The sequence below is a fragment of the Parasutterella muris genome (genome assembly GCF_943193095.1).
GTDB classification, from domain to species: Bacteria; Pseudomonadota; Gammaproteobacteria; order Burkholderiales; family Burkholderiaceae_F; genus Parasutterella; species Parasutterella muris.
On sequence record NZ_CALPCV010000023.1, the window covers coordinates 1 to 40,554 of the forward strand.

Below are 40,554 nucleotides of genomic sequence, written 5' to 3' on the forward strand. Positions count from 1 at the left end.
GCTCCCCGAGTTGGACTTGAACCAACGACCTGCGGATTAACAGTCCGTCGCTCTACCGACTGAGCTATCGGGGAATCAATAGACTGTAACTATACACAAACAAAGTCACTCGTGCAAATGAAAAGAGAAATTTTTTTCAATTTTTCGCTTGGATCGTACTCATCGACAGAACGCAAACAAAGAGACAAAAAAGACGCCGCGGTGCGCGGCGTCTGAAACTTTGCTTTGGCCTAAGTTTTAGAGGACTTCTTTAATGGCCTCGGCTGTGTATTTGACGTTTCCTTTATTGAGAGAGGCGACGCAGATACGTCCGCTCTTGACCGCGTAAACGCCGAATTCGTCCTTCAGGCGCTGAACCTGTTCGGGAGTCAGACCGGAGAAGGAGAACATGCCTTTCTGACGTGTCACAAATTCGAAGTCTTTCTTGGCGCCTAACGCTTTGAGTTCATCAGCGAGATCACGGCGCATCTCTTTGATGCGTTCGCGCATTTCTTTCAGGTCTGCGTGCCACTGAGCAAGAAGCTCCGGATCGTTAAGAACCTGACCGACAATCTTGGCGCCATGGGCGGGCGGGTTGGAGTAGTTGGCGCGGATGACCGCTTTAAGCGCACTCATAACTCTGGAGGCTTCTTCCGAGTTGTGGCAGACAACAGTCAGAGCACCGATACGTTCGCCATACAGGGAGAAGGACTTCGAGAAGGAATTCGCAACAAGGAATGTGATGCCCGAAGCGGCAAACTGACGGATGGCGCCTGCGTCTTCTTCAAGACCGTCGCCAAAGCCCTGATAGGCGATATCAAGGAAAGGAATCAGTTTGTGTGCGGCGCATACGTCAACAACCTGTGCCCACTGTTCCTGCGTCAGATCAAGACCTGTCGGGTTGTGGCAGCAGGCGTGAAGAATCACAACAGTGTTTTCTTTGAGGCCTTTCAGCGATTCAAGCATCGCGGGGAAGTTAATCTCGCCGCTTGCCTTGTCATAGTACGGGTAGGAGCCGACTTCGAAACCGGCCTGTTCAAAAATAGCAACGTGATTCTGCCAGGTCGGAGCGCTCACAATCGCTTCCGGATTCGGAAGTACCTGAGCGAGGAAGTCTGCGCCGACTTTCAGTGCGCCGGTGCCCCCAAGCGACTGGACTGTCACGGCTTTCTTGTCTTTGATCAGAGTGGAGTCCTCTCCGAAGAGGAGCTTCTGAACGCCGCTCGTGAATGAAGGCAGACCGGAAATGGGAAGGTAAGTATGGGGAGCACCCTCTTCAAGAATCTTCTGCTCGGCCTTTTCAACAACATTCAGCAGAGGAACCTTTCCTTCTTCTGTGCAGTACACGCCAATACTTAAATTGACTTTCTTTTCGCGCGGGTCAGTCTTGAAGGCTTCATTCAGACCGAGAATGGGGTCTTCGGGGGCTTGCGCAACAACATCAAAAATAGATTCAGACATCATTTCCTCTTGAGAGTTTGGATAAAAGGTATGACTCAAGATTAATCCAAAAGGTGACAGGATTTATTGTTTTTTTCTATCAATTGCGAAATTCGTACCAAACCCTCATACAGAACTTGTGCCTGACGGGTTTTCTCGTATTTCCAAATCATTGGAGATGTTTATAGTGGAGGGTGAAGGTGAAAATTTTTCAATTGAGCCTTCCGGTTAATGACTTGCCTTGAGTTAACATGAAGCAACAAGGAGAAAGAAATGAAAGTTGGAATTTGTGTACTCGCCGCGTGTCTTCTCGCCGCCTCCGCTGCGGCTAATGCGAAGATTGTGCATCGCTGGAGTCCCGAGGCCCTTGCTCAGGGAAAGTTTGTGGCTGAGAAAACTGCTTTTGTCCGTAAGGAAGTGAAGCAGGGGGGAATTCAGGTCGAGAATAAACATATTCTCGTCAAAGTTGACTACACAGGCAAACTCTTCCAAGAGCCCTATATGGTTGCCAAGAAATAAATCGGGAATAAACGGCGGCTTATTCCGGGTAAAAGCTCGGAAGTACCGCTCCCGAAACCAAAGGCCGATGCGAGCCGGTTATGCAAATAACCAATCTCCGTCGGCCTTTCCTATTGGTGAAACGAAAAGGCCCGCTTCCGATAACCGGAAGCGAGCCCTTTAAAAGAGACTTTCAGCTTTATTGATTAGGCTTCATCTTTTGAAAAACGCGGTGCGATGAATCCCCAAAGTGTCCAGCCTAAGAATGTGACCAGAGAGCCGTAGAAGACTTCATTGATGCCTGTGGAGAAGAGAGCGTAGAAGCTGTAGACTGCACCGATAAATCCGATGAACACATAGAACTTCGCTTTTGAAGCTTCAACCTTGGCAGCCTTCATGATGACTGCGACGGCAGCCATGGACAGGATGTACGGCATGATGTTTGTCACAACTGCAAGGTCAACCAGCGTGTTGAACTGTTTGAAGAGTTCGGGGCTGATGGTCATGAAGCAGAAGCAGGTCTGGATCGCAACGATGATCAGCATGCCGGCAACCGGAGCTTCCCACTTGTTCACTTTGGCGAAAACCTTCGGGAAGAAACCGTCAACAGCAGACTGCTGGAAAACTTTGGCGATCGTGAACTGCCAGCCGAGTGTGGAACCGGCGCAGGACAGAACGAGCAGCATCATGACGATCTTGCCGATCGTGGAGTTGAACATCATGGTGAAGGTCAGACCGAAAGGCGCATTGGATTTAACCAGTTCAGCGTTCGGAACAATACCGGCGATGATATTGGTGGAGACGATGTAGATGATCGCCACGCCGATCGTCGCAGCCATAACCGCAATCGGAACGTTCTTTTCAGGATTATCGACAGCGTCACTGTTGGCACAGGCGCTTTCCAGGCCGAGGAAGGCCCACAGCGTCATGGAGATGGAAGCGCCGACAGCACTGAAGAAGGGTTCATTGTGCGGGTTCCATGCTTCAACGTACATGGTGGGGCTGAACCAGAACCAGCCGATAACGGACAGAGCGAGAACCGGAAGAATGGCACACCAGACAGCGACGGAAGAGAACTTGCCGGTGATGGAGGCGCCCATGAAGTTGGCCGCTGTACAGACCCAGAGAACTGCGATGGTGGAAACGCATACAGCAACCGGAGAAAGCTCGATGCCTAAGAATTCAGAGCCGTAGCCGACACAGGTGATCGCAATCGCGATATTGGCGAAAAGCAGCGAGACGCCGTATGTGTAGTTGGCCATGAAGTTGCCGGCCTTGCCAAAGGCGTATTCGGTATAGCCGCCCATGCCGGGACGCTTACTGAACATACCGCATTTCGCGAAAGCATAGGCTAAGCACAGAGAACCGAGCGCGGTAATCAGCCAGGACAGAATGGAAATGGTTCCGACTTCAGCGAGTTTTGTCGGGAGCATGACAATACCGGAACCCATCATATTGATCGCAGTCAGCAGTGTGAGCTGCGTTACAGACATTTTTGCACGATTTTCAGACATTTTTTTCCTCTCAGGCCTTCGGCGCCGGGGCGCCGAAGGAAGATTGACTTGGGATCTTTTTATTTACTTGGACTGCATCAGTTTGTTGGCAACGTCTTCTTTGAGAACGTAGCAGTAGACGCGCTTCTTACCGTTCTCATCCTTGACGTAAACACCCTGAAGTTCAGGTGCGAAGCCCGGCATGCGGGTCATCGCTTCTTCCCAAGCGAGGAAGTATTCCAGAACCGGACCGCCCCAGACTTCGCCCGGGAAGCAGCAGAGAACTCCTGGAGGATAGGGAAGAGCACCTTCTGCGGCAACACGGCCTTCGGCCTGATCAAGCGGAATCAATTCAGCGTCGCCTCTGATGAAAGCAAAGTGAGCGGCCTGCGGATTGATAACGGATTTCGGGAAATAGTCCTTGCGGAACATTCTCTTTTGCAGCTCTTTAATGTTTCTGTCTTTATAGAAATCGTGCATTTCCTGACAGAGCTGACGAATCGTGTAACCCTTGTAGCGTTCTTCATTGGCTTTATAAATAGCCGGAAGAGCTTCTTCAAGCGGAGCGTCATCGTCAAGCAGACGTTCGAATCTGGCGATCTGCGTTACGAGATGATCCATCTTCTCTTTGTCTTCGGCAGGAGTCATCAGGAAGAGAATGGAGTTAAGGTCATTCTTTTCGGGAATGATGCCGTTTTCGCGGAGATAGTTGGCAAGAATTGTGGCCGGTACGCCAAATTCTTCATACTCACCGGTTTCAGTATTGATGCCCGGTGTGGTAAGCATGAACTTGCACGGATCAACGAAATACTGATTTGAGCCGTAGCCTTCGAAAGCATGCCATTTTTCACCCGGGACAAACTTGAAGAAGTTCAGATCGGTTGCGATCTGAGCGGTCGGATAATCCTGCCACGGTGTACCGTTGACTCTTGTCGGGATGAAGGGCTTAATGTAATGGCAAGTCGCAAGAAGCAGCTTTCTGGCTTCAATTGTTGTGCGTACGCAGTCGGCCCACAGATTTCTTCCGGCTTCGCCTTCCTGCATCTTCGCGTTGACGTCCAAAGCGGCAAAGAGCGGATAGAAGGGGCTGGTGGAAGCATGCATCATAAAGGCGTTGTTCACAACCTTGTGCGGGATGTATCTTGCCTGACCCTTAATGTGAGAGTCCTTCTTGTGAATCTGAGAAGTCTGAGAGAAACCGGCCTGCTGTTTATGTACAGACTGTGTGACGAAAATGCCGGGGTCTTCAGGTCCGAGGTCCAAGAGCAGCGGAGAGGAGTCGCGCATCATCGGAATGAACTGTTCATATCCGACCCAAGCGGAGTCAAACAGAATGTAGTCGCATAGATGACCGATACGGTCAACAACCTGACGAGCATTGTAAATAGTGCCGTCGTATGTGCCGAGCTGAATAACGGCAAGACGGAACGGACGCTTTGCGTCAGCTTTTTCAGGAGCGACTTCACGAACTAAGTCGCGCAGATATTTTTCGTCAAAGCAGTGTTCGTCAATACCGCCGATGAAGCCGTAAGGATTGCGGCTTGTTTCAAGGTAGACCGGAGTAGCGCCGGCCTGTAAAAGAGCACCGTGGTTGACGGACTTGTGATTGTTGCGGTCGTAAAGAACCAGATCGCCCGGGGTCAAGGCGGCGTTCAGAACGACTTTGTTGGAAGCGGATGTGCCGTTTAAGACGAAGTAAGTTTTGTCCGCGTTGTAAATCTTGGCTGCGGCTTTCTGTGCTGCGAGCGGAGCGCCTTCGTGAATCAGAAGGTCACCCATGGAAACGTCGGCGTTGCACAGGTCGGAGCGGAAGATTTCTTCACCGAAGAAATCATAGAACGCGCGGCCAGCCGGGTGTCTGCGGTAATAAGCACCGCCCTGATGTCCCGGGCAGTCGAACTGGGCCTTGCCCTGACGAACATATTTGTTCAAGGAGTCAAAGAACGGGGGAAGAACTTTGCTTTCATAACGGAGCGCGGCTTCGTCAATCTGGCGGGCGTACAGACGGCGGTTGGTGGGTTCGTCATTAATGACGCCGACGATACGGCCGATCAGCTCTTTCGGGGTTTCCTCATTTGCGTTCAGCATAAGGAAAATGGGAAGACCGAAAGCAGAAGCGTCTACTCGTTTAAGACGACCGTTGCGGTAGTCTTCCAAATCAATGACGACAGCGGAAATCTCAGTTAAGTCTGCAGAGTTTAAATCCAGAACTTCGCGTTCAACGTCAAGGATGTTTCTGATCTTCGGGGATGCTGCTACTTTAAGTTTTTGCATAATAAAAGTCCTCGCCGCTTATTTATAAATAATGAGCGGTTATTAAATTTAGGAATCGATCTCTGTGTTTTGGCGATAAAAATCCTGTCCTGTATTCGTTAAGGACATAGAACCCCATGCTCGAAATTAACGAGCAGCCAAATTTAGAGATGTGATAGGAAAAAATAAGCGCGTTTCTTTTTCAAACAAAAAAGAAACGGAAGGACTAGCAGCCGGAAGAGGAAAACTTGTCAAACGAGAAGCATTCACGCATTAAAAACTGCGTGAGATGACGCGTGCGTCTCATGCCTATGTTAAATAGGCACTTGCCGATATTAAATACACACATGGCAGTATTCCTAATGGATAAAGATGATCGTGCTTGATCTTCTCAAGCACGGGTTTATTCTAGGCTTTGTCTTACAAAATGGCACATTTCGTAAACCTATTTCGGAGAAGCGAATAGTTGCAAAAAATATTTTTTAAGTAGCAAACTGCATAGTATTTTTAATGAAACTATTCATTCGGAGCGCTCCACTTGAAAATTATTAAATATCCAAATTCACCCTTTGAACTTCATCAGCCTTTCGATGCGGCGGGCGATCAGCCCAATGCGATTAAAGAGCTGGTGGAAGGGATTGAGGACGGACTGACTGCTCAGACTTTGCTCGGTGTAACCGGAAGCGGTAAGACCTATACCATGGCAAATGTGATTGCCCAAACTGGGCTGCCCACTTTAATCATGGCTCCGAATAAAACTTTAGCGGCTCAGCTGTACGCCGAAATGCGGGACTTCTTCCCTAAAAATGCAGTTGAATACTTCGTCAGTTACTACGACTACTACCAGCCGGAAGCCTATGTGCCGCAGCGCGACCTCTTTATTGAGAAGGATTCTGCCGTCAATGAGCATATCGAACAGATGAGACTTTCGGCTTCAAAGAGTGTGCTCGAGCGAAGAGACGTCATCATTGTGGCAACCGTGTCGGCCATTTACGGCATCGGCAGCCCCGAGTCATATACGGAGATGCGCCTCATCCTCAAAGTCGGAGAACAAATCGAGCAGAGAGACCTGATTTCCCACTTGGTGCGTATTCAGTACGATCGAAATGATATGGAATTCACGCGCGGAACTTTCCGTGTCAGAGGCGATACGATCGACGTTTTCCCGGCTGAGCATTCCGAAATGGCGCTTCGAATCCAGCTTTTTGATGATGAAATCGAAGCGATGTACTTCTTTGACCCGCTGACCGGAAAGGTGCGCCAGAAAGTGGATCGATTCGCGATTTACCCGACATCGAACTACGTCACGCCGAGAGCGGAGATTCTCAGAGCGATTGAAGCGATCAAGCAGGAACTCAAGGAGCAGGAAGCAAAGTTTATTGCCGAGGGCAAGCTGCTTGAGGCCCAGAGAATCCGCGAGCGCACGCACTTTGACTTGGAAATGCTCAATGAGGTCGGTTTCTGCAAAGGTATTGAAAATTACAGCCGCCACCTCGAAGGAACGAAAGAAGGCGAGCCGCCCGCGACGCTCATCGATTATCTGCCGAAAGATTCATTGATGTTTTTTGATGAATCCCACGTGCTTCTCGGGCAGATCGGCGGTATGTACCGCGGAGACAATGCGCGAAAGTCGACTCTGGTGAATTACGGATTCCGTCTGCCGAGCGCTAAAGACAACCGCCCGCTCAGATTTGACGAGTTCGAGCGCAAAATGCGCCGCTCTGTGTTTGTGTCGGCAACGCCCGCCGACTATGAGCTGAATCATTCTTCCCAGATTGTCGAGCAGGTGGTGCGCCCGACCGGGCTGCTCGATCCGGAAGTGGAGGTGCGGCCTGCTGCGACGCAGGTTGACGACGTGCTCGGAGAAATTAAAACCCGAGTGGCTAAAGGACAGCGTGTCCTGATCACCACGCTGACAAAAAGAATGTCGGAAGATTTAACCGAATTCCTGCAGGATAACGATGTGAAGGTTCGCTATCTGCATTCGGACATTGATACGGTCGAGCGTGTTGAGATTATTCGCGATCTGCGAGCGGGTGTTTTTGATGTGCTGGTGGGCATTAACCTGCTGCGTGAAGGCCTGGATATTCCGGAAGTCACGCTGGTGGCCATTCTGGACGCGGATAAAGAGGGGTTCCTGAGAAGCGAACGCTCCCTGATCCAGACGATCGGACGAGCGGCGAGAAACGCGGAAGGCAAGGCGATTCTGTATGCGGATCACATCACGGATTCTATGCGGCGGGCAATCGACGAGACGGCTCGCCGACGTGAAAAACAGCACGCGTACAACGTCGCGCACCACATCACGCCAAAGAGCGTGAAAAAAGAAATCCGAGACATTATTGACGGTGTATATAAAGAAGATATCCTGGAAGATGATTTTTCACGAATCGATGGTGATGATTACCAGGCGATGGATCCGAAGCAGCTCGCAAAAGAACTTAAGCGGCTCGAAAATGAAATGTTCGAATACGCTAAAAACTTAGAGTTCGAAAAGGCATCTCAGGTTCGAGACAAAATCGCCCTCATTAAGAGGCAGGTTTTCGGTGCGAGCGTGGATGGCGAGGAATCCGGAGCAAAGAATTAGGCAGAAACAAAAAAATAGTTTGCGTTATTAAGGATTACCCTTATAATTTTGCAAATGGTCGGTTTGCGCTATATCCTTATTGTATAAGCGCGTATTGCACCTTTGCGGTATGTGTGAAAAAAATTAAGTTCGACAATTAATCAAGAAATAAAAATGGTCAAAGTATTGTTTGTATGTATGGGGAACATTTGTCGTTCTCCTACGGCGGAAGCTGTCTTTAAAAAGATGGTGAAAGAGGCTGGCCTCTCTGACAAAGTATTGGTGGATTCGGCCGGTACGCACGGCTATCATGTGGGCGAAGCGCCTGACGTGCGTGCGCAGATCGCGGGACGCAAGCGCGGATACGACCTCTCTGAGCTGAGAGCCCGCCAGATTACCGCAGATGATTTCAGAGAATGCGATTTTATTCTCGCTATGGATTGGGAAAATCTGACCGCGATGCAGCAGATTTGCCCGCCTATGTATAAACACAAACTCGCGCTGCTGATGAGATACGCGAGTGAATACGATACCGCGGTGGTGCCTGATCCGTACTACGGAGGCAACGAAGGGTTCAACACCGTCCTTGATTACTGCGAGGACGCCTGCGAAGGACTTTTGGAAGTCGTCAAAAAACGCGCTTCAATGTACGTTCCCGGCTCATCCCTTTAAGTCGGAAATGACCGTCGCTTAGTTGTCGATTCGATAATCTGATGACGGAGACCTCATTCTGAGGCCTCCGTTTATTTTTCTCTTATTTCCTACAGTTGTGGTCGGAAATTATTAAGAGTATTATTTCCGACGTATTAGATCGGAAATAGTATGAAGCTTACAACCAAAGGACGTTTTGCCGTAACTGCGATGCTTGATATCGCGCTCCATGACCCGGAGCAGTATGTGACGATCGCGGCGATTGGCGAGCGCCGTCATCTTTCAAGCGCTTATCTCGAGCAGATTTTTGGAAAACTGCGTCGGGCCGGGCTGCTTGAAGGAATCCGCGGACCCACGGGCGGCTACCGCCTGTCCAAGCCTGCGGATCAAATCACGGTGATGCAGATTCTCGACGCGGTGGACGCCTCTCTTGAGAAGTCAGTCTGCGAGAAGGATCGAGACTGTTGCGACGGAGAAGGCGAGTGCATTACTTTTGATCTTTGGGACAGGCTCAACGAGGAAATGAGACGCTTCCTCAGCGGGATTACGCTGAAAGGACTTGCAGAGCAAAAACTTCTGAAAGACCAAGGCATCCAGAAGATTTCGATCGTCAGAAATTTAACCGAAAAATCACAGACAACCCCTCATTAAAGGCTCAGCCTTTTGGAGACACAAATGAAGTTCCCTATTTACCTTGATTATTCTGCGACCACACCGGTTGATCCGAGAGTTGTCGACAAGATGATTCCGTGGCTCTATGAAAACTTCGGCAACGCCGCAAGTACCAGCCATGAGTACGGCTGGAAAGCCAAAGAAGCGGTAGAAAACGCACGCGCCGAAGTGGCTAAGCTCATCAACGCTGATCCGAAGGAAATCGTTTGGACAAGCGGTGCGACAGAAAGCGACAACCTTGCGCTTAAGGGCGCCGCGCGCTTCCACAAAGACAAAGGCAAGCATCTGATCACCGTCAAAACAGAACACAAAGCAGTGCTCGACTCCATGCGCGAACTCGAGAGAGAAGGCTTTGAAGTGACGTATATGGACGTCAAGGAAGACGGTCTTCTCGATCTGGACGAACTGGCCAAAGCAATGCGTCCGGACACGACTCTGGTTTCCGTTATGGCGATCAACAATGAGATTGGCGTCATTCAGGATATCGAGAAGATCGGAGAAATGTGCCGCGAAAGAGGCATCCTTTTCCACGTGGACGCCACTCAGGCTGTCGGCAAGATGCCGCTTGACATGCAGAAGATGAAAATTGACCTGATGAGCCTTTCCGCTCATAAAGTCTACGGTCCGAAAGGCATGGGCGCGCTCTATGTTCGCCGTAAACCGCGTGTTCGTATCGAAGCCATCATTCACGGCGGCGGCCATGAAAGAGGCATGCGCAGCGGCACACTCGCGACTCATCAGATCGTCGGTATGGGCGAGGCTTATCGTCTGGCTCGCCTTGAGATGGATGAAGAATGCGCCCGTATCAAGAAGCTTCGCGACAAACTGCTCAAGGGCCTTTCGGAGATCGAGGCTGTTCATGTCAACGGAAGCATGAAACACAGAGCTTGCTTTAACCTCAATATGAGTTTTGCCTTTGTCGAAGGTGAAGCGCTGATGGCAAGTTGCAAAGATATCGCCGTCTCTTCCGGTTCTGCCTGCACATCCGCAAGCCTTGAACCTTCCTACGTTCTGAGAGCGCTCGGTATTGACGATGAGCTTGCGCACAGCTCGATCCGTTTCAGCCTCGGCCGCTTCACAACGGAAGAAGAGATTGACTACACCGTCAAACTGATCAAGGAAAAAGTCGCCGAACTCAGAGAAATGTCTCCGCTGTGGGAGATGTACAAGGAAGGCGTTGACCTGAAACAGGTTAAATGGACAGATCACTAAAAAGTAAAGGAATTTCAGATGCAATACAGCGATAAAGTCATGGACCATTTCAACCATCCGAGAAATGTCGGCCGGATGGATAAAAACGATCCCAATGTTGGTACCGGAACGCGCGGCGCACCTGCCTGCGGCGATGTGCTGAGCCTGCAGATCAAAGTGAATGACAAGGGCGTCATTGAAGACGCAAAGTTCAAAACCTACGGCTGCACAAGCGCGATCGCTTCAAGCTCTTTGGTGACAGAACTGATTAAGGGCAAAACCATTGAAGAGGCTGAACAGCTGAAGAACTCGGCGATCGCTGAAGAGCTTGAGCTACCTCCCGTGAAGATCCACTGTTCAATTTTGGCTGAAGACGCGATCAAGGCGGCCGTTGAAGACTATCGCAGCAAACAGGCGAAAAAGGAGCAGAAATAATGGCCGTTACGCTGACAGAAAAAGCCGCGCAGCACGTTTCCGAATTTCTGGCTAAGCGCGGTAAGGGGCTCGGTCTCAGAGTCGGAGTGAAAACCAGCGGATGCTCGGGCATGGCCTATGCCCTGGAGTTCGCAGACAAGCTTGAACCGGAAGACAACGTTTACGAAAGCTTCGGCATCAAAGTGATCGTGGATCCGAAGAGCCTTCCCTACATTGACGGAACAGAACTTGACTTCGTTCGTGAGGGCTTGAACACCGGCTTTAAGTTCAAAAATCCTAACGAAAAGGAAAGCTGCGGCTGCGGCAAGTCCTTCCACGTTTAATTCTGATTGGAGGCGGCATGGCGGCTTTGAATCCGTTTGAAATTTTTGGTCTTGCACCGAAATTTGATCTGGACGAGGATCAGCTTCAGAAGAAGTATCTGGAAGTTCAGCGCAAAGTTCATCCCGACCGGTTCGCCTCCGCGTCCGATGCCGAGAAACGTGTCGCTGAGCAATGGGCGGCACTGATCAACGACGCCTACCACAAGCTTAATGACCCGGTTGAGCGCGGCAAACTGCTGTGCTCAATGAAGGGCGTCGTGGTGGACGGAGAAAGAAGCGGAACTCTTGATGAAACTTTCCTCTTTGATCAGCTCGAGCGCCGGGAGGCGATCGCAGATGCGAAAGCGGCCGCTGACAGTGCAGAGCTGGATCGGCTTAAAAAGGAAATTGAGTCCGAGAGGCAGGATCTGATCCGCCGCGTCAAAGAGGCGCTTGATGATAAGTCCGATGCTGCGCTGGCGGCTGAGGAAATTAAAAAAATCATGTTCTTAAATCGCCAGCTTCAGGATTTTTCATAATGTCCCTTTTACAAATTGCTGAACCGGGCATGTCAACCGCTCCTCACGAGGAGCGGTTCGCTGTTGGTATTGACCTCGGAACCACAAATTCTCTTGTCGCGACGGTGCGTAACGGTGCGGCCGAAGTGCTCCTTGATGAGAGTGATCGGAAACTTCTCCCGTCGGTTGTTCATTACGGAGAAGACGGAAGCATTACGGTCGGCGAGGGCGCTAAAGAATTCGCCCGTACCGACCCGGTGAACACGATCGCGAGCGTAAAGCGCTTAATGGGGCGAGGCTCGGAAGAGCTTAAAAATCATCGCTATATGCCGTACGACTTTGTTCACGGTGAAGGGATGGTTCAGCTTAAGACCGCTCAGGGCGTCAAGAGCCCGGTAGAAATTTCCGCAGACATACTGAAGACGCTCAAGGCCCGCGCCGAGCAGACGCTTGGCGGTGAACTGGTAGGCGCGGTCGTCACGGTGCCGGCGTATTTTGATGACGCTCAGCGTCAGGCAACCAAAGACGCGGCCAAACTTGCGGGACTGAACGTTTTACGTCTGCTGAGCGAGCCGACCGCCGCAGCGCTGGCGTACGGATTGGACAACAGCGCCGAAGGTCTCTACGTCGTGTACGATCTCGGCGGCGGTACCTTTGATGTGTCCGTGCTTCGACTGACGAAGGGCGTTTTTGAGGTGCTTGCCACCGGCGGCAACAGTCAGCTCGGCGGCGACGATTTTGACCAGCGCCTGTACTGCTGGGTGCTTGATCAGCTGGGTAATCCGCTGCTGACAAGAGCTGACAGCCGCATGCTGATGGCAAAGTCCAAGGCCGCTAAAGAAAATCTGACCGGTGAAACGAAAACGACAATTCACGCCAAACTGTCCGGCGACCGAATTGTTAACCTGACGATTTCGCGCGAAGTCTTCAATTCGATTACGCATCATCTGGTTGAGCGCACCATTGAAGCGACACGCCGGACACTGAAGGACGCGAAGTTAAAGCGCGATGAAGTCAAGGGCGTGGTGCTTGTCGGCGGATCTACTCGTATGCCTTGTATTCGCAAGGCTGTGGCCGATTACTTTGAGCGCGAACCGCTGACCAATATCGACCCGGATGAGGTCGTAGCGATCGGCGCGGCGCTTCAGGCGAATCTTCTGGCGGGCAACCGCTCCGGCGACGATTGGCTTCTTCTTGATGTGACGCCGCTTTCGCTCGGCCTGGAAACGATGGGCGGTTTGGTCGAGAAGATTATTCCGCGCAATACGCCGATTCCGGTCGCGATGGCTCAGGACTTTACGACCTTTAAGGACGGACAGACTGCGATGTCTTTCCATGTCCTGCAGGGCGAGCGTGACCTTGCCGAAGACTGCCGCTCGCTCGCTAAATTCGCACTGCACGGAATTCCTCCGAATGTCGCCGGCGCAGCGCGTATTCGCGTCACATTCCAGGTTGACGCTGACGGTCTGCTTTCCGTCACCGCTCGTGAACAGAAAACCGGAGTGGAAGCCGCGGTATCCGTTAAACCGTCCTATGGACTCTCTGAGGACGAGATTACACGCATGCTGAAAGACTCCTACGGTCATGCGCAGGAAGATATGAAGACACGCGAACTTCGCGAGCAGAAGGTCGAGGCGGCGCGTCTGTTGGAAAGTGTATATTCCGCGCTCAGCCAGGACGGCGATCTTCTGAACGAGGAGGAGCGTGCTCGAATCGACGCGATGATCGCTAAGCTTGAGTCCGATAGAGCGCAAGATGATGTACAGGCCCTGAAGCTGTCGATTAAGCTTCTTTCTGACGGAACCCAGGATTTCGCGGCAAGAAGAATGAATCGAACTATTCTTGCAGCGCTTCAGGGAAAAACAGTTGACGAGGTTTAAATAATGCCGAAAATTACAGTTCTGCCCCATCCGACAATCTGCCCGAACGGCGCAGAGTTTGAAGCGCCTGAAGGTGCCAATCTCGCCCGCCGTCTGATTGCCAACGGTGTCAATATCGATCACGCATGCGAGTTCTCCTGCGCCTGCACGACCTGCCACTGCTATATCACGAAGGGCTTTGACAGCCTACCGCCGGCGGAAGACGCAGAGGAAGATCTGCTGGACGAAGCATGGGCGCTTCAGAACAATTCCCGTCTGACCTGCCAAACCAAGGTCGGCAGTGAAGATATTACTGTTGAAATTCCCAAATACTCGCGTAACCACGCAAGAGAGAACGGCTGATGACGCTGACTTGGAAAGACACTCAGGACATCGCGATTGAGCTTGCGGATACGTACCCCGATACAGATCCGCTCACGCTCGGTTTCGAAAAGATGCACGCGATGATCTGCTCTCTGCCGGTTTTTAAGGATGATCCTCAGGCGAGCAATGAAAAGATTCTTGAAGCGATTTTGATGGCTTGGCTTGAAGAACGCGAATAGCTCAGGCGCTTCACAGACAAAAAACGGCCGAAAATTTCGGCCGTTTTTTGTCTGCTTCGGATTTAGTAGAGATCCAGCTCTGTAGGCATGCCTTCCTTGGCGGCTAAACCGACCAGAATTGAGAGCGAAGACTCAAAGGTGAAGAGTCCCGCTTCCATCCGATCAAGAATATCGTCCGGTGTCATGAGTTCAAATTTTTCCACTTCACCGTCAACGTTGTGCGGACGGAATGAATCCGAAACATCAGCGTTGAAAAGGATTGTATTCTCCCGCATCCAGCCTTCGTGTACCGGGCGCGAAATCAGATGGCGGGAACAGAAATAAAACGCGATAGTACCCGGCTTAATGCCGGCTTCTTCATAAGCTTCGCGAGCCATCGCCGAAGGGAAACTCTCGTTCAGAGACACCATGCCCGCCGCACAGTTATCCCAGTAGCCCGGCCCGATCGCTTTCTTAAAGGAGCGCTGGGCGACCCACAGTCTGCCGTCCTCTGTGAACGGATTCAGGTGTACGGCAAACGTGGAAAAAGCGAACGGACGGCACATTGCCCGTTCAATTGCGGCCAATGTGCAGGCTCTGCCAAGATCGTGCATCGGAACGACGGGCAGCAGCTCATCGCGCCAAGCGAACACCTTGCGTTCAGCTTTAAAAATCTGAGAAACCGCGGCAAGCCTGCGTGAGGCCTGTGCCGAATCCTGAGCACTAAAAAGCAGAGCGTCTTCGCGAATCTCAAAAAAACGGAACCGCCGAACCAGAAACAGAGCGTCCTGACGCAGAAGATGACCGACCTGAACCCCGTTAAAGACAAAGGGGATTCGCTCGTCCGGGATCGGTACCGCGGCTTCTGCGCGCTTTTGCGCGATTAATTCGGCAATTCTCGTTTTTCTATCCATGGCAGCTCCGATTAGGCTTCAGGACGCATGTGCGGGAACAGCAGTACGTCACGAATGCTCGCGGAGTCTGTCAGAAGCATGACAAAGCGGTCAAGACCGACGCCGCAGCCGCCTGTCGGAGGCAGGCCGTATTCGAGCGCGCGGACATAGTCGGCGTCGTAATACATGGCTTCATCATCGCCTTTGGCTTTCAGATCGGCCTGAGCTTTGAATCGAGCCGCCTGATCCTGCGGATCATTCAGTTCGGAGAATCCGTTGGCAGTTTCGCGTCCGGCCATGAAGAGCTCAAATCTTTCCGTAATGCCTTTGCGAGTATCGGAGGCGCGGGCAAGCGGAGAGATTTCAACCGGATAGTCGATGATGTATGTCGGCTGAATCAGCTTGGCTTCAGTCGTGGCTTCGAACATCGCCATCTGAAGCGCGCCGATGCCAGCGTCTTCTTTGGCGGGTTCGCCCAAACGGACCAGTTCCTTGCGCATAAAGTCCGCGTCTTCAAGCTGCTCGGATGTGTATTGAGGCGCATATTTGAGAACCGCGTCTTTGGCGGTCAGACGATCAAACGGTTTGGTCAGATCGATCTCGTGGCCCTGATAGGAAATTTTCGCGGTGCCGATCGTGTTGACGGCGACGGTTCTCAGAAGCTCTTCCGTGTAGTCCATCAGCCAGTGGTATTCCTTGTAGGCGGCGTAGAACTCCATCATAGTGAATTCAGGATTGTGACGGACGTCAATACCTTCATTTCGGAAGGAGCGGTTCAGCTCGAACACGCGTTCAAAACCGCCGACCACGAGTCTCTTCAGATAAAGCTCCGGAGCGATTCTGAGGTACATGTCCATGTCGAGTGCGTTGTGGTGCGTGATGAACGGTTTGGCGTTTGCGCCGCCCGGGATCGGATGCAGCATCGGAGTTTCCACTTCCATGAAGAAGTGCTCCATCATGAATTTGCGGGTTTCTGCGATGGCCTTGGAACGAATGATGAATGTTCTGCGGGTGTCCTCATTCATGATGAGATCCACATAACGCTGTCTGTAGCGCATTTCCGGATCAGACAGACCGTGGAACTTGTCGGGCAGGGGACGAATGTTCTTGGTCAGAAGACGAAGTGTCTTGACGCGAACGGTCAGTTCTCCTGTCTTTGTAAGGAAGAGATCGCCGCTGACACCGATGATGTCGCCGATATCAATCATCTTTTTGAAGAAATCGTAGACTTCTTCGCTAACTTCCGTTTTAGTCAGGAAAAGCTGAATGTGACCGGTGCCGTCTTTGAGCGTCATGAAGCTTGCTTTGCCCATGACACGCTTCAGCATCACACGGCCTGCGAGAGTAACTTCAACCGGAGAAGCTTCGAGCTCTTCAGCAGATTTTTCTCCGTGAAGCCGACGGACGTCACCTGTGCGGTCCTTCTGCACGAAGTCGTTCGGATAAGCGACGCCGGCGGCTCTGAGCTTATCGAGTTTTGCCAGACGTTCGGCAATCAGATGGTTTTCCTGAACGGCAGACTCTTCTGTCTGCTGTTCGGCTTTTTCATTTTCGTTAGACACTTTTTCCTCCATTAATAATTCGGATATCTGTAATAGGCTCTTTCCCAAAGTCACTGCTGTTCAGGTATTCAAGCAGTTTGCGCGCGGTCTCTTCCGCGCTGACCAAGCCGCCCTCCGATTTGAGCTTTTTAAAGCGATCGACGCCGGGGAAGGCGTCCGGAGAGCTTTCGCGGATGCGCGCCTGCATATCGGTATCGACAACACCGGGAGCGGTCGAGGCAAGTTTTGCGCCGTTCACGAGACGCGCCTGATCTTCCGCGGTGACAGCAGTAAATCGGTCAAGCGCCGCTTTGGTTGAGCAGTACATGGCCCAGCCGGGGACGGATTTGCGTGCGGCGCCCGAAGAAATGTTCAGAACGCGCCGATCGGCTTTCCAGTCCTTTGTGTCGGCCAGAAATGCTTGGGTAAGAAGCACCGGAATTTCAAAATTAATGCGAATGCAGTCCACCGCGGCCTGCGGTGTTTGGTATTCAATCGGACCGACAGGGCCGAGAACTCCAGCGTTGTTGATGAGGTTAACGCGCTCGAAATCCTTGTATTCCTCACCCGAAAGCCACCAGCTCAAAAGTTCTACCGCGCCTTTTCTGTCAAGCAGGTCGGCGGAGAACTGCACAAATTCGCAGTCAATTTCTTTGGCCAGATTGACGAGTTCGGAGTTCGGCTTGCGCTCCATCGTGACGACACAGTCGCCTTTTTTCAGAGACTGACGAGCGAGCTCAAAGCCCAAACCTCGTGAGGCTCCGGTAATAATCGTTAAAGTACGCACGCTTTAGACTCCCTGTTTAAGGCTTGCTTCGATAAAGTTTTCAAGCGCGCCGTCCAGAACCGCAGAGGTATTGCCGGTTTCAACATTGGTTCTCAGATCTTTGACGCGGGACTGATCCAGTACATAAGAGCGTATCTGATGTCCCCACGAAATGTCGCTCTTATTGTCTTCCAATTCCTTCTGAGAGGCCTGACGCTTGCGAAGCTCTGCTTCATACAGACGGCTTTTCAGCACGTTCATCGCTTCTTCACGGTTCTGATGCTGACTTCTGCTTGTCTGGCAGGTCGCGACAATGCCGGTAGGAATATGCGTGATTCGAATCGCGGAATCCGTTTTCTGAATGTGCTGACCGCCCGCGCCCGAGGCTCGGAAAGTGTCAACACGCAGATCCGCAGGGTTGATTTCGATTTCAAAGGAATCGTCGATTTCGGGGACCACAAACACGGATGCGAATGATGTGTGGCGGCGGGCGTTGGAGTCAAACGGACTCTTGCGGACTAAGCGATGAATGCCGGTCTCGGTGCGAAGCCATCCGTAAGCGTAGTCTCCGCCGATTTTGATAGTGCACCCTTTGATGCCTGCGACGTCGCCTTCCGTCTCTTCAATGATTTCAGCATCAAAGCCCTGACGTTCCGCAAATTTCAGATACATGCGCTCAAGCATGCTCGCCCAGTCCTGGGCTTCGGTACCGCCGGCACCGGCCTGAATTTCAAGGAAGCAGTTCGCGGAGTCGTGTTCCTGATTGAACATCCTCTGAAATTCGAGGTGTTCGACCTTCTTTCTGAATTCGGCGACGTCCGATTCAACGGATTCAAGCGTACCGTCGTCGTTTTCTTCTTTAGCCATCTCGAAGAGTTCAAGCGCGTCCTGAAGGCCGCCTGTCAGCTCTTTGAGCGTGAGAACAATGTTTTCGAGATGCTTCTTTTCTTTACTGAGCTTTTGTGCTCTTTCCTGATCCTGCCAAACGTCAGGATCCTCTAGTGCCTGAGTGACTTCCTCAAGCTGGCGTTCTTTTTGATCGTAGTCAAAGATACCTCCGAAGCTCGCCCGTGCGGGCAAGGAGGTCTTCGGCAGTCGTGCCGATTAGATTTAGTCGTTCAACTTCCATTTGCTGCAGTTTAGTTTTTGATGGTAAAAAATGAAATTATAGAAGAGGTTAGGCCCCCCAATCGTCGACCTCGTCTTCCATGCTTTCTACAATGAGCTGTACGGAGGTTCGCCCGGCCCATTCATTCAAATCCAGCTTATAGGCCAAGTGCACGTTTTCGGGAATCTCGCGTCTTCTGCGGAACCAGATCGCGTTCAGCGTGCGGCCGTCTGTTTCCAACACAAGCTTTAGGTGCTGATCTTTGAGAATCTTTTGAGAGAGCACGCGGAAGTGGTTGGCAAAAAGCGGTTCGGTAAAGCCCTGTCCCCATACGTTGGAACGGATTTCCCGAACTAATTCCGCATTAAAGTCTCCCGCGCTGAGCTCGCCATCGGTCAGGACATTCTTTTCAAAGGCGCCGGGCTGCGCGGTGTCGGTGATCGCCACTTCAAAAGCTTCCTTAAAGAGTTCGAATTTGTCCGCGTGTATGGTGAGGCCTGCCGCCATGGCGTGGCCGCCGAATTTAACAATCATCCCCGGGTTGCGCTTATCAACCAGATCCAGTACATCGCGAAGATGAATGCCGGGGATAGAGCGGCCCGAACCCTTCAGATACTGCACGCCGTTTTCTTCCGAAGGCGCAAACGCAATGGTCGGACGATAGGTCTTCTCCTTGATGCGGGAGGCGACAATGCCGACAACTCCGCTGTGCCAGTTATCGCCCTTGATGGCGATGGAGTTGGTTTCTCCGACCGCGATTGTTTGCGTTTCAATGAGCGCTTCTGCCTGCATATCATCTTCAATGCTTCGTCTTTTCTTGTTGAAGCTTTCCAGCTGATCGGCAATGTCCAGCGCATGGCCGTAATCGGAAGTGCAGAGACACTCTACACCCAGTTCAATCGAATCTAATCGGCCTGCGGCATTGATGCGAGGACCGATTAAAAAGCCTAAATCCGACGCGTTTAAAAAGAGCGTGTTTTTACGGCTCTTTGTCAGGAGCGCCGAGATGCCGGGCTGCATGCGGCCTTCACGCATGCGCTCAAGGCCTTTAGAGACCAAAATGCGGTTATTGCGGTCCAAGGGAACCACGTCAGCCACGGTGCCGAGAGAAACCAGATCGATGAAATTCAGCAGGTTGGGCTGTTTGCCGCCCGCAAAAGCGTTTCGTTTTCTGAGTTCTGCGCGCGTAGCAAGCAAAACGTAAAACATGACGCCGACACCCGCAAGCGACTTGCTCGGGAACGTGTCGCCGTGCTGATTTGGATTCACGATTAGGGTGTCCGGGACGCGGCTTCCGGGAAGATGGTGGTCTGTGACGATCACATCAATGCCCAGAGACTTCGCATACTCAACGGCATCGTAGGAAGAAATGCCGTTGTCAACCGTGATGATCAAATCGGGTTTTCTTTCCGCCGCTCTTTTAACCAGGGGCGTTGAAAGGCCATAGCCGTCTTTTTCCCGATCCGGGATCAGATAGTCGACGTTTTTAGCGCCGAGCGCGCGAAGGCCGAGGCGGGCAAGCGAAACGGAGGTCGCTCCGTCGCAGTCATAGTCGCCGATGATCATGATCTTCTTCTGCGCTTGGATCGCGTCGGCAAGATGGGCGCCGGCGGCTTCACAGTTTAAAAGCTGATCCGGCGCAAGCATATTGTGAAGATCGTAGTTCATGTCTTCGGGAGACTTGACGCCGCGGGCGGAGAGGGCGTGCGCGAGCGGTTCCGAATAACCGCGGTTAATCAGCGCCTGTACGGTGTTGTGGTCAAAACGACGTGTTGAGAATTTTGTCATGTGTCCAATCCGGTGTTAGAGATTGCCGGCGCTAAGCCAATCAGCGGCGTGGTCGTATTTTTTTCTGAAGAGAGAAAAACCTTTTGCGGGCTCCTTGGTTCGTTCAACAATGCTGACACGCATGCCCGAGCACGCCACAAGACGCGGATGATACTTTTCAAATCCGACGCAGCCCTCCATGTAGGTGCGGAGTTTTTCAATGGTCTGATCCCAAGTCATGGTCCACAGTTCGGGGTCCTCTTTAACGCGAGGGTCCTCAAAATCGGTCATGACGCAGAGACGATCGCCTTCCGGACAATCCGGCCAGCCTTTTTTCGGGCTGACGATGTAATTTTTTGAGATGCCTGCCGCTTCAGCCACGCCTTTCGCATACGGATCGTCCGAGAGCAGACAGCGAATTTGGGTGTAAGGCAGCAGCTGTTCATCAAAACCTCCGCCGCTTACCCAGAACCCGTCAAGTCTCGGTTTGCCTTCTTGGTTTCTTCTGCGGTTCAGCTCACTTGAAGCAAGCGCGCTTTCAATTTCCTGATGAAGCTCTTCCCACTGCGATGCGTTTTCGCCGTCGGCGGGCGTTTTGAGCTTGCCTCTTTGCGCTTCCCACGGCACACAAATCGTGTTCCATGCCTGCTTGCGAACAAAGAAGAAGCGTCCGTCAAGGACCTGCACGTCAAAATTAAACCGTCTGGCAAGCGGAGAGAAAAGATCTCTCAGATCGCACTCGTCATCAATGTCAAAGGTGTCAGACGAAGATTCCAGCCGCCCGTCTTCAAACCGATAGCCGTTCAGAGACCAGAATTCCTGATCGACTTTAGGGCCGCCGAGTCCTTTCCACGTGTAGGGGGCGGTAGGCGCAAGCGTATCGCGCTGGCTCAGCAGCATCCAGAGCCATTGGGAGGCGGTAAAACCGGAAAGCGCCGGATTGGCGAACACGTCAGTGCAGCGAAAACTGTCACAGTCGGCTAAGAACTCGCGAAGCGAGGCGGGGGCGACGGCTTTGCCGAGCCGTTTTGTCTGCTCGGGCGAAAGAACCAAATTTGGGAATAAAAATATTGTGGCTGGCATAACCTTGCCATTTTAATAGTCGATGCGCGACAGCTAAAATAATTCGACTAACTTATTGGATAAGATTTGTGAAAAATAAACCGCTTTCGTCTCTGCCGTTTGAGTGGATGATCGGCTTGAGATACACGTTTTCCAGACGCAAGGGAAAGAGAGACGGATTTGTCTCTTTTATTTCCGGCATGTCCATGGCGTCGATTGCGCTCGGAGTGATGGCGCTCATCATCGTGCTCTCTGTTATGAACGGCTTCCAAAAAGAGGTCAGAGACAAGATGCTTTCCGTGCTTTCTCATGTGGAAGTAGTCTCCCTCGGTCTGCCGATGAAGGATTGGCAGAAAACCGCGGAAACGCTTGAAAAGAATAATCCGGAAATCGTCGGGGTGGCGCCTTTTGTCCGCGGTCAGGGACTGCTTTCGAGTGGCCGCAATGTCAAAGGCGTGCAGATCAGCGGAATTGATCCGGAGCGGGAAAAATCCGTCAGCGACGTCGCGCAGGCTATGACAGCGGGTTCCCTCAGTGATTTGAAGAGCGGCGAATTCAAAATCGTTATCGGTACGGATTTGGCCAGACAGCTTGGCGTTGTCCCGGGAGATCAGATCACAGTGATGATTCCGCAGGGGCAGTTTACGCCCGCAGGAACGATGCCGAGAATGCGGCAGTTTACCGTCGCGGGTGTCTTTAATTCCGGCCACTATGAATTTGACAGCGCGATGAGCTTTATCAATCTTGAGGACGCGGAAAAACTTTTTAGAACCTCCGCTCCGAACGGCCTGCGCATCAAGCTTGAAGATATGCAGGAGGCGCCCGCTGTAGCGGCCAAACTCAACGGTACAATGCCGAGCGGGCTGATTGCGATGGATTGGTCGCGCCAGAACCGTACATGGTTTGCCGCCGTGCAGGTGGAAAAACGCATGATGAGCATCATTCTTTTTCTGATTGTGCTCGTAGGCGCTTTTGGTTTGGTGTCTTCCCTTGTGATGACGGTTAACGCAAAACGCAGCGATATCGCGATTCTGAGAACTCAGGGCGCGACGCGTCAGTCCATCATGAAAATTTTCATGGTGCAGGGCGCCTTTATCGGCTGCATGGGCGTTTTAATCGGCGTCGGAGCGGGACTTTTAATCGCCTGCAACGTGGGCGCAATCGTCGGATTTATCGAGCATCTCTTCGGAGTGCAGTTCCTGCCGAAAGAAATCTACTTTATTTCTTCAATGCCAAGCGATCCTCGGGCTTCCGACATTGTTCCGATCGCGATTTTCTCTTTTGTTCTCGCGTTGGCCGCCACGGTATACCCGAGCTGGCGTGCCGCCAATATTGAACCGGCGGAGGCGCTCAGATATGAATAACAAAGTTGTGCTGAAAGTCAAAGGTCTGACAAAAATCTTCAAAGAAGGCAAAGACTCTTTGGAAGTGCTCAAGGGCATAGATTTAGAAGTTGAAGAAGGCGTCTCCGTGGCGATTGTGGGTACCTCGGGCAGCGGCAAGTCCACTTTGCTCCAGTGCTTGGGCGCGCTCGATACCTTTGATGCCGGCAGCGTAGAAATTGACGGAGAAAATATTGCCGATCTGAGCGAAAAGCAGCGGACGCAGATGCGCAACCGAAAACTCGGTTTTGTGTATCAGTTCCACCATCTGCTGCCGGAATTCACGTCGCTGGAAAACACGGCGATGCCGCTCAAGATCAGACGGGTTCCGGCCGCTGAGGCGCAAAAGCGTGCGGAGCATCTGCTGGCTGCGATGGGACTTGAAGAACGCGTGGATCACCTTCCGAGTCAGCTCTCGGGCGGAGAGCGTCAGCGTGTCGCGATCGCGCGCGCCGTGTGCGGCTCTCCGGTTTGTCTGCTCGCCGATGAACCTACCGGAAACCTTGACCGGGAGACCGCGGTTTCAGTGTTTGATTATTTGGTGCGTTTAACGCGAGATGAGAAACTCACGCTGATTATCGTGACCCACGATCCGGAGCTTGCCGCGCGCTGCGACCGCATCTATCGGCTGAAAGCGGGCCGACTGATCGCGGAGAAGTAAATCATGAAGTCGCGCTGGATCGATACTCATAATCACCTCTTTGTTCTGCCGCACGAGCAGCAGAAGGCGGAAGTGACAGATGCCCGCGCCTGCGGAGTGGCAGCGGGTTTGGTATGCGCGGGAGGAACGGATAATTTTGAAGCTGCGATCCGGTGCGCTCACGAGTGGGATTCCTGCTATGCGCTCGCGCTGCACCCGCTATACCTGCGTGAAAGCTGGCGTTCAGATCTTCAGGTTTTGGAGGATGCGCTCTTAAAAAATCGAGAGGATCCGCGTCTTGCGGCGGTGGGCGAGTGCGGTCTGGACTTTTCCGATGACTGTTCCGTGCCTCGGGATATTCAGGAAGCGGTTTTCTCCGAGCATCTGAAACTCGCCCGAAGGTTAAAGCTTCCTTTAAGTCTGCACGGCCGAGGCGCTATGGATATCGTGCTCAAGCATTTGAGACGCATTCAGCCGCTCTGCGGCGTGATTCACGCTTTCAACGGAAGCGCGGCACAGGCTGAGCAGTTTATTAAGCTCGGATTCAAAATCGGATACGGCGGCGCGATGACGTACAACGGCTCAAAGCGGATACGCGCGCTGCTTGCTGCGCTCCCCGAGCATGCCTGGGTGCTTGAGACGGACTGTCCGGATATTCCGCCGAGCCGAACCCGTGAGCGGGAAGAAAATCCGCAGAGCGTTCTTGCCGATATCGCTGATTACGGCTTGGAGGCCGCAGAACTGCGCTCTATCAGTCCTGAAGAATCGTCTCGGCAGTCGCTGAGAAACACGCTTGAGGTTTTTCCCGCGTTCAGCGCGATACTGGCTGCCGCGCCTCAATAGCGGAAATTTGGGGTTGGCTGGGCATTTTTCCTTAACCGGAAAAATTGTGCCCGTTATCGGCAAATAGCAGAGGGCGGTTGATTAAGATTATGAGAAGCTGTTGAATTTATCTATGTTTTTCCGAATCAATATGGCTTTCGGAGCCGATATTTATCAATAAAAAGGACTAGGAAGTGAAACAAATTTTACTGGCTGTAACCGGCCCTGACAGTTTCGGCGTGGTGTACACGACCGCCAGCGCGCTCAGCAAACTCGGCTGCAACTTTATCAACATGAATCAGACAACTCTCTGCAATCAGTTTTCTTCTCTGATGATTGTTGAAAAGCCCGAGGAATTGTCTAATGAAGACATTCAGCAGTCGGTTAAGAAAGAACTTTGCGAAAAGGGCTTTGACATGTCCGTTACGACTCGGGATATTGTCAGGGGAGAAGAGACGCTCACGGAGGGCGAACCTTTTGTGATCACGGTTGACGGACCGCAGGAAGGCTCAAAAGATATTCTGACCGCGTTCACGCATGTCTTTTACGAGGGCCGTATCAACATTGACAGCTTCCGCTCGATCGAGCAGCCGACTGATGAAGATGGCAAACCGCTTGAAAAGGCCCGTGTGCTTTTAGTCTTTGAAGTGACGGTCCCTTTTGACGCGGACCGCAAGGCGCTTCATCGCACGCTTGCCGATATCGCTCATGATCGTCATTTATCCATGAGCATGCAGCACAGAAGAATTTTTGAGGCGATTCACCGCATTATCGTCGGGTAATCAAATACGGAATGGAATATTAGAAATGCTTACAGAACGCGAAGTAACCTCCACTATTGATATGCTGAGAAGCGAACATCTGGATGTTCGCACCATCACACTCGGCCTTAATCTTTTTGACTGCGCCAGCGACAATTTCGACACATTTGCCTACAGAGTCCGTTCCAAGATCAACCGCCATGCGAAAAACCTGGTATCGATCTGCAACGAAGTCGGTGACCGCTACGGCATTCCGGTGGTCAATAAACGCATTACGGTTTCTCCGATCGGTACTGTCTGCGCCGGCTACAGCAGAGATCAGATGGTTAAAGTCTGCAAGCTGCTGGATGAATGCGCAGAAGACGCGGGTGTTGATTTCCTCGGCGGTTTCGGTGCCTTGGTGGAAAAAGGCATTACTCCGGGAGAGAAGAATCTGATCGACGCACTTCCTGAAGCGCTCAATATCACTAATCATGTCTGCTCGTCCATTAACGTCGGACGTACCAGAACCGGCATCAACATGGATGCGGTCAAGCTGATGGGTCAGCGAGTTTTGGATGTAGCCAACATGACCGCCGACAGAGACGGATTAGGCTGCTGCAAACTGGTGATCTTCTGCAATATCCCCGAAGACGTTCCCTTTATGGCGGGCGGCTATCTCGGCGTCGGCGAAGCCGATGCAGTGATCAGCGTCGGCGTCTCCGGCCCCGGCGTGGTGAAAAAGGCGATTGACCGAGCCGTCAGAAGAAGAGGCGAAAAAGTCTCTATCACTGAAATTGCGGAAATTATCAAGAACACGGCCTTCAAAGTGACGCGCGTCGGTGAATTGATTGGAACCGAAGTCGCTCAGCGTATGAACCTGCCTTTCGGTGTGGCTGACCTTTCTCTTGCGCCGACTCCTGAAGTTGGCGATTCCGTGGGCGAAATTTTCCAGAGCGTCGGACTTTCCTCTATCGGCGCGCCCGGTTCAACAGCTGTTTTAGCCATGCTGAACGATGCGGTGAAAAAAGGCGGCGTGTTTGCTTCTTCTTCCGTCGGCGGTCTCTCGGGCGCTTTCATTCCGGTGAGCGAGGATGCAGCGATCGCCTCCGCAGCCGCTTCAGGACGCCTGACGCTTGAAAAATTGGAAGCTATGACCTGCGTCTGCTCCGTCGGTCTGGACATGATCGCGATTCCGGGCGACACTCCCGCGGAGGTGATTTCCGGAATCATCGCCGACGAATGCGCGATCGGCATGATTAATGCGAAGACGACAGCGGTTCGCCTGATCCCGGTTCCGGGCAAGAAGGTCGGAGAGCGCGCGGAATTCGGAGGCCTCCTCGGAGGGGCTGATATTATGCCGGTTCAGCAGGGCAGCGCCGCCGGCTTTATTAATCGCGGCGGTCGCATCCCCGCACCGATTCACAGCTTTAAGAACTAAAGGTATTTGATGATTACACGCATTGATAAAAATAATCGATTCAGTGAGGCGGTCGTTTGCAACGGCGTTGTTTATATTTCGGGCCAAGTCGATTTGAAGCGCGTGAGAAGTGCCGAAGAACAGACGCAAAATGTGCTCGAGATTATTGACGATCTGCTTGCGCGCAGCGGCTCCGACAAGGAACATATTCTTCGCTGTACGGTTTATTTATCCAATATGGGCTACTTCCATGAAATGAATCTTGCGTGGGAGAAATGGGTCAGCAAAGAGAATCCGCCGGCTCGTTCGGTGATCGAATCCGCTCTGCCTGATCCGTCATGGAAAGTGCAGATCTCAACGGTGGCAGTGGTTCGAGACTAACCTAAAGAAAAAAGAGACATTATTGACGGATTGGGTAAAATAATACCCCTGCGATCTTGAAGGCAGATTCTGTTTCAGGACTGCCTTTTTTCATCGGACAGGCCCTAAAAACACCGCCCTTGGGACGGAGGTTTTTAGGCCTTTTTTAGTTTGTTTTTTTATTGCCTTGTATACTTGCTGAATGTCGGAGTTTGCGTCCGCAGAGAGTGGAAAATCTCAGCTGTCGTCAGCTTAGCGCTGATGCGGTCGAGGCAGTAAATGTATTGATGGCCGGACAGGCTCGGTTAGCCTGTGAAATGAACGGAGAGATCCGTTAATCGGCGCGCTAAAGGCGCTGTCAGCAGGAAACCGTCCGAACCTTCTGCCGCAGCGGCTGAGGCCGTCGCCGTGGTCCGGAATTTCCGTCACTCGTGACGGGAAGAATGTCAAAGTTTCATCGTTGAAAGAAAGAATGGACGAGGATAAGAAAGTAATTAACCTGGCCGACGTTCGACGTATTATCGAGCCTCTATATGAGGGTCAGGTTCTGTACACGGGTGAGCCTGTGTTAGCGCATGCCGAAGGCGTTGTTGATATTCTCAGAGGAATTCGCGACGACGATGATTTGCTCGCGGCCGCCTATCTTTTCTGTGTTTGGAATCAGCTCAAGAACCCGAAGGAATGGCTGACCGGCCACTTTGGCAAACAAGTCTGCGAGCTCGTTGAGAATCTCAAAGTCGTGATTGACGTGAGTGAGAAGGCGAGAAAAAGAGAGGGCGACGCCAAAATCAGCGAGCAGCCCGATGCGGTCAGACGTCTTCTGCTGGCTCTCTGCCAAGACCTGCGTGTCGTACTGCTTCGTTTGGCTTCTCGTCTTCAGACGCTTCGCTACTTTGCCGCTTCTAAGGCGCCCGGAGCGAAAGAATACGGGGCGGAGACGCTTGCGCTTTACGCACCGCTTGCCAACCGTCTTGGTATTTGGCAGATGAAGTGGGAGCTTGAGGACTTATCTCTGCGCTTTACCGAACCGGAAGTCTTCCATTCCATTGCGAACGCGCTTGAGGAAACGCGCGAAGAACGTGTCGCTTCGATTCAGGATGCAGTCCGAGGCATTCAAAATCTTCTCGCCTCCCACGGCATCCAGGCTTCCGTTTCGGGACGCCCAAAGCACATCTATTCCATCTGGAAGAAGATGGTAAAGAAAAATCTGAAATTCGAGCAGCTCTTTGACGTCCGTGCGGTGCGAATCATCGTGGACACCGTGGAAAAGTGCTATGAGACGCTGTCTCTTATTCAGGGTACGAGCGAAGTTCTTTCCAAAGAGTTTGACGATTACATCGCAAAGCCTAAACCCAACGGATATCAGTCGCTGCACACCGTGATTCTCGGCTCCAGAGGCAAACCTCTGGAGATTCAGATCAGAACCCGGGCGATGCATGAATTTGCTGAACTTGGCGTAGCGGCGCACTGGAGATACAAGGAAGGCTCAAAGCGTAAAGCCGGAGAGCACGAAGAAGACCGCGTGGCGTGGCTTCGACAGATGCTCGCATGGAAGAGCGACATTCAGCACTCCCCGACTCCAGAGAGCGTCAAAGATCAGAATATCTATGTTCTGACGCCTCAGGGCAAGGTTCTGGATTTGGTTGCGGGCAGCACACCGATCGACTTTGCCTACCATCTGCACACGGAACTCGGTCACCGCTGCCGCGGTGCGAAAGTCGACGGCGTGATGGTGCCCCTGAACACGCCGCTGCAGAGCGGACAAACCGTAGAGATTATTACCGCCAAAACCGGGGCGCCCAGCCGCGACTGGCTGAATCCGGACCTTGGTTTTACCGCTTCTCCGCGTTCAAGAACTAAAGTTCGTCAGTGGTTCAATGCGCAGGAAATGCAGCAGGCCTTGGCGAGCGGACGCGAAAAAATTGACAAGGATCTCGCAAGAATCGGTAAAACCGCTGTCAAGCTGGAAGATTTAGCCAAACGTCTGGGTTTTACCTCGGTTGATGATCTTTGTCTTGCCGCCGGGAAGGATGAGCTCGGACAGAGAGCGATTGAAAATGTTCTCATGCCCAGAGCTGAGACGCCCGAGCATGAGGATGTTCTCACGACGGTTAAGAAGCCCGGGCACAGTGAAAAAGGCAAGGTGCTGGTGGCTGGCGTGGACTCCCTGCTCACGCAGCTTGCCCGCTGCTGTCATCCGGTTCCCCCGGACGAGATCGTGGGCTTTGTCACACGCGGCAGAGGCGTGACGGTTCATCGGGCCGACTGCCCGAATATCCGCTCGCTGGATGAATCCGGACGCGACCGTTTGATTGAGGTCTCCTGGACGCATGATCAGACAGCGGTGTTCCCGGTTGAGATTTTGGTGATCAGTCAGGACCGTGTCGGTCTTCTCAAGGACATTACGGAAGTGTTCTCGAGAGAAAAGGAAAGTATCGTTGCGATGCAGTCCGCAAAAGTCAAAGGTGATGTGCACACCACATTTACGATTGAGATTCGCGGAAAAGACGATCTGGCCCGTACACTGAGCGCGATTCGGGAGGTTCGCGGGGTTTACAGCGCAAGAAGAAAGTAAAAAATTGCTTCAGTTTTACTTTTGACTTGTCAAAGTAAAAAAATACTTGTATAGTCACGTCTTCCTTAGGCACGTAGCTCAGCTGGTTAGAGCATCACCTTGACATGGTGGGGGTCGTTGGTTCGAGTCCAATCGTGCCTACCAAGGAAACACAATTCGATTACGCGGTAACGCGACAGGCACGTAGCTCAGCTGGTTAGAGCATCACCTTGACATGGTGGGGGTCGTTGGTTCGAGTCCAATCGTGCCTACCAGAATTCTAAAAAAGCCCCGATTTTCGGGGCTTTTTCTATATCTGCGGTGGTTAGGCTTTCGGTTTTTCCGTATTCTTTACGATTGCCATCGCGCTCGCCACCATGGAACTGATATCGGCGAGGTTGGCAGGAAGCAGCAGTGTGCTGCTCTTCTGAGCGATATTGCCAAACGCTTCCACGTATTTTTCTGCAACCTGCAGGTTGACAGCCTCAAGGCCCTTGTTCTGAGCGATTGCCTCTGCGACCAATCGGATCGCTTCAGCCTGAGCTTTTGCGACGGCTTCGATCGCTCTGGCTTCGCCTTCGGCCCGATTAATCGCCGCCTGCATTTCACCTTCAGACTGAGCAATCATGGAAGCGCGTTCGCCTTCGGCAACGTTGATTTCTTTCTGTCTCTGACCTTCGGATGTCGCGATCACAGCGCGTTTTTCCCGTTCAGCCGTAATCTGAAGCTGCATCGCGCGGAGAATTTCTTTCGGCGGCGTCAGATCCTTGATCTCGTAGCGAAGAACTTTTACGCCCCATGTCTGGGCCGCTTCGTCAACGGCCTGAACAACACGGGCATTGATTTCCTCACGTTCTTCAAACGTTTTATCGAGCGACATGGTGCCGATCACGCTTCTGAGCGATGTCTGAGCAAGCTGAGTAATGGCCATGACAAAGTCGGATGTTCCGTAGCTCGCAAGCTCGGGATTGGTGACCTGGAAATACAGAACACCGTCTACCTGCAGCTGAGTGTTGTCTTTTGTGATGCAGATCTGACTTGAAGTGTCCATCGGAATTTCCTTCAGTGTCTGCTTATAGGCGACCTTATCGATCAGCGGGACGATAAAGTTAAGGCCCGGCTCGAGCACGCTGTGGAATTTACCGAAGCGCTCGACCACCCAGGCTTCCTGCTGCGGAACGACCTTGACGGCGTCGCGGATAAAGATAACCGCGAAGACGGCAAGTAAAAGAATAAAAAAGCTAAAGCCTCCTAATGCGATTTCCTGCATTACTTCTCCTTGTGAAATTTAATAATTAAAGTGTTTGCGTTCATACCCGTGATCGACCAGAGACCGGGCTTTAAAGTCTGACCTTTTTCTGCAGCCGCCTGCCAATGCGTGCCTCGGAAAAAAACGTCGGCCGTGCCGTCTTCTTTCCAGTGCTCGACGGTGACAATTTGGCCGTCATTCAGATTCTGAATCTGAGCGGCGTCCAGGGTTTTACGGCCTGTGTCATTTTTCTTTTTAAGAGAAAGCTGCACGCAGCCGATAATGCCGAAAAGGGCGAAGCCGAGCAGCTGAGCCGTAAAGCTCAGGCCGACAACTGCAATCACAAAGGCAGCGATGGCAGACAGCCCGAGTATCAGCAGATAGAAGGTGCCAAGCAGCATGTCGGCGCCTGCGAGCACGACAGCGACAATGAGCCAGAGAAAATATAAATCAAACACGTTTTCTCCTTAAAAACTAGAGTGTTTCGCCGAGCGGTTTAAGCGTACCTTCAATCCCGGCGATGACACCAAGAAGGATAAGCGACTTCTGCTCACAGCAGAAGACATCTTTGGGATTAAACCATTCATTGAGCGTATGGGTGCCGTATTCTTCGCCGCCGCGGCCCAAAGTCACAGCCGGAATGTTTCTCGCGATGGCCATATTGGTATTGGTACAGCCGCCCGGAAGGAAGTTCGGCTCTCTGCCGACCGCGAGTGTGGCCAGTTTTGTAAGCTGAATAATTCGCGCGTTATCCGGCTGAGATCCCGCAGGCACGTCCAGGATTTTGCGGTAAGTGACGCTGATGCGGCCGCTGCAGCTGTCTTTTGGGTTTTCCGCTTCAGCTCTCGCTTCAAAAGCACGAATGAATTCATCATCGAGTCGGTTCAATTCTTCCTGACTGTTCGAGCGGGCGTTGATTTTAAAGGTCGCTTTCTGAGCAATCCCGTGGATTGCTTGACCGCCTTCAATCAGGCTGACTGTGAAGGTGGTTTTCGGATCCGTCGGAACTTTGATTTTGGTCATCTCGGCGATCGCGAGAGCGGCGGCGTGAATCGCGCTCGGTCTCTCGCAGGCGGTCCAAGCGTGCCCTCCGGGCCCTTCGAATGTGACTTCCCAGTCGACGATTCCGGTCGCGTTTGCATAAAAAGTTTCTCCGCTCGGTCCGTCAATGGAAAGCGTGGCTAAAAGCTCGGTTTTCTCTTTAAGTTCATCGAGTACCCAGGCCATGCCCTGCATACCGCCAAGTCCTTCTTCGCGCACGGTGCCGGCAAAGTAAATATCATGCACGGGCTTCAGACCGGCGTCTTTCAGCGCGCGCAGCACGGCAAGGTTTGCGGCAAGCGCACGTGTGTCATCGCAGATGCCGGGGCAGTGCAGACGTCCTTCTTCGTCTTCCCGGATTTCCTTGACATCGCCAAAGGAGAAAACCGTGTCAAGGTGTCCTTCAAGCAAGACAGACTTTCCGGAGTTGGCGCTTCCCGTGACTTTGCCGAACACATTGAAATGCTCATCCATGACGACATCGGTTAAGCCGGCCTCCTCGAGCATCTGCATGTAGCGGCGCGCTTTCTTTTCTTCATGCCCGGTCGGAGCTTCAATCAGCGTGAGTTCCTTTTGGTCGCGAATTGTCTCGGGGAGGCGGTCTTTGACGGAGGCAAGCGCATGACAAAAGCGGGTGTCTTCAGTAAGTGTCTGAACGGCGGCTTTGAGGTCCTGAGCAAGAGTTTCCATTGTGGGTTCCTTTATATAATTTGAGGCTGCGATTTCTTTATCTTATGCCATAAGTTAGAAAATCTTGTAGGAGTTTTTGTGCTCATTTCATTTTTTACATTGATATTGGCTTTTTGTGTCGGAATCCTTTCCGGACTTTACTTTCGAAAACGCGTCAGCGGTTTTATCGGGATAGTTCTGTCATGGGTTATCGGAGCCTTTGTCGCGGTTCTTCTGACATACGGCTGTCTCAAAGTGCTTCTTTGGACGGATGTGATCACAAGCGTGAATACCGCCTGGTTTATTCGACAGTGTGTCTGGCTTTCCGTACTTGCGCTGATTGGTGTTTTCCTGAGCGGCAAGGCGCTGAATAAATCGGAGTAACGTTTCGTGCGCCTTAAATGGTAGAAACAATCGCTCAAGAGCGCCTCTGAGCTGATAAAATCGATGTTTTGCGGATTTCGGCGCCGTTGCCTAGGATGCCGTTTCCTGCGGGATCGCTGTTCGTTTGTGCAAAAAGCCCGCATTAAAACTGAAAAGAATTTTTGGAGATTAGGTTAATGATAGAAGTTATACTGCCTGACGGATCCAAGCGCGAATTTGACGCGCAGGTTACCGTCGGAGATGTTGCGGCCTCAATTGGCGCCGGGCTTGCCCGTGCAGCCCTCGCCGGAAAGGTAAATGGAAAACTGGTCGATCTTTCGACTCCGATTACTGAAAACAGCACAGTAGCTATCATCACGGACAAGGATCCGGAAGGCCTTGAGATTATCCGTCACTCTACCTCCCATCTGATGGCGCAGGCAGTCAAGGAACTGTTCCCGGACGCTCAGGTCACAATCGGACCGGTTATTGAAAACGGTTTCTATTATGACTTCTCGATGCCGCATTCTCTGACGCTTGAAGATCTGCCCAAAATCGAAAAGAAAATGGATGAGATCGTCAAGCGCGATTTGAAGATCGAGCGTGAAGAAATGGACCGTGATGAAGCGGTCAAGTTCTTCAAGTCTATCGGCGAAAGCTACAAAGCCGAGATCATTGAATCCATTCCTTCCGGTGAAACGATTTCTCTGTACCGTCAGGGCGACTACGTGGATCTCTGCCGCGGTCCTCACGTGCCGAACACCGGACGTCTTAAAGTTCACAAGCTGATGAAGATCGCAGGCGCCTATTGGAGAGGCGACAGCAAGAACGAGATGCTTCAGCGCATTTACGGTACCGCCTTTGCGAAGAAGGACGAGCTTGCTCAGTACCTTCATATGCTTGAAGAAGCTGAAAAGCGCGACCATCGCCGCCTCGGCAAAGAACTCGATCTCTTCCACTTCCAGGAAGAAGCTCCGGGTCTGGTTTTCTGGCATGCTCGCGGCTGGGCTCTTTGGCTGCAGGTCGAGCAGTACATGCGCAAGGTGTATCAGGACAACGGCTACATGGAAGTCAAGGCTCCTCAGCTGCTTGACAGAACGCTGTGGGAGAAATCCGGCCACTGGTCCAAATACAAAGAGAATATGTTCACGACAGAGTCGGAGAATCGCTACTATGCGCTCAAGCCGATGAACTGCCCGGGTCATATTCAGATTTTCAACAGCGCCGTTCGCTCTTATCGCGATCTGCCGATCCGCTACGGTGAATTCGGCGCCTGCCATCGCAACGAACCGTCCGGCTCTCTGCACGGTCTGATGCGTGTCCGCGGCTTCACTCAGGACGACGGACATATTTTCTGTACTGAAGATCAGATTCTTTCCGAATGCACGGAATACACCAAACTGGTCCAGAAGGTTTATGACCATTTCGGCTTCCATGACATTTCCTACAAAGTGGCCACTCGTCCCGAAAAACGAATCGGTGACGATGCGACATGGGATAAAGCTGAAAAGGCTTTGATGGACGCGCTTGATTCCGCGGGCATCAAGTACGAAATCCTTCCGGGCGAAGGCGCTTTCTACGGTCCGAAGATTGAATATCACCTGAGAGACTCGCTCGGCCGCGGCTGGCAGTGCGGAACAATTCAGGTCGACTTCCAGATGCCGGGCCGACTCGGTGCCGAATATGTGACCGAATCGAACGGACGTGCGACACCGGTGATGCTGCACCGTGCGATTGTCGGCAGTTTGGAACGCTTTATCGGCATGCTGATCGAGCACTATGCCGGCCAGCTCCCGCCCTGGCTTGCTCCGGTTCAGGTCGGTGTGGCCAACATTACCGACGATCAGGCTGACTATGCTCAGGAAGTCGTCGCAATGCTTAAAAAGGCCGGACTCAGATCGGAAGCGGATTTGCGGAATGGCAAAATTACATATAAGATTCGCGAACTTAGCTTGCAAAAACTGCCTTACATCCTGGTCGTAGGCGCCAAAGAAAAGGCAGAAGGCAAGGTCGCGGTACGCGTTCGTGGCGGCAAGGATCTTGGCACCATGAGCGTAGAAGATTTTATTAAGCTTGTTCAGGAAGACGTGGAAACACGCCGCAACGTGAACAAAATCGATTAATTAACTGGAGACAAACATAGCTCAGGAACGCACACACCGGATCAATGGCGAGATCCGAGTGCCAGAAGTACGCTTGACCGGTCTTGACGGTGAGATGATTGGCATCGTCAAGACTTCTCAGGCATTAGCCATGGCTGAAGAGGCAGATGTTGATTTAGTAGAGGTCGCGCCGAATGCGAGACCTCCGGTCTGCCGTCTGATGGATTACGGCAAGTTCCGTTATCAGGAACAAAAAAAGGCTCAGGAAGCCAAGGCCAAACAGAAGGTTATTCAGATCAAGGAAGTTAAGTTCCGTCCTCAGACGGACAAGAACGACTACGATACGAAGATCCGCGCTTTGACCCGCTTCATCACCGACGGCAATAAAGCCAAGGTGACTCTGAGATACCGCGGCCGTGAAATGGCCCATCAGGAATTCGGAACCGATCTTCTGAACCGAGTCAAAGAGGATCTGGCGGAAATCGCACAGGTCGAGTCTTTCCCGAAATTGGAAGGACGTCAGATGATTATGGTTCTTGCTCCGAAGAAAAAGAAGTAACAAATCTAACGCTTAAATTTGTTGACTCTTTTTTGTAGTATCATTACGCTCTGCTCTCGAGCAGGGCAATAAGTGAAACCAGGCTGTCAAGTTTTCCAGTGTTTGGAAACGCCTGCAATCATCTAAAAATAAGGACTTAGGCAAAATGCCCAAGATGAAAACCAAAAAAGCCGCAGCGAAGCGCTTCAAAGTTCGCTCCGGCGGTTCTATCAAGCGTGCACACGCTACAAAACGTCATATTCTCACAAAGCGCACGACTAAGAATAAACGTCAGCTGCGCGGCATGTTAACCATCTGCGAACAGGACGTTAAAGAAGTCCGTCGCATGTTGCCTTACGCTTAATTTAGAGGAGATTTAAGATGCCCCGAGTAAAACGTGGTGTAACGGCGCGTGCCCGTCATAAAAAAGTTTTTAAGCTGTCCAAGGGTTTTTCCCTTCGCCGCAATAATGTTTACCGTGTTGCCAAGCAGGCTGTTATGCGTGCCGGTCAGTACGCATATCGTGACCGCCGCAACAAGAAACGCGTGTTCCGCCGTCTGTGGATCGCTCGTATCAACGCCGGTGCTCGTGCCAACGGCATGAACTACAGCCAGTTCATGAACGGCCTCAAGAAAGCCGGTATTGAACTCGACCGTAAAGTTCTTTCCAACATGGCTATTTTCGACAAAGAAGGCTTTGCCGCTGTTGTCGCTAAGGCCAAAGCAAGTCTTGCTTAATACGGAAACAACACAGTTTTAGCGGTCCTTACCGTTTAAACTGATAAAATATTACAAGAGCCTGGCTTTATGCCAGGCTTTTGTTTTTTATCCTTCATCGCTGTCGACAAAAATGGAAGATCTAAGTCAAATTATCGAGTCTGCCCGTCTAAGCTTCGCACAGGCTCAGACTCCGGCCGCACTGGAAGACGCTAAAGCCGTCTACCTTGGCAAAAGCGGCTCTTTAACAGCACTCTTAAAAGGGATGGCAAAGCTTTCCCACGAAGAAAAACGTGAAAGAGGTGCACAAATTAATAAAGCCAAGCAGCAGGTAGAAGCGCTGCTTAATGAGCGCCGCCGCCAGATGGCTGACGAAGAGCTGAACCGCAAACTGGCGAGCGAAGCTGTGGATATTACGCTTCCCGGCAGAAACTTCGGTACAGGCGGGATTCATCCTGTGATGAAGACCTGGATGCGTGTCGAAGAAATTTTCAAAACCATCGGCTTTGATGTGGCCGACGGTCCCGAAGTTGAAAACGATTGGTATACGTTTACCGCTCTGAATAATCCGCCCAATCATCCGGCTCGAAGCATGCAGGATACCTTCTATGTGGATATGAAGGATGAGACCGGCAAACAGCTGCCGCTTCGCCCGCATACCTCTCCGATGCAGGTGCGCTACGCGCGCCAGCACAAGCCGCCGATCAAGGTGATTGCTCCGGGAAGAACCTATCGAGTTGACTCTGATGCGACTCACTCGCCGATGTTCCATCAGGTTGAAGGGTTGTGGATTGACGAAAACATCAGCTTTGCCGACCTCAAAGGCGTCTATGTTGATTTCCTGAAGCGTTTCTTTGAAACAGACGATTTGATCGTCCGTTTCCGTCCGAGTTACTTCCCGTTCACAGAACCGAGCGCTGAAGTGGACATGATGTTCACCAGCGGTCCGAGAAAAGGCAAGTGGCTTGAAATCAGCGGCTCAGGCGAAGTTCATCCGAATGTGGTCAGAAATTTCGGCCTTGATCCGGAAAAGTATGTCGGTTTTGCTTTCGGTTCCGGACTTGAACGTCTGACAATGCTTCGCTACGGTATTGACGATCTGCGCCTTTTCTTCGAAGGCGATCTTCGCTTCCTTCAACAATTCAAATAATCGGCTAAGGTAAAAAATGTTATTTTCAGAAGAATGGCTTCGCCACTACATTAATCCGCCCCTTTCAAGCGAAGCGCTTTGCGAAACACTGACAATGGGCGGTCTGGAAGTGGAGGGATCCGAACCGATCGCGCCCGCCTTTACAGGAATCGTTGTTGCGCAGGTTCTGACAGTGGAAAATCATCCTAACGCCGACAAACTGCACGTATGCACGGTTGATGTCGGGGAAGGGGATCCGGTTCAGATCGTTTGCGGCGCTCCGAACGTTGCACCCGGAATCAAAGTACCTTGCGCGAAAATCGGCGCAGTTCTCCCGGGCGACTTCAAAATTAAGAAGGCCAAGCTGCGCGGCGTTGAAAGCAACGGCATGCTTTGCTCGAGCAGAGAGCTTGGCATCTCCGAAGATCATTCAGGACTTTGGATTCTGCCTGCGGACGCTCCGGTCGGAGAAGATATCCGTACTTACGAACGTCTTGACGACAGAAAGATTGAAATTAAATTAACACCGAACCGCGGTGACGCGCTGAGCATTATCGGTGTCGGCCGTGATCTTCGCGCGATGACCGGCGCTGAACTTGCTCAGCCGGATATGTCTCCGGTTGAAGCAAACTGCGACGCCGTTCATAACGTCAAAATTGAAGCGCCAGATCTCTGCGGCCGTTTCTCCGGCCGTGTGATTAAAGGTCTGAATCCGAACGCACCGACTCCCGACTGGATGAAGTCTCGTTTAGAAAGATCCGGTCAGAGATCGATTTCCGCTCTGGTGGATATTTCCAACTACGTTCTGCTTGAGCTTGGTCGTCCGACTCACATCTTTGATCTGGATAAGCTTGACGGAACCCTGACGGTTCGCTGGGGCAAGGAAGGCGAAAAGGCGGGGCTGCTGAACGGAAAGACCGTCGATATCGATCCGTATTTCGGCGTGATTTCTGACAATAACGGCATCGAAGCGATCGGCGGCATCATGGGAGGCGCTCATGCGGCGGTTTCCGATGACACCGTGAACATTTTCATTGAGTCCGCTTTCTGGTGGCCTGTTTCTATTCAGGGACGCTGCAGAAAGCTGAACTTCTCCACCGATGCGGCCTACAGATTTGAACGCGGCGTTGATTTCGGCACCACCGTTGAACATCTCGAGTACACCACTCGTCTGATCAAGGATATCTGCGGTACAGCAGAAACACAGATCGGACCGGTTGTCGATATGGTAGAAAGCCTGCCGGAGCGCAAGCCGGTCAAGATGAGAATTGAACGCTGCCGTAAGATCATCGGTGCGGATATTTCCGAAGACAAGATGGCTGAATGCTTCACACGTCTTGGCTTTAATTTCGAAAAGAAGGACGGCGCTTTCCTGGTTGAACCGCCGACATACCGCTTCGATATCGAAATTGAAGAGGATCTGATTGAAGAAGTTGCCCGTCTCTACGGCTATCAGAACCTCACAGAGATCCCGCCGCTTGCTCGTGTTTCCATGCTCGAGAGAAACGAGGACACGCTCGATCGTCATGAATTGAGAAAGAAGATGGCGGCGCTGGGCTTCCAAGAGCAGATCAGCTACTCGTTTGTGGCCGAGGAAGAGGAAGCGGATTTTTCTGCGGTGAAAAATCCGATTAAGGTTCTGAATCCGATCGCTTCTCAGATGGCGGTCATGCGTACTCAGCTGATTGCGGGTCTTGTAAATACGCTCAAATACAATCTGAACCGCAAGACGGAACGTGCGGCGCTCTTTGAGTACGGGCGCGTATTCTTCAGAGACAAGACAGTTAAGGGATCGGACTTTGCGGTTGAGGGTGTTCGTCAGCCGGTCCATCTGGGTGCGTTGGTTTACGGTTCTGCTTACCCGGCTCAGTGGGGCGAGAAGGCTCGTCCCTATGATTTCTTCGACCTGAAGGGCGTTGTTGAACAGCTGACTGCAGGCAGAAAACTGCGTTTTGAGAAATCGAAGAACCCAGCTTTGCATCCTGGCCGCTCCGCAGATGTCTATTTGGATGGTGACCTCATCGGTGTGATCGGTGAGCTTCATCCTGCTCTGGCTCAGAAGTATGATCTGCCGCACTCGCCGGTTGTCTTTGAGCTTGACGCTGAGCCGCTTCTCAAACAGGGCCTGCTGGTTCATAAACCGATTTCCAAGTTCCAGCCGGTTTCCAGAGACATTTCTGTTTCGATGGCTTCTGATATTGCGCTTCAGAAGCTGACCGACGCGGTCGCAAAGGCTGCGAAGAAAGATCCTCGTCTGTTCATTCTGAGCTCCTTCAAACTCTTTGACGTTTACCAGCCGAAGGATGATGCAGGACAGAAGAGTCTTGCCTTTAGTGCTCGCTTCCAGCGCATGGACAGCCAGGTTTCTGACGCAGAAGCCGATGAGGCCGTGCAGGCGATTCTGAACGTTCTTGCCGAACAAGGCGCTGTTCTGAGACAGTGATGAATCTGACTGCGGATCGCTCGTGTTGTGCGGGCGGTTCTGCAGGCGGCAGGTTCGTCTTTGATCGATTTGATGAAAGTCGGTCAAAGAAGACTCTGCTTTGCGCGTACTCTTCCGCGCGCGGCGAAAGGTCTGATGAAACGGACAGACTGTTAAGCCTAAATTTAAGGGCCTTATACCGATGAAGAAGAAACTAGCAGCATTGCCGGAAATTCCGAATAAACGATATTTCCCAATCCGAGAAGCCTCAGATTTATGCGGCGTAAAGGATTATGTTCTGCGTTTTTGGGAGAAAGAGTTTTCACAGCTTAGGCCCTTAAAGCGAGGCGCTCATCGGGCCTATAGAAAAAAAGACATAGAGATTGCGCGGCGTATCAGAGAGCTCGTCCATGGGGAAGGCTATAAGCTTTCCGCCGCACGGCAGATTCTGACTCAGGAGCTTGAAGCGCTGAAAAATAACAAGCCGGTTCAAGAGCCGGGAGCGCCTGCCGAATTAAAGATTTCTCGAGAAGCGGTAACGGCCGATATTGGAGAGCTCGAAGAAATTATTTCAAATCTTGAAAAAATCGCGGACTTCTTGCATACATAAAAAAATTAGTGTATATTCTCGATTCTTGAGTCGGGGCGTAGCGCAGCCTGGTAGCGCACTTGCATGGGGTGCAAGGGGTCGCGAGTTCGAATCCCGCCGCCCCGACCATTTCTTAAATTAGCTCGTTGAACGAGCTTTTTTAATGCCTATTTGCTAGGTAAGCCCACCGAAATATTTCAGAATCTGAAATATTGCAGAATCTAGAGCCTCTAGCAGAGGCTCAGCTTTTAATCTGAAGGCATCTTCTTTAGAAGTCTGTC

The 40,554-nt window shown here is 51.9% G+C and carries 38 protein-coding genes and 4 tRNA genes; 29 read left to right on the plus strand and 13 right to left on the minus strand.

What is annotated here, in order from left to right:
* Position 1: 1 nt before the first annotated feature.
* A tRNA-Asn gene (locus NFR90_RS08630) sits at positions 2 to 74 on the minus strand.
* Positions 75 to 237: 163 nt separating this feature from the next.
* On the minus strand, positions 238 to 1,440 hold the full coding sequence (locus tag NFR90_RS08635) for an amino acid aminotransferase (protein WP_251452297.1): 1,203 nt from the start codon (positions 1,438 to 1,440) through the stop codon (positions 238 to 240).
* 252 nt (positions 1,441 to 1,692) lie between these two features.
* On the opposite strand from NFR90_RS08635, the gene NFR90_RS08640 reads away from it, so the two are divergent.
* On the plus strand, positions 1,693 to 1,938 hold the full coding sequence (locus NFR90_RS08640) for a hypothetical protein (protein ID WP_251452299.1): 246 nt from the start codon (positions 1,693 to 1,695) through the stop codon (positions 1,936 to 1,938).
* A 185-nt stretch (positions 1,939 to 2,123) separates the two neighbouring features.
* Here NFR90_RS08640 and potE read toward each other — a convergent pair whose 3' ends face one another.
* Together potE and speF are read right to left on the minus strand one after the other, a co-directional pair.
* Positions 2,124 to 3,431, minus strand: coding sequence for a putrescine-ornithine antiporter (potE, locus tag NFR90_RS08645; protein WP_160335788.1), 1,308 nt, complete (start codon positions 3,429 to 3,431; stop codon positions 2,124 to 2,126).
* Positions 3,432 to 3,494: 63 nt separating this feature from the next.
* Positions 3,495 to 5,684 carry an ornithine decarboxylase SpeF gene (speF, locus tag NFR90_RS08650; RefSeq protein ID WP_251452301.1) on the minus strand — a complete coding sequence of 730 codons (2,190 nt, stop codon included), beginning with the start codon at positions 5,682 to 5,684 and terminating at the stop codon, positions 3,495 to 3,497.
* A 517-nt stretch (positions 5,685 to 6,201) separates the two neighbouring features.
* Here speF and uvrB point away from each other — a divergent pair.
* The 10 genes from uvrB (at position 6,202) to iscX (ending at position 14,420) form a co-directional block, all read left to right on the plus strand.
* Positions 6,202 to 8,250 carry an excinuclease ABC subunit UvrB gene (gene uvrB, locus NFR90_RS08655; protein ID WP_251452303.1) on the plus strand — a complete coding sequence of 683 codons (2,049 nt, stop codon included), beginning with the start codon at positions 6,202 to 6,204 and terminating at the stop codon, positions 8,248 to 8,250.
* 153 nt (positions 8,251 to 8,403) lie between these two features.
* Positions 8,404 to 8,901, plus strand: a complete 498-nt coding sequence (locus tag NFR90_RS08660) for a low molecular weight protein-tyrosine-phosphatase (protein WP_160335785.1) — start codon at positions 8,404 to 8,406, stop codon at positions 8,899 to 8,901.
* A 150-nt stretch (positions 8,902 to 9,051) separates the two neighbouring features.
* Positions 9,052 to 9,531 carry an Rrf2 family transcriptional regulator gene (locus NFR90_RS08665; RefSeq protein ID WP_160335784.1) on the plus strand — a complete coding sequence of 160 codons (480 nt, stop codon included), beginning with the start codon at positions 9,052 to 9,054 and terminating at the stop codon, positions 9,529 to 9,531.
* A 24-nt stretch (positions 9,532 to 9,555) separates the two neighbouring features.
* The gene (locus NFR90_RS08670; RefSeq protein ID WP_251452304.1) at positions 9,556 to 10,764 is read left to right on the plus strand and encodes an IscS subfamily cysteine desulfurase; all 1,209 of its coding nucleotides are present in this window, start codon (positions 9,556 to 9,558) and stop codon (positions 10,762 to 10,764) included.
* An 18-nt stretch (positions 10,765 to 10,782) separates the two neighbouring features.
* Positions 10,783 to 11,178 carry a Fe-S cluster assembly scaffold IscU gene (gene iscU, locus NFR90_RS08675; RefSeq protein WP_160335782.1) on the plus strand — a complete coding sequence of 132 codons (396 nt, stop codon included), beginning with the start codon at positions 10,783 to 10,785 and terminating at the stop codon, positions 11,176 to 11,178.
* Positions 11,178 to 11,501 carry an iron-sulfur cluster assembly protein IscA gene (iscA, locus tag NFR90_RS08680; RefSeq protein WP_160335781.1) on the plus strand — a complete coding sequence of 108 codons (324 nt, stop codon included), beginning with the start codon at positions 11,178 to 11,180 and terminating at the stop codon, positions 11,499 to 11,501. Before iscU ends, iscA begins: the two co-directional genes overlap by 1 nt.
* 17 nt (positions 11,502 to 11,518) lie before the next feature.
* Positions 11,519 to 12,019 carry a Fe-S protein assembly co-chaperone HscB gene (hscB, locus tag NFR90_RS08685; protein WP_251452305.1) on the plus strand — a complete coding sequence of 167 codons (501 nt, stop codon included), beginning with the start codon at positions 11,519 to 11,521 and terminating at the stop codon, positions 12,017 to 12,019.
* Positions 12,019 to 13,878: a Fe-S protein assembly chaperone HscA gene (gene hscA / locus NFR90_RS08690; RefSeq protein ID WP_251452306.1), complete on the plus strand. Its 1,860-nt coding sequence runs from the start codon at positions 12,019 to 12,021 to the stop codon at positions 13,876 to 13,878. Before hscB ends, hscA begins: the two co-directional genes overlap by 1 nt.
* A 3-nt stretch (positions 13,879 to 13,881) precedes the next feature.
* Positions 13,882 to 14,220 (plus strand): ISC system 2Fe-2S type ferredoxin, encoded by a 339-nt coding sequence (gene fdx / locus NFR90_RS08695; protein ID WP_251452307.1) that lies wholly within the window; start codon positions 13,882 to 13,884, stop codon positions 14,218 to 14,220.
* Complete coding sequence (gene iscX, locus NFR90_RS08700; protein WP_160335777.1) at positions 14,220 to 14,420, plus strand: Fe-S cluster assembly protein IscX; 201 nt, start codon at positions 14,220 to 14,222, stop codon at positions 14,418 to 14,420. Before fdx ends, iscX begins: the two co-directional genes overlap by 1 nt.
* Positions 14,421 to 14,482: 62 nt before the next feature.
* On the opposite strand, the gene NFR90_RS08705 is transcribed toward iscX, so the two are convergent.
* The 6 genes from NFR90_RS08705 to NFR90_RS08730 form a co-directional block, all read right to left on the minus strand.
* The gene (locus NFR90_RS08705) at positions 14,483 to 15,313 is read right to left on the minus strand and encodes an NUDIX hydrolase (RefSeq protein WP_251452308.1); all 831 of its coding nucleotides are present in this window, start codon (positions 15,311 to 15,313) and stop codon (positions 14,483 to 14,485) included.
* A gap of 11 nt (positions 15,314 to 15,324) precedes the next feature.
* Entirely contained in the window at positions 15,325 to 16,866 is a 1,542-nt protein-coding gene (gene lysS, locus NFR90_RS08710; RefSeq protein WP_251452309.1) for a lysine--tRNA ligase, read from the minus strand.
* On the minus strand, positions 16,847 to 17,620 hold the full coding sequence (locus tag NFR90_RS08715) for an SDR family NAD(P)-dependent oxidoreductase (RefSeq protein ID WP_251452311.1): 774 nt from the start codon (positions 17,618 to 17,620) through the stop codon (positions 16,847 to 16,849). The genes lysS and NFR90_RS08715 overlap by 20 nt, the downstream gene beginning before the upstream one ends.
* Positions 17,621 to 17,623: 3 nt before the next feature.
* A protein-coding gene (prfB, locus tag NFR90_RS08720; protein WP_251452313.1) for a peptide chain release factor 2 occupies positions 17,624 to 18,728 on the minus strand; the annotation gives its coding sequence in 2 pieces (ribosomal slippage) (positions 17,624 to 18,646 and positions 18,648 to 18,728; 1,104 coding nt in all).
* Between the two features lie 48 nt (positions 18,729 to 18,776).
* Entirely contained in the window at positions 18,777 to 20,495 is a 1,719-nt protein-coding gene (gene recJ, locus NFR90_RS08725; protein ID WP_251452316.1) for a single-stranded-DNA-specific exonuclease RecJ, read from the minus strand.
* 15 nt (positions 20,496 to 20,510) lie between these two features.
* On the minus strand, positions 20,511 to 21,557 hold the full coding sequence (locus NFR90_RS08730; RefSeq protein ID WP_251452318.1) for a hypothetical protein: 1,047 nt from the start codon (positions 21,555 to 21,557) through the stop codon (positions 20,511 to 20,513).
* 107 nt (positions 21,558 to 21,664) lie between these two features.
* Here NFR90_RS08730 and NFR90_RS08735 point away from each other — a divergent pair, with 107 nt between their 5' ends.
* The 9 genes from NFR90_RS08735 (at position 21,665) to NFR90_RS08775 (ending at position 29,729) form a co-directional block, all read left to right on the plus strand.
* Positions 21,665 to 22,900, plus strand: a complete 1,236-nt coding sequence (locus NFR90_RS08735; RefSeq protein ID WP_251452337.1) for a lipoprotein-releasing ABC transporter permease subunit — start codon at positions 21,665 to 21,667, stop codon at positions 22,898 to 22,900.
* Positions 22,893 to 23,579 (plus strand): ABC transporter ATP-binding protein, encoded by a 687-nt coding sequence (locus tag NFR90_RS08740; RefSeq protein WP_160335770.1) that lies wholly within the window; start codon positions 22,893 to 22,895, stop codon positions 23,577 to 23,579. Before NFR90_RS08735 ends, NFR90_RS08740 begins: the two co-directional genes overlap by 8 nt.
* Positions 23,580 to 23,582: 3 nt before the next feature.
* Positions 23,583 to 24,401 (plus strand): TatD family hydrolase, encoded by an 819-nt coding sequence (locus NFR90_RS08745; protein WP_251452321.1) that lies wholly within the window; start codon positions 23,583 to 23,585, stop codon positions 24,399 to 24,401.
* Positions 24,402 to 24,574: 173 nt separating this feature from the next.
* On the plus strand, positions 24,575 to 25,162 hold the full coding sequence (locus NFR90_RS08750) for an ACT domain-containing protein (protein ID WP_251452323.1): 588 nt from the start codon (positions 24,575 to 24,577) through the stop codon (positions 25,160 to 25,162).
* Between the two features lie 25 nt (positions 25,163 to 25,187).
* Positions 25,188 to 26,561, plus strand: a complete 1,374-nt coding sequence (locus NFR90_RS08755) for a PFL family protein (RefSeq protein WP_251452325.1) — start codon at positions 25,188 to 25,190, stop codon at positions 26,559 to 26,561.
* 9 nt (positions 26,562 to 26,570) lie between these two features.
* On the plus strand, positions 26,571 to 26,921 hold the full coding sequence (locus NFR90_RS08760; protein ID WP_251452327.1) for a RidA family protein: 351 nt from the start codon (positions 26,571 to 26,573) through the stop codon (positions 26,919 to 26,921).
* A 451-nt stretch (positions 26,922 to 27,372) separates the two neighbouring features.
* Positions 27,373 to 29,475, plus strand: a complete 2,103-nt coding sequence (locus NFR90_RS08765) for a RelA/SpoT family protein (RefSeq protein WP_251452329.1) — start codon at positions 27,373 to 27,375, stop codon at positions 29,473 to 29,475.
* A gap of 67 nt (positions 29,476 to 29,542) precedes the next feature.
* Positions 29,543 to 29,619, plus strand: a tRNA-Val gene (locus NFR90_RS08770).
* A 33-nt stretch (positions 29,620 to 29,652) separates the two neighbouring features.
* Positions 29,653 to 29,729: transfer RNA gene (locus NFR90_RS08775), tRNA-Val, on the plus strand.
* Between the two features lie 50 nt (positions 29,730 to 29,779).
* Here the strand turns inward: NFR90_RS08775 and NFR90_RS08780 are convergent.
* The 3 genes from NFR90_RS08780 to NFR90_RS08790 are packed head-to-tail and all read right to left on the minus strand — an operon-like array spanning position 29,780 to position 32,434.
* Complete coding sequence (locus tag NFR90_RS08780) at positions 29,780 to 30,724, minus strand: SPFH domain-containing protein (protein ID WP_160335765.1); 945 nt, start codon at positions 30,722 to 30,724, stop codon at positions 29,780 to 29,782.
* Positions 30,724 to 31,161, minus strand: a complete 438-nt coding sequence (locus NFR90_RS08785; protein WP_251452331.1) for an NfeD family protein — start codon at positions 31,159 to 31,161, stop codon at positions 30,724 to 30,726. Before NFR90_RS08785 ends, NFR90_RS08780 begins: the two co-directional genes overlap by 1 nt.
* Before the next feature lie 16 nt (positions 31,162 to 31,177).
* Complete coding sequence (locus NFR90_RS08790) at positions 31,178 to 32,434, minus strand: M20/M25/M40 family metallo-hydrolase (RefSeq protein WP_251452333.1); 1,257 nt, start codon at positions 32,432 to 32,434, stop codon at positions 31,178 to 31,180.
* Between the two features lie 78 nt (positions 32,435 to 32,512).
* Between NFR90_RS08790 and NFR90_RS08795 the strand changes: the two genes are divergently transcribed.
* The 9 genes from NFR90_RS08795 to NFR90_RS08835 all read left to right on the plus strand — a co-directional run bounded on the left by NFR90_RS08795 (position 32,513) and on the right by NFR90_RS08835 (position 40,402).
* The gene (locus tag NFR90_RS08795) at positions 32,513 to 32,797 is read left to right on the plus strand and encodes a hypothetical protein (protein ID WP_160335762.1); all 285 of its coding nucleotides are present in this window, start codon (positions 32,513 to 32,515) and stop codon (positions 32,795 to 32,797) included.
* A 176-nt stretch (positions 32,798 to 32,973) separates the two neighbouring features.
* On the plus strand, positions 32,974 to 34,899 hold the full coding sequence (gene thrS, locus NFR90_RS08800) for a threonine--tRNA ligase (protein ID WP_251452335.1): 1,926 nt from the start codon (positions 32,974 to 32,976) through the stop codon (positions 34,897 to 34,899).
* A gap of 4 nt (positions 34,900 to 34,903) precedes the next feature.
* Positions 34,904 to 35,437: a translation initiation factor IF-3 gene (gene infC, locus NFR90_RS08805; protein ID WP_251452339.1), complete on the plus strand. Its 534-nt coding sequence runs from the start codon at positions 34,904 to 34,906 to the stop codon at positions 35,435 to 35,437.
* Between the two features lie 145 nt (positions 35,438 to 35,582).
* Positions 35,583 to 35,780 carry a 50S ribosomal protein L35 gene (gene rpmI / locus NFR90_RS08810; protein ID WP_160335760.1) on the plus strand — a complete coding sequence of 66 codons (198 nt, stop codon included), beginning with the start codon at positions 35,583 to 35,585 and terminating at the stop codon, positions 35,778 to 35,780.
* Positions 35,781 to 35,797: 17 nt separating this feature from the next.
* The gene (gene rplT, locus NFR90_RS08815; protein ID WP_160335759.1) at positions 35,798 to 36,154 is read left to right on the plus strand and encodes a 50S ribosomal protein L20; all 357 of its coding nucleotides are present in this window, start codon (positions 35,798 to 35,800) and stop codon (positions 36,152 to 36,154) included.
* Between the two features lie 112 nt (positions 36,155 to 36,266).
* On the plus strand, positions 36,267 to 37,283 hold the full coding sequence (gene pheS / locus NFR90_RS08820; protein WP_160335758.1) for a phenylalanine--tRNA ligase subunit alpha: 1,017 nt from the start codon (positions 36,267 to 36,269) through the stop codon (positions 37,281 to 37,283).
* 16 nt (positions 37,284 to 37,299) lie between these two features.
* A complete protein-coding gene (gene pheT / locus NFR90_RS08825) occupies positions 37,300 to 39,705 on the plus strand; it encodes a phenylalanine--tRNA ligase subunit beta (protein ID WP_160335757.1) in 2,406 nt (801 codons plus the stop codon).
* Between the two features lie 181 nt (positions 39,706 to 39,886).
* Complete coding sequence (locus tag NFR90_RS08830; protein ID WP_160335756.1) at positions 39,887 to 40,294, plus strand: MerR family transcriptional regulator; 408 nt, start codon at positions 39,887 to 39,889, stop codon at positions 40,292 to 40,294.
* Between the two features lie 31 nt (positions 40,295 to 40,325).
* Positions 40,326 to 40,402: transfer RNA gene (locus tag NFR90_RS08835), tRNA-Pro, on the plus strand.
* Positions 40,403 to 40,554 lie beyond the last annotated feature (152 nt).

Excerpts from the sequence above, each read along its gene's own strand:
- NFR90_RS08760 (WP_251452327.1), top strand. The coding sequence starts at position 26,571 with ATGATTACACGCATTGATAAAAATAATCGATTCAGTGAGGCGGTCGTT.
- pheT (WP_160335757.1), top strand. The coding sequence starts at position 37,300 with ATGTTATTTTCAGAAGAATGGCTTCGCCACTACATTAATCCGCCCCTT.
- NFR90_RS08665 (WP_160335784.1), top strand. The coding sequence starts at position 9,052 with ATGAAGCTTACAACCAAAGGACGTTTTGCCGTAACTGCGATGCTTGAT.
- rpmI (WP_160335760.1), top strand. The coding sequence starts at position 35,583 with ATGCCCAAGATGAAAACCAAAAAAGCCGCAGCGAAGCGCTTCAAAGTT.
- rplT (WP_160335759.1), top strand. The coding sequence starts at position 35,798 with ATGCCCCGAGTAAAACGTGGTGTAACGGCGCGTGCCCGTCATAAAAAA.
- NFR90_RS08670 (WP_251452304.1), top strand. The coding sequence starts at position 9,556 with ATGAAGTTCCCTATTTACCTTGATTATTCTGCGACCACACCGGTTGAT.
- recJ (WP_251452316.1), bottom strand. The coding sequence starts at position 20,495 with ATGACAAAATTCTCAACACGTCGTTTTGACCACAACACCGTACAGGCG.
- NFR90_RS08745 (WP_251452321.1), top strand. The coding sequence starts at position 23,583 with ATGAAGTCGCGCTGGATCGATACTCATAATCACCTCTTTGTTCTGCCG.
- NFR90_RS08705 (WP_251452308.1), bottom strand. The coding sequence starts at position 15,313 with ATGGATAGAAAAACGAGAATTGCCGAATTAATCGCGCAAAAGCGCGCA.
- potE (WP_160335788.1), bottom strand. The coding sequence starts at position 3,431 with ATGTCTGAAAATCGTGCAAAAATGTCTGTAACGCAGCTCACACTGCTG.
- NFR90_RS08755 (WP_251452325.1), top strand. The coding sequence starts at position 25,188 with ATGCTTACAGAACGCGAAGTAACCTCCACTATTGATATGCTGAGAAGC.
- hscB (WP_251452305.1), top strand. The coding sequence starts at position 11,519 with ATGGCGGCTTTGAATCCGTTTGAAATTTTTGGTCTTGCACCGAAATTT.
- fdx (WP_251452307.1), top strand. The coding sequence starts at position 13,882 with ATGCCGAAAATTACAGTTCTGCCCCATCCGACAATCTGCCCGAACGGC.
- NFR90_RS08640 (WP_251452299.1), top strand. The coding sequence starts at position 1,693 with ATGAAAGTTGGAATTTGTGTACTCGCCGCGTGTCTTCTCGCCGCCTCC.
- lysS (WP_251452309.1), bottom strand. The coding sequence starts at position 16,866 with ATGGAGGAAAAAGTGTCTAACGAAAATGAAAAAGCCGAACAGCAGACA.
- iscU (WP_160335782.1), top strand. The coding sequence starts at position 10,783 with ATGCAATACAGCGATAAAGTCATGGACCATTTCAACCATCCGAGAAAT.
- NFR90_RS08830 (WP_160335756.1), top strand. The coding sequence starts at position 39,887 with ATGAAGAAGAAACTAGCAGCATTGCCGGAAATTCCGAATAAACGATAT.
- pheS (WP_160335758.1), top strand. The coding sequence starts at position 36,267 with ATGGAAGATCTAAGTCAAATTATCGAGTCTGCCCGTCTAAGCTTCGCA.
- iscA (WP_160335781.1), top strand. The coding sequence starts at position 11,178 with ATGGCCGTTACGCTGACAGAAAAAGCCGCGCAGCACGTTTCCGAATTT.
- NFR90_RS08660 (WP_160335785.1), top strand. The coding sequence starts at position 8,404 with ATGGTCAAAGTATTGTTTGTATGTATGGGGAACATTTGTCGTTCTCCT.
- speF (WP_251452301.1), bottom strand. The coding sequence starts at position 5,684 with ATGCAAAAACTTAAAGTAGCAGCATCCCCGAAGATCAGAAACATCCTT.
- NFR90_RS08635 (WP_251452297.1), bottom strand. The coding sequence starts at position 1,440 with ATGTCTGAATCTATTTTTGATGTTGTTGCGCAAGCCCCCGAAGACCCC.
- NFR90_RS08780 (WP_160335765.1), bottom strand. The coding sequence starts at position 30,724 with ATGCAGGAAATCGCATTAGGAGGCTTTAGCTTTTTTATTCTTTTACTT.
- hscA (WP_251452306.1), top strand. The coding sequence starts at position 12,019 with ATGTCCCTTTTACAAATTGCTGAACCGGGCATGTCAACCGCTCCTCAC.
- NFR90_RS08765 (WP_251452329.1), top strand. The coding sequence starts at position 27,373 with ATGGACGAGGATAAGAAAGTAATTAACCTGGCCGACGTTCGACGTATT.
- NFR90_RS08790 (WP_251452333.1), bottom strand. The coding sequence starts at position 32,434 with ATGGAAACTCTTGCTCAGGACCTCAAAGCCGCCGTTCAGACACTTACT.
- thrS (WP_251452335.1), top strand. The coding sequence starts at position 32,974 with ATGATAGAAGTTATACTGCCTGACGGATCCAAGCGCGAATTTGACGCG.
- NFR90_RS08735 (WP_251452337.1), top strand. The coding sequence starts at position 21,665 with ATGATCGGCTTGAGATACACGTTTTCCAGACGCAAGGGAAAGAGAGAC.
- NFR90_RS08730 (WP_251452318.1), bottom strand. The coding sequence starts at position 21,557 with ATGCCAGCCACAATATTTTTATTCCCAAATTTGGTTCTTTCGCCCGAG.
- NFR90_RS08740 (WP_160335770.1), top strand. The coding sequence starts at position 22,893 with ATGAATAACAAAGTTGTGCTGAAAGTCAAAGGTCTGACAAAAATCTTC.
- iscX (WP_160335777.1), top strand. The coding sequence starts at position 14,220 with ATGACGCTGACTTGGAAAGACACTCAGGACATCGCGATTGAGCTTGCG.